This window comes from Stenotrophomonas sp. TEPEL, assembly GCF_004348785.1.
Classification (GTDB): Bacteria; Pseudomonadota; Gammaproteobacteria; order Xanthomonadales; family Xanthomonadaceae; genus Stenotrophomonas; species Stenotrophomonas indicatrix.
The window spans coordinates 1,441,660-1,497,912 of the sequence record NZ_QQXJ01000001.1; the positions used below are offsets into that span (position 1 = coordinate 1,441,660).

General features: G+C 66.6%; 53 protein-coding genes (1 of these 53 only partly in view). 28 read left to right on the forward strand and 25 right to left on the reverse strand.

The window, feature by feature from the left end; translation table 11 throughout:
- Positions 1-34: 34 nt before the first annotated feature.
- From TEP_RS06430 to ccmA, 6 genes are read right to left on the reverse strand one after another with little or no spacing between them, the layout of a single operon-like run.
- Entirely contained in the window at positions 35-1,954 is a 1,920-nt protein-coding gene (locus TEP_RS06430; protein WP_132824672.1) for a heme lyase CcmF/NrfE family subunit, read from the reverse strand.
- Entirely contained in the window at positions 1,955-2,416 is a 462-nt protein-coding gene (gene ccmE, locus TEP_RS06435) for a cytochrome c maturation protein CcmE (protein WP_025876474.1), read from the reverse strand.
- A complete protein-coding gene (gene ccmD / locus TEP_RS06440) occupies positions 2,413-2,598 on the reverse strand; it encodes a heme exporter protein CcmD (protein WP_132824673.1) in 186 nt (61 codons plus the stop codon). Before ccmD ends, ccmE begins: the two co-directional genes overlap by 4 nt.
- Entirely contained in the window at positions 2,595-3,359 is a 765-nt protein-coding gene (gene ccmC / locus TEP_RS06445; protein WP_132824674.1) for a heme ABC transporter permease CcmC, read from the reverse strand. The genes ccmD and ccmC overlap by 4 nt, the downstream gene beginning before the upstream one ends.
- Positions 3,360-3,402: 43 nt before the next feature.
- Positions 3,403-4,098: a heme exporter protein CcmB gene (ccmB, locus tag TEP_RS06450; RefSeq protein WP_132824675.1), complete on the reverse strand. Its 696-nt coding sequence runs from the start codon at positions 4,096-4,098 to the stop codon at positions 3,403-3,405.
- Positions 4,095-4,796 (reverse strand): heme ABC exporter ATP-binding protein CcmA, encoded by a 702-nt coding sequence (gene ccmA, locus TEP_RS06455; protein WP_132824676.1) that lies wholly within the window; start codon positions 4,794-4,796, stop codon positions 4,095-4,097. Before ccmA ends, ccmB begins: the two co-directional genes overlap by 4 nt.
- 142 nt (positions 4,797-4,938) lie before the next feature.
- On the opposite strand from ccmA, the gene TEP_RS06460 reads away from it, so the two are divergent.
- The 3 genes from TEP_RS06460 to TEP_RS06470 all read left to right on the forward strand — a co-directional run bounded on the left by TEP_RS06460 (position 4,939) and on the right by TEP_RS06470 (position 7,451).
- On the forward strand, positions 4,939-6,087 hold the full coding sequence (locus TEP_RS06460) for a pyridoxal phosphate-dependent aminotransferase (RefSeq protein WP_032978768.1): 1,149 nt from the start codon (positions 4,939-4,941) through the stop codon (positions 6,085-6,087).
- A gap of 14 nt (positions 6,088-6,101) precedes the next feature.
- A complete protein-coding gene (locus tag TEP_RS06465; protein WP_132824677.1) occupies positions 6,102-6,908 on the forward strand; it encodes an amidohydrolase in 807 nt (268 codons plus the stop codon).
- 105 nt (positions 6,909-7,013) lie between these two features.
- Complete coding sequence (locus TEP_RS06470) at positions 7,014-7,451, forward strand: hypothetical protein (RefSeq protein WP_132824678.1); 438 nt, start codon at positions 7,014-7,016, stop codon at positions 7,449-7,451.
- Here TEP_RS06470 and TEP_RS06475 read toward each other — a convergent pair.
- The gene (locus TEP_RS06475; protein WP_240790640.1) at positions 7,438-7,758 is read right to left on the reverse strand and encodes a hypothetical protein; all 321 of its coding nucleotides are present in this window, start codon (positions 7,756-7,758) and stop codon (positions 7,438-7,440) included. The genes TEP_RS06470 and TEP_RS06475 overlap by 14 nt on opposite strands.
- A gap of 68 nt (positions 7,759-7,826) precedes the next feature.
- Positions 7,827-8,954, reverse strand: a complete 1,128-nt coding sequence (locus tag TEP_RS06480) for an MFS transporter (RefSeq protein ID WP_132824679.1) — start codon at positions 8,952-8,954, stop codon at positions 7,827-7,829.
- 90 nt (positions 8,955-9,044) lie between these two features.
- On the opposite strand from TEP_RS06480, the gene TEP_RS06485 reads away from it, so the two are divergent.
- A complete protein-coding gene (locus TEP_RS06485) occupies positions 9,045-9,830 on the forward strand; it encodes a helix-turn-helix transcriptional regulator (protein WP_132824680.1) in 786 nt (261 codons plus the stop codon).
- 64 nt (positions 9,831-9,894) lie between these two features.
- Here TEP_RS06485 and TEP_RS06490 read toward each other — a convergent pair whose 3' ends face one another.
- From TEP_RS06490 to TEP_RS06505, 4 genes are read right to left on the reverse strand one after another with little or no spacing between them, the layout of a single operon-like run.
- Positions 9,895-10,620: a hypothetical protein gene (locus tag TEP_RS06490; RefSeq protein ID WP_132824681.1), complete on the reverse strand. Its 726-nt coding sequence runs from the start codon at positions 10,618-10,620 to the stop codon at positions 9,895-9,897.
- Between the two features lie 27 nt (positions 10,621-10,647).
- Positions 10,648-12,312: a pseudouridine synthase gene (locus TEP_RS06495; protein ID WP_132824682.1), complete on the reverse strand. Its 1,665-nt coding sequence runs from the start codon at positions 12,310-12,312 to the stop codon at positions 10,648-10,650.
- Entirely contained in the window at positions 12,305-13,180 is an 876-nt protein-coding gene (scpB, locus tag TEP_RS06500) for an SMC-Scp complex subunit ScpB (protein WP_132824683.1), read from the reverse strand. The genes TEP_RS06495 and scpB overlap by 8 nt, the downstream gene beginning before the upstream one ends.
- A 13-nt stretch (positions 13,181-13,193) precedes the next feature.
- A complete protein-coding gene (locus TEP_RS06505) occupies positions 13,194-14,099 on the reverse strand; it encodes a ScpA family protein (RefSeq protein WP_093821231.1) in 906 nt (301 codons plus the stop codon).
- A 372-nt stretch (positions 14,100-14,471) separates the two neighbouring features.
- Here TEP_RS06505 and TEP_RS06510 point away from each other — a divergent pair, with 372 nt between their 5' ends.
- From TEP_RS06510 to TEP_RS06555, 10 genes are all read left to right on the forward strand, one after another.
- Complete coding sequence (locus tag TEP_RS06510) at positions 14,472-14,771, forward strand: YciI family protein (RefSeq protein ID WP_132826463.1); 300 nt, start codon at positions 14,472-14,474, stop codon at positions 14,769-14,771.
- Positions 14,768-15,043 carry a BolA family protein gene (locus TEP_RS06515; RefSeq protein ID WP_132824684.1) on the forward strand — a complete coding sequence of 92 codons (276 nt, stop codon included), beginning with the start codon at positions 14,768-14,770 and terminating at the stop codon, positions 15,041-15,043. Before TEP_RS06510 ends, TEP_RS06515 begins: the two co-directional genes overlap by 4 nt.
- Positions 15,044-15,207: 164 nt before the next feature.
- Positions 15,208-16,230 (forward strand): LacI family DNA-binding transcriptional regulator, encoded by a 1,023-nt coding sequence (locus TEP_RS06520; protein ID WP_025876505.1) that lies wholly within the window; start codon positions 15,208-15,210, stop codon positions 16,228-16,230.
- A gap of 76 nt (positions 16,231-16,306) precedes the next feature.
- A complete protein-coding gene (locus TEP_RS06525; protein ID WP_132824685.1) occupies positions 16,307-19,363 on the forward strand; it encodes a TonB-dependent receptor in 3,057 nt (1,018 codons plus the stop codon).
- A gap of 244 nt (positions 19,364-19,607) precedes the next feature.
- Positions 19,608-21,212 (forward strand): glucoamylase family protein, encoded by a 1,605-nt coding sequence (locus tag TEP_RS06530; protein WP_132824686.1) that lies wholly within the window; start codon positions 19,608-19,610, stop codon positions 21,210-21,212.
- A gap of 4 nt (positions 21,213-21,216) precedes the next feature.
- Complete coding sequence (locus tag TEP_RS06535; RefSeq protein WP_132826464.1) at positions 21,217-22,557, forward strand: sugar ABC transporter substrate-binding protein; 1,341 nt, start codon at positions 21,217-21,219, stop codon at positions 22,555-22,557.
- A complete protein-coding gene (locus tag TEP_RS06540) occupies positions 22,554-23,435 on the forward strand; it encodes a sugar ABC transporter permease (RefSeq protein WP_117310827.1) in 882 nt (293 codons plus the stop codon). The genes TEP_RS06535 and TEP_RS06540 overlap by 4 nt, the downstream gene beginning before the upstream one ends.
- Entirely contained in the window at positions 23,432-24,268 is an 837-nt protein-coding gene (locus TEP_RS06545; RefSeq protein WP_025876515.1) for a carbohydrate ABC transporter permease, read from the forward strand. The genes TEP_RS06540 and TEP_RS06545 overlap by 4 nt, the downstream gene beginning before the upstream one ends.
- Complete coding sequence (locus TEP_RS06550; protein WP_132824687.1) at positions 24,265-27,432, forward strand: discoidin domain-containing protein; 3,168 nt, start codon at positions 24,265-24,267, stop codon at positions 27,430-27,432. The genes TEP_RS06545 and TEP_RS06550 overlap by 4 nt, the downstream gene beginning before the upstream one ends.
- A gap of 2 nt (positions 27,433-27,434) precedes the next feature.
- Positions 27,435-28,322: an endonuclease/exonuclease/phosphatase family protein gene (locus tag TEP_RS06555; protein WP_132824688.1), complete on the forward strand. Its 888-nt coding sequence runs from the start codon at positions 27,435-27,437 to the stop codon at positions 28,320-28,322.
- A 76-nt stretch (positions 28,323-28,398) separates the two neighbouring features.
- On the opposite strand, the gene TEP_RS06560 is transcribed toward TEP_RS06555, so the two are convergent.
- On the reverse strand, positions 28,399-31,689 hold the full coding sequence (locus tag TEP_RS06560; RefSeq protein WP_132824689.1) for an Rne/Rng family ribonuclease: 3,291 nt from the start codon (positions 31,687-31,689) through the stop codon (positions 28,399-28,401).
- A gap of 407 nt (positions 31,690-32,096) precedes the next feature.
- Here TEP_RS06560 and TEP_RS06565 point away from each other — a divergent pair, with 407 nt between their 5' ends.
- The gene (locus TEP_RS06565) at positions 32,097-33,071 is read left to right on the forward strand and encodes an RluA family pseudouridine synthase (protein ID WP_132824690.1); all 975 of its coding nucleotides are present in this window, start codon (positions 32,097-32,099) and stop codon (positions 33,069-33,071) included.
- Between the two features lie 698 nt (positions 33,072-33,769).
- Here TEP_RS06565 and zupT read toward each other — a convergent pair.
- The 3 genes from zupT to TEP_RS06580 form a co-directional block, all read right to left on the reverse strand.
- The gene (gene zupT / locus TEP_RS06570) at positions 33,770-34,579 is read right to left on the reverse strand and encodes a zinc transporter ZupT (protein WP_132824691.1); all 810 of its coding nucleotides are present in this window, start codon (positions 34,577-34,579) and stop codon (positions 33,770-33,772) included.
- 97 nt (positions 34,580-34,676) lie between these two features.
- Entirely contained in the window at positions 34,677-35,093 is a 417-nt protein-coding gene (locus TEP_RS06575) for an energy transducer TonB (protein ID WP_132824692.1), read from the reverse strand.
- Positions 35,090-35,440, reverse strand: coding sequence for a 4a-hydroxytetrahydrobiopterin dehydratase (locus TEP_RS06580; protein WP_132824693.1), 351 nt, complete (start codon positions 35,438-35,440; stop codon positions 35,090-35,092). The genes TEP_RS06575 and TEP_RS06580 overlap by 4 nt, the downstream gene beginning before the upstream one ends.
- Positions 35,441-35,530: 90 nt before the next feature.
- On the opposite strand from TEP_RS06580, the gene TEP_RS06585 reads away from it, so the two are divergent.
- Complete coding sequence (locus TEP_RS06585) at positions 35,531-36,130, forward strand: NfuA family Fe-S biogenesis protein (RefSeq protein WP_049466593.1); 600 nt, start codon at positions 35,531-35,533, stop codon at positions 36,128-36,130.
- 10 nt (positions 36,131-36,140) lie between these two features.
- Positions 36,141-37,895 (forward strand): hypothetical protein, encoded by a 1,755-nt coding sequence (locus TEP_RS06590; protein WP_132824694.1) that lies wholly within the window; start codon positions 36,141-36,143, stop codon positions 37,893-37,895.
- 122 nt (positions 37,896-38,017) lie between these two features.
- On the opposite strand, the gene TEP_RS06595 is transcribed toward TEP_RS06590, so the two are convergent.
- Entirely contained in the window at positions 38,018-38,431 is a 414-nt protein-coding gene (locus TEP_RS06595; protein ID WP_025876732.1) for a barstar family protein, read from the reverse strand.
- Positions 38,428-38,883 carry a ribonuclease domain-containing protein gene (locus TEP_RS06600; RefSeq protein WP_132824695.1) on the reverse strand — a complete coding sequence of 152 codons (456 nt, stop codon included), beginning with the start codon at positions 38,881-38,883 and terminating at the stop codon, positions 38,428-38,430. The genes TEP_RS06595 and TEP_RS06600 overlap by 4 nt, the downstream gene beginning before the upstream one ends.
- A 220-nt stretch (positions 38,884-39,103) precedes the next feature.
- Here TEP_RS06600 and TEP_RS06605 point away from each other — a divergent pair, with 220 nt between their 5' ends.
- Positions 39,104-39,715, forward strand: coding sequence for a superoxide dismutase (locus TEP_RS06605; protein WP_005410310.1), 612 nt, complete (start codon positions 39,104-39,106; stop codon positions 39,713-39,715).
- A gap of 113 nt (positions 39,716-39,828) precedes the next feature.
- Here the strand turns inward: TEP_RS06605 and TEP_RS06610 are convergent, their stop codons facing one another.
- Positions 39,829-40,665, reverse strand: a complete 837-nt coding sequence (locus TEP_RS06610; RefSeq protein ID WP_025876740.1) for an endonuclease/exonuclease/phosphatase family protein — start codon at positions 40,663-40,665, stop codon at positions 39,829-39,831.
- Positions 40,666-40,827: 162 nt separating this feature from the next.
- On the opposite strand from TEP_RS06610, the gene TEP_RS06615 reads away from it, so the two are divergent.
- Both TEP_RS06615 and TEP_RS06620 read left to right on the forward strand, forming a co-directional pair.
- Complete coding sequence (locus TEP_RS06615) at positions 40,828-42,393, forward strand: oligopeptide:H+ symporter (RefSeq protein WP_132824696.1); 1,566 nt, start codon at positions 40,828-40,830, stop codon at positions 42,391-42,393.
- A 7-nt stretch (positions 42,394-42,400) separates the two neighbouring features.
- Positions 42,401-43,027, forward strand: coding sequence for a rhomboid family intramembrane serine protease (locus TEP_RS06620; RefSeq protein WP_093819014.1), 627 nt, complete (start codon positions 42,401-42,403; stop codon positions 43,025-43,027).
- Positions 43,028-43,085: 58 nt separating this feature from the next.
- Here TEP_RS06620 and TEP_RS19735 read toward each other — a convergent pair whose 3' ends face one another.
- On the reverse strand, positions 43,086-43,247 hold the full coding sequence (locus tag TEP_RS19735; protein ID WP_165933897.1) for a hypothetical protein: 162 nt from the start codon (positions 43,245-43,247) through the stop codon (positions 43,086-43,088).
- A gap of 208 nt (positions 43,248-43,455) precedes the next feature.
- On the opposite strand from TEP_RS19735, the gene TEP_RS06625 reads away from it, so the two are divergent.
- Genes TEP_RS06625 through cfa form a run of 3 tightly spaced genes read left to right on the forward strand, consistent with a single transcriptional unit; the run spans position 43,456 to position 45,811 of the window.
- Complete coding sequence (locus TEP_RS06625; RefSeq protein ID WP_025876743.1) at positions 43,456-43,758, forward strand: GNAT family N-acetyltransferase; 303 nt, start codon at positions 43,456-43,458, stop codon at positions 43,756-43,758.
- A gap of 36 nt (positions 43,759-43,794) precedes the next feature.
- Positions 43,795-44,676 (forward strand): DUF3298 and DUF4163 domain-containing protein, encoded by an 882-nt coding sequence (locus TEP_RS06630; protein ID WP_132824697.1) that lies wholly within the window; start codon positions 43,795-43,797, stop codon positions 44,674-44,676.
- A gap of 19 nt (positions 44,677-44,695) precedes the next feature.
- On the forward strand, positions 44,696-45,811 hold the full coding sequence (cfa, locus tag TEP_RS06635) for a cyclopropane fatty acyl phospholipid synthase (RefSeq protein ID WP_132824698.1): 1,116 nt from the start codon (positions 44,696-44,698) through the stop codon (positions 45,809-45,811).
- Positions 45,812-45,952: 141 nt separating this feature from the next.
- On the opposite strand, the gene TEP_RS06640 is transcribed toward cfa, so the two are convergent.
- Positions 45,953-48,121 carry a M3 family metallopeptidase gene (locus tag TEP_RS06640; RefSeq protein WP_132824699.1) on the reverse strand — a complete coding sequence of 723 codons (2,169 nt, stop codon included), beginning with the start codon at positions 48,119-48,121 and terminating at the stop codon, positions 45,953-45,955.
- 130 nt (positions 48,122-48,251) lie between these two features.
- Between TEP_RS06640 and TEP_RS06645 the strand changes: the two genes are divergently transcribed.
- Positions 48,252-48,731 (forward strand): glutathione peroxidase, encoded by a 480-nt coding sequence (locus TEP_RS06645; RefSeq protein WP_132824700.1) that lies wholly within the window; start codon positions 48,252-48,254, stop codon positions 48,729-48,731.
- Between the two features lie 67 nt (positions 48,732-48,798).
- On the opposite strand, the gene TEP_RS06650 is transcribed toward TEP_RS06645, so the two are convergent.
- The 4 genes from TEP_RS06650 to TEP_RS06665 all read right to left on the reverse strand — a co-directional run bounded on the left by TEP_RS06650 (position 48,799) and on the right by TEP_RS06665 (position 53,101).
- The gene (locus TEP_RS06650; RefSeq protein ID WP_049466610.1) at positions 48,799-49,578 is read right to left on the reverse strand and encodes a ferredoxin--NADP reductase; all 780 of its coding nucleotides are present in this window, start codon (positions 49,576-49,578) and stop codon (positions 48,799-48,801) included.
- A 79-nt stretch (positions 49,579-49,657) separates the two neighbouring features.
- The gene (locus tag TEP_RS06655; RefSeq protein ID WP_132824701.1) at positions 49,658-51,529 is read right to left on the reverse strand and encodes an ABC transporter ATP-binding protein; all 1,872 of its coding nucleotides are present in this window, start codon (positions 51,527-51,529) and stop codon (positions 49,658-49,660) included.
- A 189-nt stretch (positions 51,530-51,718) separates the two neighbouring features.
- Positions 51,719-52,168, reverse strand: a complete 450-nt coding sequence (locus TEP_RS06660; protein ID WP_132824702.1) for a carboxymuconolactone decarboxylase family protein — start codon at positions 52,166-52,168, stop codon at positions 51,719-51,721.
- A gap of 36 nt (positions 52,169-52,204) precedes the next feature.
- Complete coding sequence (locus TEP_RS06665; RefSeq protein ID WP_132824703.1) at positions 52,205-53,101, reverse strand: RNA polymerase sigma-70 factor; 897 nt, start codon at positions 53,099-53,101, stop codon at positions 52,205-52,207.
- Positions 53,102-53,248: 147 nt separating this feature from the next.
- Here TEP_RS06665 and TEP_RS06670 point away from each other — a divergent pair, with 147 nt between their 5' ends.
- The 4 genes from TEP_RS06670 to TEP_RS06685 form a co-directional block, all read left to right on the forward strand.
- Positions 53,249-54,766, forward strand: coding sequence for a fumarate hydratase (locus TEP_RS06670; RefSeq protein WP_025876754.1), 1,518 nt, complete (start codon positions 53,249-53,251; stop codon positions 54,764-54,766).
- Between the two features lie 289 nt (positions 54,767-55,055).
- Entirely contained in the window at positions 55,056-55,292 is a 237-nt protein-coding gene (locus TEP_RS19825) for a hypothetical protein (protein WP_240790641.1), read from the forward strand.
- A 14-nt stretch (positions 55,293-55,306) separates the two neighbouring features.
- Complete coding sequence (locus TEP_RS06680; RefSeq protein WP_240790642.1) at positions 55,307-55,651, forward strand: hypothetical protein; 345 nt, start codon at positions 55,307-55,309, stop codon at positions 55,649-55,651.
- Between the two features lie 53 nt (positions 55,652-55,704).
- Positions 55,705-56,253 carry the 5' portion of a glutathione S-transferase family protein gene (locus tag TEP_RS06685; protein ID WP_132824704.1) on the forward strand. It continues 87 nt past the right edge of the window, so the window shows 549 of its 636 coding nt (coding positions 1-549); its start codon is at positions 55,705-55,707; the stop codon falls past the right edge of the window.

Sequence of the window (56,253 nt, forward strand, 5' to 3'; positions counted from 1 at the left end):
GGCGTGGGGCGGGTGNCTCGGACATGGGGAACTCCTACGGACGACGAAAGCGGCGATCGGCAGCGGTGATGAATCCGCCCAGGGCCATCAACAGCGCGCCCAGCCAGATCCAGCGCACGAAGGGCTTGATGTGCACCCGTACCGCCCATGCATTGTTGCCCAGCGGCTCGCCCAATGCCACGTAGACATCACCGCTGAGGCGTGCATCCATGCCAGCCTCGGTCATCACCTGGCCGCCGCTGGCGTACTGGCGCTTCTCGGGATGCAGCAGGGCCAGTTCGCGACCGTCGCGCAGCACCCGCAGATGGCCGCGATCAGCGATGAAATTGGGGCCTTCGCGGTGGTCCACGCCCTCGAAGCGCACTTCGTGGCCGGCGACCACCACCTGCTGGCCCGGCGACAGCGCCACTTCGCGCTGCACGTTCAATGCTTCCACCAGCAGCGCGCCGGCCAGGAACACCGCGACACCGGCATGGGCGACGATCATGCCAAGCATCTCGGCAGTGAAGCGGCCATTGCCACGCAGGCGCTGCCAGACGAACCGGGCGGTGCCCAGCCCAACCCAGGCCGCAGCCGCAACGCCGATGCCGGCCTTCCAGCCATTCTGCGGCGCCTGCCACCAGGCCCAGGCGCCAAGCAGCACAGCCAGGCCCGCCCATGGCAACAGCAATGCCAGTGCGCGCGAAGGTTGGTCGCGCTGCCACTTCACCAGCGGACCGAACGGCAGCAGCATCACCATCGGTGCCATCAGCAGCAGGAACAGGCTGCCGAAGTACGGAGGGCCCACCGAGATCTTGCCCAGCGACAGCGCATCGGCCAGCAGCGGGTAGAGGGTGCCCAGCAGGACCATCGCGCAGGCGCTGGCCAGCAGCAGGTTGTTGGCCAGCAGCAGGGTTTCGCGCGAGGTCGCGGTGAAGCCACGGCGCGGATCGCCGGCATCCACGGCCAGCCGTGGCGCACGCAGTGCATACAGCAGCAGGCTGCCCCCCACCAGCACCGACAGGAAGATCAGGATGAACAGCCCACGCGAGGGATCGGCCGCGAACGAATGCACGCTGGTCAGCACGCCGGAGCGCACCAGGAAGGTGCCCAGCAGCGACAGCGCGAACGCCGCGATGGCCAGCAGCAGCGTCCAGCTGCCGAAGGTGCCGCGCTTTTCGGTGACTGCCTGCGAATGGATCAGCGCCGCGCCGACCAGCCACGGCATGAAGCTGGCGTTCTCGACCGGGTCCCAGAACCACCATCCGCCCCAGCCCAGCTCGTAGTACGCCCACCAGCTGCCCAGTGCGATGCCCAGCGTGAGGAAGCCCCAGGCGACATTGGTCCAGGGCCGCGTCCAGCGTTGCCAGCGTGCATCGACGCGGCCTTCCAGCAGTGCCGCCACGGCGAAGGCGAACGGCACCGCGAAGCCGACGTAGCCCAGGTACAGCATGGGCGGATGGATGATCAGCCCCGGGTCCTGCAGCAACGGGTTGAGGTCACGGCCTTCCAGTGGCACCGGGTTCAAGCGCAGGAACGGATTGGAGGTGAAGATCAGGAAGGCGAGGAAGCCGACGCTGACCATGCCCATCACCGCCAGCACGCGCGCCTGTACCGGTGCCGGCAGGTGGCGCGAGAACAGCGCCACTGCACCGGTCCACAGCGCCAGCACCAGCGCCCACATCAGCAGCGAGCCTTCGTGAGCCCCCCACACCGCCGAATAGCGGTAGATCAACGGCAGCAGCGAATTGGAGTTCTCGGCGACGTAGCGCACCGAGAAATCCTGTTGCACGAAGGCCGCCGTCAGTACGGCGAAGGCGCCGGCCAGCAGCACCAGTTGGGCAAAGGCCGCCGGGCGGGCAACGGCCATCCATGCGTCATTGCCGCGCTGCGCGCCCACCAGCGGCAGCACCGCCTGCAGCAGCGAGGCCAGCAGCGCGCACAGCAGGAGGATCTGACCGAATTCGGGAAGCACTCAGCGCGCCTCGGGCGCCGTGACCGGCACATCGTGCTTGCGATGCGCATCGCCCATCTTGTCGGCCACTTCCTTGGGCACGTAGTTCTCATCGTGCTTGGCCAGCACCTCGTCAGCGACGAAGGTACCGTCCTGCAGGCGACCGCTGGCGACCACGGCGGTCCCCTCGCGGAACATGTCCGGCAGGATGCGGTCGGTACTGACCGGCAGCGTCGCATCGCCGTCGGTGACCACGAAGTGGGCCTGCAGCGAGCCGCTGGGTCGATCGAAGGACCCCTTCACCACCATGCCGCCCAAGCGGAAGCGGGACTGCGCATCCACGTCCCCGCGCAGCACTTCCGAAGGCGTGTACAGGTAGGCGATGTTGCGCTGCAGGGCGAAGGCCACCAGCGTGGTCGCCAGCCCGGAGGCCAGCAACAGCAGGAGCACCCAGATCATGCGGCGTCGCTGTACCGGCGTCATCGGCTGAGCTCGGTAGCCAGCGGCGCCGGTGCCGACGCGTTGCTACGCGCCTGCAGCCGCTGCTGGCGGCGTTGCGCCAGCTGTCGGGCGCTGCGCAGGCGCAGCCACGACCCCAGCGCATCGCAGGCCAGCACCAGCAGGAATACCGCGAACGCGGCGATGAGGTAGGGCAGGTGGGTCATCGCCGAGCCTCCCCATCCGCGGTGCCGAAGCGCTCGCCGACCCAGGCCTTGCCGGCCTCGCGCGCGATGTTGTCGGCACGCGCCTTGGCCAGCAGCGAGCCGACGAACCACAGCTTGGTGGCCACCACCATCCACCACAGCGGGGCGATCAGTTCCGGCCGCACGGCGTTCTCGCCGAACACGTTGATCGACTGGCGCTGGTGCAGCGCGCCCCACCAGTCCACCGAGTAACGGATGATCGGCAGCAGGCCCACGCCGACGATGGCCAGCAGGCCGGCCGCGCGTGCGGCACTGCGGCGGTCTTCGATGGCGTGGTACAGGCCGATCACGCCCAGGTACAGGAACAGCAGGATCAGCTCGCTGGTCATGCGCGGATCCCAGTCCCACCAGGTGCCCCAGGTGCCCTTGCCCCAGATGCTGCCGGTCAGCAGGGTGATCAGGGTGAAGCCGGCGCCCATCGGCGCACAGGCCATCGCCAGGATCTCGCAGATCTTGATGCGCCAGATCAGCGCCACGGCGGCGTAGGCGGCCATCAGCGCGAACACGAACAGGCTCATCCAGGCGCTGGGTACATGGATGTAGATGATGCGGAAGGCGTCGTGCTGGTTCTGTTCCGGCGGTGCCACGAACAGCCCCTGCCACAGGCCGATCAGCAGCACCGGAACCGCCGCGGCGTAGAACACGCGGGACCAGCGTGCGGCGAAACGATCGAAGGTCGGGGGCGAACCGAGTTGATGGAACCAGCGGACGATCGGATTCATGCGTGGCGGCTATCCAGCAGGGGTGGATTGGCTCTCAGCTCGGTCAACTCAGAGAAATACGGATCGCAGCAGCGGTGGCCAGCGGTGCCAGCACCAGGGCGATCACCAGTCCAGCGCCCAGCATCAGCAGCGCACCGACCGGATCCTGCCCGCGGCTGGCTGCCGCCAGGCTGCCGGCACCGAAGACAAGCACCGGTACGTACAACGGCAACGACAGCAACGCCACGAGAATACCAGAGCGCCTGATGCCGACGGTCAGTGCAGCAACCACGCCACCGATCAGGCTCAACAACGGTGTTCCCAGCAGCAACGATGCCAGCAACATCGGCAGCTGGTCATGCGGCAGATGCAGCATTTCCGCCAGCAACGGGCTCAGCAGGATCAGTGGCAGGGCGGTGGTCGCCCAATGCAGCAGCACCCGCACCAGCACCAGCCACGCCAGTGGCACCGGCGCCAGCAGCCATTGTTCAAGCGAACCGTCTTCGGCGTCGGAGCGGAACAGCGAATCCAGCGCCAGCTGCCCGGCCAGCAGTACCGCCAACCACAGTACCGCACCGGCGGTGGCGGCCAGCGGCTGCGGGTCCCGGCCCTGGGCCAGGGCGAACAGCACCACCACCAGCAGGGCAAACAGCACCGGCTGCAGGGCATCGCCGCGACGCCGCCAGAGCAGGCGCAGGTCGCGCGCAATCAGCGCGCTGGCGGTCTGCCACAGGCCTGGTTCGGTGCCTGGCGCGATCATGCTACACCCCCCAGATCGAGCTGGCGGGTGCGTACCGGCGGGGCGGCATAGGCGCCATGCGTGGTGACCAGGGCGGCGCCGCCACTGCGCAGGTGTGCGGAAATCATCCGGTTGACCAGGTTGATGCCTTCCAGGTCGAGGTTGGCATAGGGTTCGTCGAGCAGCCACAGCGGTGCCGGCGACAGCCAGATGCGGGCCAGGGCCAGCCGCCGCTTCTGTCCGGCCGACAGGTGCCGCACAAGGGTGTCCTCGTAGCCGGCCAGGCCGACGATGGCCAGCGCATTGCCCGGCATCTGCCGTGCGCGGCGGCCGTGCAGGCCGCAGAGGAAATGCAGGTTCTCCAGCGTGTCCAGGTCCGGCTTCAGCGCCGGCAGGTGGCTGAGGTAGGCGACATAGCGCGCACGCTCGGCGTTGCTGGCCGGCCTGCCATCGATCAGCACCTGGCCCGCGCCCGGGCGCGCCAGGCCCGACAGCACGCGCAGCAGGGTGGTCTTGCCGGCACCGTTGCCGCCCTGCACCAACAGGGCCTCGCCGGCATCCACGTGGAAGTCCAGCGGGCCGAACACCGGCTCGTCATTGCGGGAGAAGCTCAGGCCGCTGGCGGCCAGCAATGCAGGGGTGTTCAAGGCGCAGGGGTCTTCATGCGGGAGTGCGGCAGCAATTGTAGCGGTGAATGTGACCCGGTAGCGCCGGGCCATGCCCGGGAGCACGCAGCGCGGCTTGCCATCGGTGCGGCATGTGCAAAGAGCCGCCGGGTATGACCCGGCGCTACCGTCGGCGCCGCAGGCCGGGTCGGGATTTCGTACACTTCCAGCCCTTGTTTCCCCACAGCCCAGGCCGATGCAACCGAACACCAAGCTGCCCAAGGTCGGTACCACGATCTTCACCGTGATGTCCCAGCTCGCCGCCGAACACGGCGCGGTCAACCTCGGCCAGGGGTTCCCGGATTTCTCCGCGCCGCAGCGCCTGATCGACGAGACCAGCAAGGCGATGGCCGCCGGCCTGAACCAGTACCCGCCGATGACCGGCGTGGCACCGCTGCGCCAGGCCATCGCGCAGAAGTCGCTGGACCTGTACGGCGCGACGATCGATCCGGACACCGAGATCACCGTCACCAGCGGCGCCACCGAGGCGATCTTCAACGCCATCCACGCCGTGGTGCGTGCCGGCGAGGAAGTGATCGTGCTCGACCCGGCCTACGACTGCTATGAACCGGCGATCGAACTGGCCGGCGCCACCGCCGTGCACGTACCGCTGGACCCGCAGACCTTCGCGGTGGACTGGGACCGCGTGCGCGCGGCGATCACCCCGCGCACCCGCCTGCTGATGGTCAACACCCCGCACAACCCGTCCGGCGCGATGCTGGACGAGGCCGACATGCAGGCGCTGGCCGATGTGCTGCGCGGCACGCAGATCTACCTGATATCCGATGAAGTGTACGAGCACATCATCTACGACGGCCGTCGCCACGAATCGGCGCTGCGCTACCCGGAACTGCGCGAGCGCACCTTCGTCATCTCCAGCTTCGGCAAGACCTATCACTGCACCGGCTGGAAGATCGGTTATGCGGTGGCGCCAGCGGCAATGACCGCCGAGTTCCGCAAGGTGCACCAGTACAACACCTTCACCAGCTTCGGCCCGGCGCAGTACGGTTTCGCCGCGATGATCCGCGACGAGCCGCAGCATCATCTGCAACTGGGCGCGTTCTATGAAGCCAAGCGCGACCGTTTCCGCGAGCAGCTGGCCGGCACCCGCCTGAAGGCGCTGCCGGTGCCGGGCGGCTACTTCCAGCTGGTCGATTATTCGGCCATCAGTGACCTGCCGGACCACGAGTTCGTGAAGTGGCTGACCATCGAGAAGGGCGTCACCGCCATTCCGCTGTCGCCGTTCTACGAAACCGCGCCGGTCGGCCAGCGCCTGGTGCGCCTGTGCTTCGCCAAGAACGAGGCCACCCTGGACGCGGCGATCGAACGCCTGCGCCTGCTGTGAGCGGAGGAGACAGCATGCAGGACCTGCGCATTTCCCTCGTCCAGGGCGATACCCGCTGGCACGACCCGGCCGGCAACCGTGCCTATTACGGTGCGTTGCTGGCGCCGCTGGCCGGCACCACCGACCTGGTGATCCTGCCGGAAACCTTCACCAGCGGCTTCTCCAACGAAGCCATCGCACAGGCCGAAGGCATGGACGGCCCGACCGTGGCGTGGGTGCGCGCGCAGGCCAAAGCCTTGAATGCGGCAGTGATCGGCAGCGTGCAGCTGCGCGATGGCGAGGGCGTCTACAACCGCCTGCTGTTCGCCACCCCCGATGGTGGCCTGCAGTACTACGACAAGCGTCACCTGTTCCGTTACGGCGGCGAGCACGAGCGCTACGCCGCCGGCCGCGACCGGTTGTGCGTGGAATGGAAGGGCTGGCGGATCAATCCGCAGGTCTGCTACGACCTGCGTTTCCCGGTGTTCTGCCGCAACCGCTACAACGTCGAGCGTGTTGAACAGCTGGACTTCGACCTGCAGATCTTCGTCGCCAACTGGCCTTCCGCGCGCGCCTATGCGTGGAAGACCCTGCTGCGTGCGCGCGCGATCGAGAACCTGTGCTTCGTCGCTGCGGTCAACCGCGTGGGCGTGGACGGCAACCAGCTGCATTACGCCGGCGACAGCGCGGTCATCGACTTCCTCGGCCAGCCGCAGGTGGAGATCCGCGAGCGCGAGCAGGTGGTGACCACCACCATCTCCGCCGAAGCACTGGCCTCGCATCGTGCACGCTTCCCGGCCATGCTCGATGCCGATGCCTTCCATCTGGATGTGCAGGCCTGATACGGCGGCTGAACGCTTCCCGCCCCACCGCGCGCGCCTGCATCCAACGTGCACGCGCGCGCTGCTAGATTCGCCCACATTCCGACCGATGTGGATGTTATGCCGATGAATACCAAGCCGTTTGCCCTGCTGCTGGCGCTCGCCGCAGCGTCCTTGGCCCCGACCGCGCAGGCCGGTGGCAACCTTGACTGCCAGCTGCGCTACAACCTGTCCGGCTGGTCACTGATCTACAAGACCGCCTCGGGCAACGGCACCATCCACTGCACCAACGGTTCCAGCATGCCGGTGCGGATCCAGCTGAAGGGCGGCGGCCTGACCGTCGGCAAGTCGAAGATCACCGATGGCCGTGGCAGCTTCACCGGCGCCGGCAGCGTCGGCGAGCTGCTGGGCACCTACGCCTCGGTCGGCGCGCATGCCGGTGCGGTGAAGTCCAGCAACGCGCAGGTGATGACCAAGGGCGATATCTCGCTGGCCCTGTCCGGTACCGGCAAGGGCTGGGACCTGGGTGTGGACGGCGCGGCGTTCACCATCAGCCGGCGTTGAGGCGGGAGGGTTCGCCGGCTTCCCAGCTGATGCGGATGTAGTGCTGCTCGGCGTCGCTGGGCAGCCGTTCGACGCTGAAGCGGTTCTTGAGCAGTTGCTCGACGACACCGTCGATGAGGCGCTCGCTGGCCAGCGCCTTGTTGAAGCCGAACACGATGTAACGGCGGCCGTTTTCCGAGCCGACCTGGATCGATTTGTCCAGATCCCTGTAGTACTGCTCGATCGGTCGAGTGGCGGCGTCAGCGTTTGCACGGGCCTGCTCTGCTGTGATGGTGATCATCGGCATCTGCGTGGTTGCGGAGAACATGCACCATAGCCAGCGCTACCGCGCGGTTTCCGGCAGTGGCGCACAGTGCAGGGCCTTTGCAGCAATTCCTAGGCCAGCGCGCTCCGCGGACGCAGCAACCACAGCGCCAGCAGTGCACAGGCGATGATGGATGGCGCCAGCATCTGCAGTGCGCCGACAACGGCCATCGCCGCGCCGATCAGCAGGTAGTAGAGCAGGCCGAACAGGGCGCCGGCACTGCCCAGGCAGTGTGCATAGCCTCGTAGTGCCTGCCCGAGCACATTGGGGATGGCCAGGCCGAATCCCGCCACGACCGGCAACATCGCCATCACCATGACCGGTTGCCCGCGCAGCAGCGCGGCCAGGACGCCACCGGCCAGTACCAGCGATGCCGCGATGCGGATGCGCGTCAACGCAGGGGCGCCGGCACGCAACAGGCGGCCATTGGCCCAGGCGCCCAACGCCGAACCCAGCGCCAGCACCGCACCGCTGGCGCCGAACCAGCTGGCGGGCCAGTGCAGGCGTGCGAACACGAACGGCCCCAGCGCGTACCAGCTGTACATGGCCACGTTGAAGGCCATGACCAGCAGCGCGTTCGACCAGATCCAACGGTCGCCCAGCAGTTGCCGCAGCAGGGGCCGCAGCGCTACGGGCGCGATCTGCGCGGGCCGGCTTTCACGCAGCCCGGTCACGCAGCCGAGCATCAGCAATGCAGCGATCAGCAGCAGGCCGGCCTGTACGCCGGCATAGCCATCGGCAGCGACCAGCAGCGAGCCCAGTGCCAGCCCAATCGCCGGGCTCAGCGCCAGCGCCATGCCAATCCAGGAGAACGCCTGCGCCAGCGCGGGCCCTTGAAGGTGGTCGCGCAGCACGGTCTGGGTCACCACCGAGGCGGCGGCGGCGCCCAGGGCGGCCAGCATCTGCGCAGCCAGCACCTGGCCGAACGTGCCGGCCGCCAATCCGCCCAGTGCCGCCAGCACGAAAACGCACAGGCCACCCAGCAGGGCGGTGCGACGGCCAATGCGGTCGGCCAGCCTTCCCCACAGCAGGACGCCCAGCGCGAACCCCAGCAGGTACAGGCTCATCGCCTGGCTGGCAGCGCTGGCCGGCAGGGTGAAGCGTTGCGCCAGATCGGCCAGCGCCGGGCTGTACAGGGTCTGCGCCAGCTGCGGAAACATCAGCAGCGCAATGGTGAGGGACAGCAGGCGAGGCGACATCGGCGCGCTCCGGAAACAGGGGCGCGCATTGTCGTGGCCGTGCTGATGGCGCACTCTATTGATTACGACAGTAGATGGATGAAATCGGACATGGCGTGGCTGCAGCCCGACGCTCGCTTCGATGCCGATGCCTGCAGCGCCCCGGTGATCGGTATCGCTGCCACGCTGGCCGAGCATGACTCCGGCTGGCACCAGCACGCACGTTCGCAACTGCTGTACACGCGCGCCGGTTGCACGCGGCTGACGTTCGGCGATCGCATCAGCCTGTTGCCGCCTTCGCGCGCGGCGTGGATTCCGGGTGGTCTGCTGCACCGCGCGCAGATGCGACAGGCGGTGGACTATCGGTCGCTGTACTTCGATGCCACGCTGTCGGCGTACTTGCCGCAGCAGCCAGCAATCATTGGTGTCGGTCCCCTGCTGCAGGCGCTGCTGGAGCCGATTGCGCAGGCGCCGTTCGCACATGACTGGCAAGCGCCGCGAGCGGGGCATCAACTGGCGCTGTGCGTGCTTGAGATTGCCGCTGCGCCGGTGGAGCCAATGGAGCTGCCATTGCCGCGCGACCCGCGCATCGCCCGCTGCATGCCGGTGGCCGAGCAGCTGCCGCCCGAACTGGGCGAGCTGGCCCGGCGCAGCGGACTGAGCGTGCGTACGATCGGGCGCCTGATGCAACGCGATACCGGCATGGGCTACCAGGCGTGGCGCCAGCAATGGCGGTTGATGCGGGCCATGGAACTGCTGCTTGGCCATCGTGTCGCGCACGTGGCGCTGGAACTTGGATTCTCGGCAGAGAGTCCGTTCATCGCCTTCTTCCGCAGCATGGTCGCGACCACGCCTGCGGCGTTCCAGCGCGCCGAAAGCGCTCGAGCGGCAGGGTGAGAGTGGAGCGGTCGCGGCCGAACGCGGGGAAGCGGGCGCGTGGGCCCGGCTTCCGTCGCCGTGTCTACTGCTGGGCCATCAGCCAGGCCAATGTGCCGCGATGTGGTTCGGGCACGGTGCTGGACGCGGCATCAAGCAGCATCAGCGATGCCCAGCAGACGTCGGCAGCCGGTGCGGTGTCCATCCGCGGCAGTACCGCCATGGCACGCTCGCGCGTGGTTTCGTCAGCCATCGAGGCGAGCAGGGCCTCGGTCGCCTCGGCAATCTGCTGTTCAGTGGCAGGGGTTGCGGGTCGCTGTTCGAGCTCGGCGAGGCTGGCCTGGTAGCTCATCTCGAACCAGAAATCGATGTCCTGCGGCGGACGCTTCTCCAGTTCGTTGAACAAGGTCCTGCCTACCTGCGCAATGTCCGAGGCCGTGGTGGCGCGGGCGATCAGTGCGCATTTCTCTACCGGCATTCCGCGCAGCATTGCGGCCAGCAGCTGCGCACGCCGCTCCAGCATGGGGCGGGGCAGGCGGCCGATGCCATCCAGTGCAAGCTGTGCACCGGCCACGGCAGCCTTGTCCTTGCTGCCGGCCTGCTTGATGCGGGTGAGATAGCGCTCATCGACGATCAGCCGACGCAGCATGCGGTCGGCCGGATCGTGCAGGGCCGAAGATTTCAGCCAGGGATTCTGCGTGGCGGCGATTTCCTGCTTGAGCCGGTCGGCAGCGCGTTCGCAGCCGCCGACCAGCAACAGCGCCACCAGCACGGCGCCGATGCGGGCGCCGAGGGACAACATCCGTGTCATCGCTGTGTCCTTCATTGAAGGTGGAGATCAGCCGCCGCGCGGGCCGCTGCGACGCGGGCCACCCGGGCCACGGTTGCCGCCGGGGCCACCTGGGCCGCGGTTGCCACCCGGGCCGCCGGGACCACGGTTGCCGCCCGGACCACCCGGACCACGGTTGCCGCCCGGACGTGCATTGGCATTGCCGCCCGGACGACCGTTGCCGGCCGGACGCGAGCTGCCGTACGGGCTGAAGCCGGGGTTGGCGTGGTCGGACGGGAAGCTGGGAGCATTGCCCGGATGGCCGTACGGGTGCTTGTTGCCCTGGCCCTGCGAGCGGTTGCCCGCGCCGGCCGGACGACCCTGGCCGCCCGCGCCACCGCGTCCTTCACCCCCAAACCCGCCGCGACCCTGGCCGCCACCGGCGCCTGCGCCCGGACCCTTCGGCTTGCCGTACGGACGGCCCTGGCCGCCTGCGCCCGGACCACGGGCACCCGGGCCACGAGCGCCCGGACCGGCATTGCGGTGGCCGCTCGGGCCGGTGCTCACGCCATCGGGCACGTACCAGGTACGGAATGCGGCCGGGTTGCCTTCCGGCAGCGAGCGGTCGTTCTTCGGCGCGCGCTGCTTGAACGGGCGCTGCGACTGCTTGGCAGCAGCTTCACCACTGACGGTCAGGCCGCCCTTGAAACCGCCACCGCCCTTGCCGCCGCGACCGCGGCCGCGGTCTTCGCGCACGTTGTCGAAGCGACGCAGTTCGCGGCCTTCATCGGCGGTGTTGTGACCATTGACGTAAGCGTTGCCGCGGCCACCTTCGCGCACGCGCACGGTGGTCTTGGCGGCGCGACGCTGGCCGATCACCGGCTGCAGGGTCAGGGCCGACGGCGCGCCTTCTTCCAGCTTCAGTTCGGCGCGCAGCGCTTCGACCTGGCTGCCCGGCAGTTCGACGGACTGGCCGCGGGCCAGTTCGCGCGGCAGGCTGACCTTGCCGTAGCGGGTGCGCTTGAGGCGGCTGACTTGGCAGCCCTGCGATTCCCACAGGCGGCGCACTTCGCGGTTGCGGCCTTCCTTCACCACGACGCGGAACCAGTCGTGCGAATCGGTGCCGCCGATGCGTTCGATCTCATCAAACTTGGCCGGGCCATCTTCCAGCGCGACACCACGGGTGAGGCGGTCGACGACGGCATCGGGCACCTTGTCCTCGCCTTCCGGGGCGCGCACGCGCACCACGTACTCGCGCTCGACCTCGAAGGAGGGGTGCATCATGGCATTGGCCAGCTCACCATCGGTGGTCGCCAGCAGCAGGCCGGTGGTGTTGATGTCCAGGCGGCCGACGGCGATCCAGCGGGCGCCCTTCAGCGGCGGCAGGGATTCGAACACGGTCGGGCGACCTTCGGGGTCTTCGCGCGTGGTCACTTCGCCTTCCGGCTTGTTGTAGACCAGCACGCGCGACGGCTCGGCCAGCGCGGTGGCGACGAAGCCGCGGCCGTCGAGCTCGATCCTGTCGCCGCTCTTGACCGACATGCCGGTCTGCGCGACTTCACCGTTGACCTTGACCAGGCCTTCGGCAATGCGCTGTTCCAGCGCACGGCGCGAACCCAGGCCGGCCTGGGCCAGGACCTTGTGCAGGCGTTCTTCCAGCTTGAACTGTTCGGACGTGGCTTCGCGCTTGAGCGAAAGCTTGTTCAACGAGGGCTTGCGGGGGGTGTCACTCATCAGTTTTGCTCCGGCCGACGGTTTCGAGGTCGGCCTCTGGTTCGGAATCGGCTTGGTCAACAGCCACGGTCGTCTTCGCGACGGCGTTGTCTTCGCGTTCGTTCACTGTCACCGCGCGCTCGCCCGGCGCGGAATCGGGGTGCCCATCATCGGAGGGCGAAGGTGCTTGCTCATCGTCGGCCGGCGCAGGAGATGCGTCGGCAGAATCAGGGGTGTCGCCGGCGGTGGTGCCGGTGTCGTCATTTGCAGCGGCTGCCGCGGCTTCGGCGCTCACGTCCGGGCCATCGGCGCTGGCGACCGGTGCTGCGTCGCGATCCAGCGCCAGCTGCGGTTCCAGGTCGCCCAGGTCCTTCAGCTCGGACAGCGGCGGCAGTTCGTCCAGGCGCTTCAGCCCGAAGTAGTCCAGGAAGCCCTTGGTGGTGCCGAACAGGGCGGGCTTGCCAGGCACGTCGCGGTGGCCGACCACGCGGATCCACTCGCGCTCTTCCAGTGCCTGGATGATGTTGCTGCTGACCGCCACGCCGCGCACCTGCTCGATCTCGCCACGGGTGATCGGCTGCCGGTAGGCGATCAGGGCCAGCGTTTCCAGGGTGGCGCGGGTATAGCGGGTCTTGCGTTCGGTCCACAGCCGGCTGATCCAGCCATGTACTTCGGCGGTCACCTGGTAGCGGAAGCCCGAAGCCACCTCCACCAGTTCCACGCCACGGTCCTGGCAGCCCTCGCGCAGCCGTTCCAGCGCACGTTCGATGCTGCCCGGTGGTGCCGGCTCGTCTTCCGGGAACAGGTCCTTCAGCTGGGCCAGGGTGAGCGGCTGGCTGGAGGCCAGCAGCGCACCTTCGACAATGCGGTTGATCAGCGTTTGATCCATCGGCAGTCAGCGCTCACTCGTTTTCATTGGCGGCGTCGTTGTCGTCGAACTCGCTGCTGAACTGCAGCGGGGCATTGGTATTGCCGGCGGCCAGGGACTTCACGTAGATCGGCGCCAGCGGTTCTTCCTGCACCAGGTCCAGCAGCTGCTCCTTGGCCAGTTCCAGCACGGCCAGGAACGTGACCAGCACGCCCAGCTTGCCTTCTTCGGCGGTGAACAGGTTTTCAAAACGATAGAACCTGCCGTCTTCAAGCCGCCCCAGCACTTCACCCATGCGCTGCCGGACACTCAGTGCTTCGCGCTTGATCGCGTGGCCGCTGAACAGCTCGGCGCGCTTGAGCACGTCGTGCAGCGCCATCAGCATTTCCTTCAGGTCCACCGGCGGCGGCAGCTTCACTGCGGCGCGCTCGGGCATGAAGGCATGGGCCACGGTGGTGTCACGGTCCTGCCGGGGCAGGGCGTCGATATCCTCGGCGGCCTGCTTGAAACGTTCGTACTCCTGCAGCCGTCGCACCAGCTCCGCACGCGGATCGGCTTCCTCGCCCTCCACGCTGGGGGGGCGGGGCAGCAGCATGCGCGACTTCACTTCCGCCAGGATCGCCGCCATCACCAGGTACTCGGCGGCAAGCTCGAAGCGCAGCTCGCGCATCACGGTGATGTATTCCACGTACTGCCGGGTGATCTCGGCCACGGGAATGTCCAGCACGTCCAGGTTCTGCCGGCGGATCAGGTACAGCAGCAGGTCCAGCGGCCCTTCAAAGGCGTCAAGGATGACTTCCAGCGCATCCGGCGGGATGTACAGGTCCTGCGGAATCTGCAGGACAGGTTGCCCATGCACCACGGCCAGCGGCATTTCCTGCTGCTGGGGGGCGGGCGGCCGGGTTGGCGTGTTCGCGTCGAGCGCGAGTTCGGAAGTCATCTAATGGAGATCAGGATTGCAACGGACCAGTCGCGGTAGCTGACACACCGGGCAACTGCCACGGACCGCCAGGACACCAGGCGCGCCTGTCTCGGCGCGGTTCCACACATCAACAACAGGGCGCTCCGCAGGACACGGCAGCGACAGGACTACGGGGAGGTCGTCTACGTGGCCCGGTCGGGTGGACCGGTTCGAAGCAGCGGGTCGGTCGTCGGGGGCTGCGTTGGCCGCAAAAACCGACGGGCTGCTGCATCCAGCCACGTGCAATGGTCCCTAGGGTAAGCCTTTGCCGCGCCAGTGTCCAGCCGAGGCCGGGCAGGCGGCGGGATTGGCTAGAATCTGCGCACCAGCAACGCGAGCGAGGACATGCCGGTGTGGTACGTGATTGAAGGATTTGACGGCCAGGATGTGCTGGCCCAGCGGCTGCAGGCGCGGGCCGAGCACCTGGCGCGGCTGACCGCGCTGCGCGATGAAGGCCGCCTGCTTCTGGCCGGGCCGTGTCCGGCGATCGACAGCGAAGACCCGGGCCCGGCAGGGTTCAGCGGCTCGGTGGTGATTGCCGGCTTCGACTCGTTGCAGCAGGCCCAGGCCTGGGCCGATGCCGATCCCTATGTGGCCGCAGGCGTCTATGTGCGGGTACAGGTGCGACCGTTCCGCAAGGTGCTGCCGTGAACGCGGAACGGATCGAGCAGATTCGTGACGCGCTGCAGCAGGCGCTGGCTCCCAGCGTGCTTGAGATCGAAGACGACAGCCATCGCCATGCAGGCCATGCCGGAGCGCGCGATGGTCGCGGCCATTTCAACGTGCATGTGGTCAGCGAGTGCTTCGCGGGAATGGCCCCGCTGGCGCGTCATCGCGCGGTCTACGCCGCCTTGGGCACGTTGATGGAAACCGACATCCACGCCTTGTCCATCCGCGCGCATACCCCGTCAGAGCAGGGCTGAGGCCTTGTCCCGCGTTGTCCTGGCAGGTCCGCTGATGGGCCTGCCAGGGACAGGTTTCCGTGTCCGTTTGCGGACATTCGTCTAACGGACTGTTTACAAGCGCAGATGGAAACGCTTACATTCCGCGCCAATGCTGGTAGGTCCAAGCCGTGGAGGGCGGCTTCGTGAACAAGGCAGCCATAACAATCAAAGACGTCGCCCGTGAAGCCAAGGTCTCTGTGGCCACCGTTTCGCGCGCGCTCAACGGGCATGAAAATGTCGCCGAACCGGTCCGCCAGCTTGTGCTGGAGGTGGCCGCACGGCTGCGTTACACCCCGCACGCCGCCGCCCGCAGCCTGAGCAGCCGCCGCACCAATACGGTGGGTGTGGTGCTTCCGGACCTGTACGGCGAATTCTTCTCCGAGTTGATGCGTGGCATCGACAACGTCGCCCGCAGCCGGCGCCAGCACCTGCTGGTGTCGAGCTATCACGGCGACCAGGAGCAGCAGGGTGCAGCCCTGCGTGCCATGCGCGGCCGGGTCGACGGTCTGCTGGTGCTCTCGCCCTATGCCGAGAGCCCCGGGTTCCTGACCGACAACCTGCCGCAGGCATTGCCGACGGTACTCATCAACACCTACCTGCCTGGGCAGGACCATCCGGTGTTGAGCATTGATGACCATGCAGGGGCGATGGCAATGACCCGCCACCTGCTCGATGCTGGCCATCGGCGCATTGCATTCATTTCTGGCCCGGACCTCAACTTCGACGCGCGCGAGCGCCTGCGCGGCTTCCGTGACGCGTTGGCGGCGTTCGGCAGCGGCGCCGAAGGCATCGAGCTGCCCGGTGATTTCGACGAAGCTTCCGGCCACCGCGCCGGTCAGGAGTTGCTGGCAGCCGGCACGCTGCCCGATGCCGTATTCGCCGCCAACGACATGATGGCCCTGGGTTGCCTGTATGCCTTCGCGCAGGCAGGTGTCCATGTCCCCACCGATGTCGCCCTGGCCGGCTTCGATGACATTCCGCTTGCGCGTTTCGTTCACCCGTCGCTGACCACCATGCAGGTCAGCATTGCCGAACTGGGCGATCGGGCGATGTCGCGTTTGTTGCAGTTGATGGACGGCACCTCCACGGAAGGGGCAGGGGACAAGCAGACCCTGGTCCCGCGCTTGATTGTTCGCGATTCCACCACTCCGCCATCCGGCCATTGAAGCCAGAGGCGTTCCTTCTTTCTTGATTGATCGCAGGTGCCGCGCAAGCGGTCACCGCCACCCGGAGATTGAGTTGATGATGCATTCCACTATCCGTACGCCGGCGCGCCGGCTGCTGAGCACCGCACTGGTCAGCTGCCTGATGCTGGCCGCCGCCCCGAACGTCATGGCGCAGTCGGCCAACGCCAGCCTGCGCGGCCAGGTGTCCGGCGCCCAGGCCGGTGCCGAAGTCACCGCCACCAACGTCGCCACCGGTACCGTCCGTCGCGGCACCGTGCGCGCCGACGGCAGCTACTCGCTGATGGGCCTGGACCCGGGCACCTACAACGTGGTCGCCAACGGCCAGACCCAGAAGGTCACCGTCACCGTCGCCTCGACCGCGACGCTGAACTTCAGCGAGGCGGCTGCCGGTGGTACCGGCTCGACCGCCGCCACCAACCTGGACACCGTCAACGTCGTCGCGCCGACCCTGCTGCAGGAAGTGCGTACCTCCGAAGTCGGCAAGACCGTCAGCCTGCAGCAGATCCAGACCACCCCGCAGGTGTCGCGCAACTTCCTGGAGTTCGCCGACGCGGTGCCGGGCCTGATCTTCACCCGTGATGCCAAGGGCAACACCTCGCTGCGTGGCGGTGCCACCAATTCCGACGGTACCAACGTCTACATCGACGGCGTGGGCCAGAAGAGCTACGTCAAGGGCGGCGGCGTGGCCGGCCAGTCCGGCAGCGCCGGCAACCCGTTCCCGCAGCTGGCCATCGGCGAATACAAGGTCATCAGCGGCAACTACAAGGCCGAGTACGGCCAGGTGTCGAGCGCGGCAGTGACCGCTGCCACCAAGTCCGGTACCAATGAATTCAAGGGTGAGGCGTTCTACCGCTACACCGATGAGGACATGCGCGCCAAGACCCCGGCCGAGCGCCAGGGCGGCAAGGACAAGATGGTCTCGGCCGAGAAGGAATACGGCTTCGCCCTGGGCGGCCCGATCATCCAGGACAAGGCGCACTTCTTCGTGACCTACGAAGCCAAGCGCTTCGACCTGCCGGTCACCATCGCGCCGGACGGCGCGGTCACCGGTGCTGCCGGCCTGCTGCCGGCCGCAGGCGCCGCTGGCCTGGGCCCGGCCAGCCAGCCGTTCCAGCAGGACCTGATCTTCGGCAAGATCGACTTCGAGCCCACCGACAACGATCGCATCGAGCTGACCTTCCAGGACCGCGACGAAACCCAGTCGCAGTTCAGTGGCCAGACCTCGCCGGAAGCCGGTCGTGAAGTGGTCAACACCGACCGTCGTTACGCCCTGCGCTGGAACCACAGCGGCGAGCGTTACTACAACGAATTGATGGTCACCCATGAAGATTCGTTCAACAACCCGACCCCGCTGACCCTGGCCAACGGCATCACCTACACCGCCCCGGACGGCACCGAAGACCGCACCGTGGTGAAGATCGGTGGCGCATCGGCACTGGATTCGCAGGTGAAGGGCCAGAAGGGCTGGTCGATCGAAGACAACCTGACCCTGGATGGCATCCAGTGGGCCGGCGACCACACCATCAAGATGGGCGTGAAGTACAAGGCGATCGACCTGTACGCCTCCGATGCGGCGCAGATCAACCCGACCTTCACCTACAGCCTGGGCGATCCGGACTTCCCCGATTCCATTCCGTACAAGGCGCAGTTCGTCAAGCCGGTGACCGGCGTGGACGGCGTGTCCGGTGAAGTGCGTTCGAAGTCCAAGCAGTACGGCGTGTTCATCCAGGACGACTGGCAGGTCAACGACCACCTGCAGATCAACCTCGGCCTGCGCTGGGACTACGAAAAGACCCCGTCCTACCTGGATTTCGTGACCCCGCAGGCCGTGGTCGACGCGATCTATTCGCAGGATCCGCGTGCTGCCGCCGGCCAGACCTACGCCGATTCGCTGGCGCTGGGCGGCCTGGACATCAGCGACTACATCAGCAACGGCCACAACCGCAAGGCATTCAAGGATGCCTGGCAGCCGCGCCTGGGCTTCTCGTATGACATCAACGCCGACGAGCAGCACGTGATCCACGGTGGTGCCGGCCGTTCGTACGACCGCGACCTGTTCGACAACCTGCAGCTGGAAACCACCAAGCTGGCCCTGCCGCAGCCGACCATCTACTTCCGCAACCCGGCCACCGGTACCTGCATCAACGGCCAGGCCGCCTGCTATGACTGGAACCCGAACCTGCTCAACGGCATCGGCAACCTGCAGAGCCTGGTCGGTGCGACCAGCAATGCCGGCCTGGAAGTGGATCTGCTTAACAACAAGCTGAAGGCGCCGTATTCGGATCAGTTCAGCCTGGGCATGAGCAACCAGATCGGTGACTGGCTGACCGACGCCACCATCGCCCGTACCCTGAGCTACGACGGCTTCGCCTTCACCCTGGGCAACCGTTACCCGACCGGCCAGTTCTTCGATGACCCGCGCCTGTGCGGTGGCACCGAGCCGGGGCTGAGCCAGGCATGGAGCTGCAACGTGCCGGGCTTCGGCAGCCTGATCATCGGCCAGCAGGGCATCAAGACCCGTGCGACCCAGGTCCTGCTGTCGGCGCAGAAGCCGTTCACCCAGGAAAGCGGCTGGGGCACCTCGATCGCCTACACCTGGACGACCGCGCGCCACAACCGCGACATCAACGAGAAGTACGCCTTCGACCGCGGCCTGATCGAGGATTACCCGACCATCCGTTCCAACGGCGCGCCGCGCCACCGCCTGGTGGTGACCGGTTCCTACGCGGGCTTCTGGGGCATCACCTTCGGTGGCAAGATCACCTTGGCCACCCCGACCGCCGTCAATGACTGGTACCCGGTGCCGCAGGCCAGTGGCTACAACCTGCCGACCCCGCAGGCGGCTGTGCCCAACGCCAATGGCAAGTTCCTGGTCGGCGGCAAGATCTTCGGCTACCGTTCGGTCGATCTGCAGGCGACGAAGACGTTCAAGCTGGCGGGCGATACCGAGCTGTACGCTCGTCTGGACATCATCAACGTGTTCAACTTCGACAACTTCTCCACCTACAACTACGTCAAGAGCAACGGCAAGCTGCAGGCCAGCTACAACGAGACCGGCGACATCATCGGTACTCCGCGTCAGGTCAAGGCCGAAGTGGGCTTCCGCTTCTGATCGCGGGAAGTTGATGCAGTACGCAGCCATCGGTTTGCCGATGGCTCCGGTTTCAACGGCAATGGCCGGCCTCCGGGCCGGTCCATTGCCCACGCCATTGCCGGGCAGGGGGCAATGGCGTGGGCAATGACCGCGGTGTCATCAACCACGTTTTCGTGGTTTTTTAAGGCCGCACTTTGTAAACGATTTCAGGTCATTGGACGTTATGCTCTTTCATCGATCAGCCCACCGGAGGAACCGCGCCATGCAGGCACGCCACCTGATGACCGCCGCTGCGATGACCCTGGCCATCGCCGCCTGCAAACCGGCCCAGCAGGAGCCTGCCAAACCGCGCCCGCCGGTGATCCTGATCGAGGCCGACGCACCGCCGCGGCCGATGAAGCCGGAGCTGCCGCCGCTGTTTGATGACATCGAGCGCCGCACCTTCCAGTTCTTCTGGGATACCACCAACGAGATCAACGGCCTGACCCCGGATCGCTATCCGTCGCGGCCGTTTGCCAGCATCGCCTCGGTCGGCTTTGCGCTGACCGCCTACCCGATCGGCATCGAGAACGGCTGGATCAGCCGCAACCAGGCCATCGACCGCACCCTGACCACCCTGAAGTTCTTCCGCGATGTGCCGATGGGCCCGCAGCGCACCGGCAAGGCCGGCTACAAGGGCTTCTATTACCACTTCCTGGACATGCAGGAAGGGCGCCGCTACGACAGCTGGGTGGAACTGTCCTCGGTGGATACCGCGCTGCTGATGATGGGCGTGCTGTTCGCGCAGTCGTACTACGACGGCGACGATCCGCGCGAGAAGGAAATCCGGCAGATCGCCGACACCCTGTACAAGCAGGTCGACTGGCCGTGGCTGCAGCAGCGTGCGCCGCTGATCTCGATGGGCTGGTTCCCCGAGAACGGCTTCATCGACCATGACTGGATGGGCTACAACGAGGCGATGATGGTCTACATCCTCGCCCTGGGCTCGCCCAGCCACCCGGTCAGCCCGGATGCGTGGACGGTGTGGACGCGCACCTACGACAACGACTGGGGCGTCTACCAGGGCCAGGAATACCTGTCCTTCGGTCCGCTGTTCGGCCACCAGTACAGCCATGTCTGGATCGACTTCCGCGATATCCAGGATGCGTACATGCGCGAGCGTGGCAGCACCTACTTCCTCAACAGCCGTTCGGCGGCGCTGGCCCAGCGAGAGTACGCCATCGCCAATCCGATGAACTGGAAGGAGTACGGCGAGAACGTGTGGGGCCTGACCGCCAGTGATGGTCCGCAGAACACCAGCCAGGACTACCGGGGCGAGCAGCGCCAGTTCCGCCATTACTCTTCGCGTGGTGCGGGCCTGCGCGAGAATTTCGATGACGGCACGATCGCGCCGACCGCGGCGATCTCCTCGGTCGTGTTCGCGCCCGAGGAAGTGATCCCGGCCACGCTGGAGATGCACAAGCGCTACGGCGACTACATCTACTCCAGCTATGGCTTCCTGGATTCGTTCAACCCCAGCTTCAACTACGACATCCCGATCAAGACCGGGCGGGTGGTGCCCGATCGCGGCTGGGTCGCCAGCGATTACATCGCCATCGACCAGGGCCCGATCCTGACCATGATCGCCAACTACCGCAACGACTTCGTCTGGGATGTGATGAAGAAGAACCCGTACATCCGCAAGGGCCTGGAACGGGCCGGCTTCAGTGGAGGCTGGCTGGCGCCGGAAGGCTCCTTCCAGCCGCTGGAGCTGCAGAAGGATGAGAAGGCCGCCGCAGCGCGTGCGGTCGGTATCGCCGAATCACGTGCGGCCGCCGCGCAGGAACAGAAAAACAATGCCAACCGCAACACCGGCCAGGGGAAGTAACAAGGTGCACGACTGGAAACACCGCCTGCGACGCTGGGCATTGCCTGCATTGGCCGCGCTGGTCATGGCCGGCTGCGCCCGCCAGGAGCAGGGCACCACTACCGTGCGCTTCTGGGCGATGGGACGCGAGGCCGAAGTGGTCAGCGAGCTGATCCACGAATTCGAAGCGGAAAACCCCGGCATCAAGGTCGATGTGCAGAACATCCCGTGGACCGCCGCGCACGAAAAGCTGCTGACCGCCTTTGCCGCTGATGGCCTGCCCGACGTGTGCCAGCTCGGCAACACCTGGGTGCCCGAGTTCGCCGAGCTCAACGCGCTGACCCCGCTGCAGCCGTTCGTGCAGCACTCCACCGTGGTCGATCCGAAGGACTACTTCCAGGGCATCTGGGATACCAACGTGATCCACAACGAGCTGGTCGGGGTGCCGTGGTACGTCGATACCCGCCTGATCTATTACCGCAAGGACCTGCTGGCCAAGGCCGGCTTCGACCATCCGCCGCGCACCTGGGCCGAATGGAACGAGCAGATGGCTGCGATCAAGCGCATGCAGGGCCCGAACCGCTATGCGGTGCTGATACCGATCAACGAGTTCGAGCAGCAGCTGTCGCTGGCCCTGCAGCAGCCCGATCCGCTGCTGCGCGACGACGACACCCGTGGCAATTTCTCCAGCCCCGGCTTCCGCCGCACGCTGGGGTTCTACGCCAACATGTTCGAGCAGGGCTGGGCACCGAAGATGTCCGAGACGCAGATCTCCAACGTCTGGGATGAATTCTTCCGCGGCTTCAACGTGTTCTACATTTCCGGCCCCTGGAACATCCGCGAGTTCAAGAAGCTGCAGCCGAAGGAACTGGAAGGGCAGTGGGGTACGGCCGCGCTGCCGGGTCCGGACGGTCCGGGCGCGGGCATCGCCGGTGGTACCAGCCTGGTGATCTTCCGCAAGTCGCAGCAGAAGGAAGCCTCCTGGAAGCTGATCGAGTTCCTGTCGCGGCCGGCAATCCAGGCGCGCTTCCACGCGATCATCGGTGACCTGCCGCCGCGTCGCAGCACCTGGAACGCGCCGTCGCTGGCCAACGATCCGCTTGCCGCCGCTTTCCGTGACCAGCTGGAGCGGGTCAGGCCGACCCCGAAGGTGCTCGAATGGGAGCGCATCGTGCAGGAAATGCGCATCGTCACCGAACAGGTGGTGCGCGGTGGCCTGCCGCAGGACAAGGCCGTGGCCGAACTGGACCAGCGCGTGGACAAGGTGCTGGCCAAGCGTCGCTGGATGCATGAACAACAACGCCTGCAGCGCAGCGCACCCCCCTCGGGTTCGACCAGTGCAGTCGCGGCCGGGAGCCCGCAATGAAACGTACTTCGCTTGCCGGCTGGATCTTCGCCGGCCCCTCGCTGATCGTGCTCGGCGTGTTCTTCGGCCTGCCGGTGGCTTCGGCGCTGGCCCTGAGCGTGACCGACTTCGACCTGTATGCGCTGGCCGACAGCAGCAACCTGCGATTCGTGGGTCTTGGCAACTACATCGACCTGCTGCAGACCCCGATGTTCTGGAAATCGCTGTGGAACACCACCTATTTCGTGGTGATCGGCGTGCCGTTGTCGATTGGCGTATCGCTGGGCGCGGCCATACTGCTCAACGCCCCGGCCGCGCGCTTCAAGGCGCTGTTCCGCACCGCGCTGTTCGCCCCGGTGGTGACCACGCTGGTGGCGGTGGCGGTGATCTGGCGTTACCTGTTCCATACCAGCTATGGCCTGGTGAACTACGGCCTGGGCCATCTGGGCATCAGCCCGATCGACTGGCTGGGAGATCCCAACTGGGCGATGCCGACCATCATGCTGTTCGCGGTGTGGAAGAACTTCGGCTACAACATGGTGATCTTCCTGGCCGGCCTGCAGGCGATCCCGCATGACCTGTACGAGGCCGCGCGCATCGACGGCGCCTCGCGCTGGAAGCAGTTCCTGCACATCACCCTGCCGATGCTCGGCCCGGTGCTGCTGGTGGTCGGTGTGATCACCGTATCCGGTTACTTCCAGCTGTTCGCCGAACCCTATGTGATGACCCGCGGCGACCCACTGCAGAGCACCGTCAGCGTGCTGTATTTCATGTTCGAGGAAGGCTTCAAGTGGTGGAACCTGGGACGCGCCTCGGCTGTGGCGTTCCTGCTGTTCCTGATCATCCTGGCGGTGACCACCGTGATGCTGCGCTTTGGCCGCAAGAGGCAGTTGGTATGAGTCGTGAAATCGGCCAGTCGCGCTGGCACCCGTGGATGATCAATGGCGCGTTGCTGGTGCTGGCCCTGGTCAGCCTGGCACCGTTGCTGTGGATGCTCTCGGTGTCGTTCATGCCGCAGGGCGAGGCCACCCATTTCCCGCCGCCGCTGCTGCCGTCCAGCATCACCACGCACAATTACACCGAGTTGTTCGCACGCACCGGCATGGGCGGCAACTTCGCCAACAGCCTGCTGGTGTCGCTGGCGATCACCCTCGGTTCGCTGCTGCTCAACACGATGGCCGGCTACGCCTTCGCCAAGCTGCAGTTCGCCGGCCGTGAGCGACTGTTCCAGGTGCTGATGGCGGCGCTGGTGATCCCGGCACAGGTGGCGATGCTGCCGCTGTTCCTGTTGATGAAGCAGCTGGGCCTGGTCAACAGTTTCGGCGGCGTGATCGTGCCGGCGCTGGCCAGCGTGTTCGGCATCTTCCTGGTGCGCCAGTACGCCCGCTCCATTCCCGATGAGCTGCTGGAAGCGGCACGCATCGACGGGGCAGGGGAGCTGCGGATCTTCTTCCAGATCGTGCTGCCGATGCTGAAGCCGGTGCTGGTGACGCTGGCGATCTTCACCTTCATGGGCGCCTGGAACGATTTCATGTGGCCCTTGATCGTGTTGACCGACCAGGAGCACTACACTTTGCCGGTGGCCCTGGCCACCCTCTCGCGCGAACACATCATGGACGTGGAAATGATGATGGCCGGCGCAGTGGTCACCGTGGTTCCGGTGCTGGCGCTGTTCCTGGTGCTGCAGCGGTACTACATCCAAGGATTGTTGCTGGGGAGTGTGAAGGGATGATGCGTGCGATCGCCGTTGGACTGGGCCTGTTGTGGTCTTCCCTGGCGATCGCCGCACCACCGGCGCTGCCCGCGCCGAAGGTGCTGGATGATTTCGACGACATCAGCGCCTGGAAGCTGGTGTTGTCCGACCAGGTCAGCGGCTCGCTGCGGCCGGTCAGTGGCGCTGGCGGTGGCCGCGCGCTGTGCCTGGATTACGACTTCCATGAGGTCTCCGGTTACGTCGGCATCCGTCGTCCACTGAACATCGAGTACCCGGCCAACTATCGTTTCGGCTTCCAGCTGCGCGGTGATTCGCCGTCAAATGACCTGCAGTTCAAGCTGATCGACGCCAGCGGCGACAACGTGTGGTGGGTCAACCGTCCCGGCTACGCCTTCCCCAAGGCGTGGACGCCGGTGGAGTACCGCCGCCGGCAGATCGACAAGGCCTGGGGGCCATCGCCAGAGAAGGACATGGCGCGCAGTGCGGCGATGGAATTCACGATCTACAGCAAGGTCGGCGGCCGCGGTACCGTGTGCTTCGACAAGCTGACCCTGCAGGGCCTGCCCGCGCAGGATGATTCGGCGCTGCGGCCCTCGGTGATCGCCGATACCGCCACCGCGTTGCAGGACCGGATGATCGACGGCAAGTCCGATACCTTCTGGATCAGCGGTGGGGTCAAGCAGCAGACCATCAGCCTGGACCTGCACAAGAACCGGGAGATCGGTGGTGCGGTAATCGACTGGCTGCCCGACCTGGAGGCGAATCGCTACACCGTGCGGACCTCCGAGGATGGCCGTGACTGGCGTACCGTGCGCGAAGTGACCGCAGGTGCCGGAGGCCGCGACTGGCTGGCACTGCCCGACACCGATGCGCGCTACGTGCGTTTCGACCTGCAGGGCGGGCCGAACTGGCGCTACGGCATCCGTGACATCACCCTGAAGCCGCTGGCGTTCGCCGCGACGCCCAATGCCTTCCTGTCCTCGGTGGCGGCCGACCTGCCGCGTGGCGCGTTGCCGCGCGCCTACGTTGGCGAGCAGCCGTACTGGACGCTGCTTGGCCTGGACGGTGGCCAGGAACAGGCGTTGATCAGCGAGGACGGCGCACTGGAGCCGGCCAAGGGCAGCTTCAGCATCGAGCCGTTCATCCGCCTCGACGGCAAGCTGCTTGACTGGTCGAACGTTGCCATCAGCCAGTCACTGCAGGACCGCTACCTGCCGATCGCCACGGTCGACTGGGTGCACGAGAAGGCCGGCCTGTCGGTGACCAGCTTCGTGCAGGGCACGCCCGAACGCGCTCAGCTGATCGGGCGCTACCGCTTGAGCAATCCGGACAAGGTCGCGCACGAATACACCCTGGCCCTGGCGATCCGCCCCTGGCAGGTCAATCCACCCACCCAGTTCCTCAACACCGTGGGCGGCTTCAGCCGCATCGACAGCCTGGACGTGGGCGAGCAGCTGGTGCGCATCAATGGCGAACCGCGGCTGTACCCCCTGCAGGTACCGGATGCGCGCTTTGCCAGCAGCTTCGACGGCAAGCTGGATGCGATGCACCTGGCCAGCGGCGAGCTGCCCGGCACCACTGCGGTGAAGGACCCGACCGGCATGGCCTCCGGCGCACTGCTGTACACGATCAAGCTCGAACCCGGGCAGAGCCGCGAGGTGGCGATCGTGCTGCCGCAGACCGGCAGCTGGGCGCCGCAGGCGCTGGACGTGGCCAAGGCACAGCAGCAGGTCGCGACGATGTGGCGCGACAAGCTGGGCGTGGTGACCCTGCAGGTGCCCGCTGCCGGGCAACCGCTGGTGGAAACCCTGCGCACCGCGGTGGCGCACATGCTGATTTCGCGGGTCGGCCCGCGCCTGCAGCCGGGTACGCGCTCCTATGCACGCAGCTGGATCCGCGATGGCGCGATGATCTCCGAAGGCCTGCTGCGGATGGGTCGCAGCGATGCCGTGCGTGACTACGTGACCTGGTATGCGCCCTATCAGTTTGAAAACGGCAAGGTGCCGTGCTGCGTCGATGCGCGTGGCAGCGACCCGGTGCCGGAGAACGACAGCCACGGCGAACTGATCTACAACATCGCCGAGTACGGCCGCTATACCGGCGACACGGCCTTCCTCGAGCAGATGTGGCCGCATGTGCTGGGCGCCTACCGCTACATGGAACAGCTGCGCGGCAGCGAGCGCACCGAGGAGAACCGCGCTCGCAATCCTGCCTTCTACGGGATGATGCCGGCCTCGATCAGCCACGAGGGCTATTCGGCCAAGCCGATGCATTCGTACTGGGACAACTTCTGGGCGCTGCGTGGCTACAAGGACGCCGCGCAACTGGCGGCGCAGCTGGGCAAGGTCGAGGCGATGCAGATCAGCGAGTCGCGCGATCAGTTCCGTGATGACCTGCAGGCCTCGCTGCTGGCGGCCATGCAGCAGCACCGCATTGATTACCTGCCGGGCTCGGCCGAGCTGGGTGACTTCGACGCCACCTCCACCACGATCGCGTTGGCGCCGGGCGGTGAGCAGGGGCGGTTGCCGCAGCAGGCGCTGGATGCGACCTTCCAGCGTTACTGGAACGAATTCGTCGCGCGCCGCGATGGCAAGCGCGAATGGAAGGACTACACGCCGTACGAATGGCGCAACGTCGCCGCGTTCGTGCGCCTGGGATGGCGTGATCGCGCCTGGCAGGCCACCGAGTTCTTCTTCAAGGATCGTGCGCCGCAGGCCTGGAACCAGTGGGCCGAGGTCGTCTCGCGCACGCCGCGCAAGCCGTTCTTCGTGGGTGACCTGCCGCATGCCTGGGTGGCCTCGGACTTCGTCCGCTCGGCGCTGGACATGTTCGGCTACAACCGCGATGCGGATGAGGCGCTGGTGCTGGCCGCCGGTATCCCGGTGGCGTGGCTGCAGGGCGAGGGCATTGCCGTGCAGGGCCTGCGCACGCCGCAGGGGCAGCTCAACTATCGCCTGCAGCGCAGCGACAAGCAGCTGGTGCTGGAAGTGCAGCCCGGGCTGGTGCCGCCGGCCGGTGGCGTGGTGCTGCCATGGCCGTACGCAGGCGAGCCGGGCCAGGCCACGGTCAACGGCCAGGCGGCGGAATGGGTCAACAACGAGCTGCATGTGCACCAGTTGCCGGCACGCGTCGAGATCGATGTGCCCAGCGCGGTGCGCCGCGCCGAACGCAAGGAAAAGTAAGCATGCGAGGTCCGCTCGGAATCGGTCGCGGTTTCTGCGCGCTGGGGCTGGCGATCGCGCTGGCCCTGCCGGGATTGGCGGCAGCCGCCTTGCCGGTCAGCGCCGCCGATGCGGCCACAGCGGTCGGCGAGCCCGGCATGAGCATGGTCACGTTCAACCTGCACCACGACCGCGAGGACTGGCCCAGCCGTCGTCGCACGATCGTGGCCGAGCTCAAGCGCCTGCAGCCCGATGCCATCGCGCTGCAGGAGGTGATCCAGAAGCGCAACGTCCGCAACCAGGCGCAGTGGCTGGCCAGCCAGCTCGGCTACCGGTACGTGTTCGTGTCCACCGATCCGGTGGGCGCGCCCAAGCGCTATGGCAATGCGCTGCTGACCCGGCGCCCGATCCTGGCGCATGGCGAGCACCTGCTGCTGCCGCTGGATGACTACCGCACCGTGGCCCATCTGCGCATCGACGTGGAGGGCAGGTCGGTCAATGTCTATGCCACCCATCTCAACGAGCGCAGTGACGACGCCGGCCAGCGCATCCGCCGCAGCCAGGTCGAAGACCTGCTGCGTTTCATCGCCGGCAGTTCTGCGGAGGCACCGGTGGTGATTGCCGGCGACTTCAACGCCCTGGTCGATGCCGGCGATCTGAGCGAACTGCGCAGCCACTACGGCGACAGCTACGGCAGCGTGCACGTCAACACCGACCTGGCGGGTGTGAGCACGCTCAACCGCCATTACTACCAGGCGCCGTCGCGGATCGACCACATCTTCTTCCAGCAGGACGAGATGGTCGCGCGCGAAGCGAAGATCCTGTTCGACCAGCCTGATGACGGCGGCCGCTGGGCCTCCGATCACTACGGGGTGTGGACCCGGCTGCAGTTCGCGCCGAAACCCCGGTAGCGGCATCGCGCGGCGACGCGGCAGGCGTTCGCTACGGCAACTGATACGTCATAAACAGAAGCGGCGGGGATCTCGATCAGGCGGCAGGCGGCGTGCGCTTGCCGGCGTCTTCGTCTTCTTCCGAGGCCTGCGCGTCGGCGGCCTGGGCGGCAGCGTCGGCATGGCCATCGGCGATCGGGTCGACCGTCGCCGGCACCACCGCATCGGCGAGCGGCGCAGCGGATTCCACCGGTGCGGCTTCGACAGCCACCGGGGCGGCCCGCTGCTCGACGACCGGGGCGACTTCAACCTCGGCCTTCGGTTCGACTGCCGGAGCAGCTTCAACCACCGGCGCAACGTCGGCCACTACCGGCTTCGGCTCGGCCACCGGTGCGGCTTCGACCACCGCGGTCGGTTCAGAGACCGGAGCGGCTGCGACCACTGCGGTCGGTTCAGCGACCGGAGCTGCTTCGATTGCCGCAGCGGTCTCGACCACCGGCGGCTTCGCCTCGATCACCGGAGCCGCTTCAGGCGCCGGCTGCACCGGCGTCGCTGCATCGATGGCATCCAGCATGCTGGTCTGCACCGGCGACGGGGCCGGTTCGACCTTGGCGACTGCTTCCACCGGAGCCGGAGCCTGCACTGCGGCGGCCACCGGAGCGGCCGCTTCGACCACGGGGCTGCTCACGGCAGCAACCGGGGTAACCGCGGCAGCCACTGCAACCGGTGCACGTGCCGGCTTACCGGCATCAGCGGCGGCCGGCTCGACTTCGTCATCGAAATCGAATTCCGGCTGCGAACGCGACGGCTGCACGGCAGCTGCCGGTGCGCCGACCGGAGCCGGGGCGGTCGGCTCGACGGAATCGCCGTCGTTGTCCTCGCCCTCGGCATCATCGCCGTCGTCCAGGTCATCGCCCAGCACGTCGCCGCCAGCGGCGTTCTCGGCGCCACCGCGACGACGACGACGACCGCCACGACGGCCACGGCGGCGGCGGGTTGCGCCTTCACCGGTCTGGTCGCCTGCGGTATCGGTCGCAGCATCTTCGGCAGCCCCGGTCGCAACCACGACCTCGGCATCGGTCTTCGCGGCGGTGTCCACGGTGTCCACGGCGGCGACAGTGTCGGCCACGTTTTCAGTGGCAACGGCCGGTGCCTGTGCCTTTTCTTCCTGCACCGCGACGGTGGCGGCAACTGCGGTCGTGGTGGCCACGGCTGCTGCTGTGGTCGCGACATCGGCCGGTGCTTCGGCAGCGGCGCGCTGCGGCTTCTCGGCCGGCTTGTCACCGTCCTGCGGGCGCGGCTGCCTCGGCTGCTTCAGCTTCGGCTGCTGCTGGCCCTGGCCCTGGCCCTGTTCGTTGCGCGGCTTGTTCTGCTGCTGCGGCTGCTGGCCATCCTTCGGCTTGCCCTGCTGCTGCGGTTGCTGCTGGCCATTGCCATTGGCCTGGTTGCCGCCGTTGCGGCCATCCTTGCGCTGCTCACCACGGTCCTTGCGGTTGCCGCCGTCCTTCTGCTGCTGAGCATTGCCATTGCCATTGCCGCCGTTGCCACGGCTGTCTTCGCGACGGTCCTTGCGGTCCTTGTTGCGATCCTTGTTGCGGTCACGGCGGCCGCCATCCTGCTGCGGCTGGCGTGCGGCCGGTGCCGGTGCGGGGGCCGGTGCCGGCTCGCCGCCAAAGATGCGCTTGAGCCAGCCGACGACGCCACCACTGGCGGCGGCTGCCGGGGCCGCTGCGGCCACCGGTGCCGGGGCCGGGGCGGCGACCGGTTCCACTTCCTCGCGCACCGGGGCGGGCGAGTTGTGCTTGACCTGGGTCACCATCGGCGGCGGGATGTTCAGCTGGCCCTTGGTCAGCGCGTGCACCGGCAGCTTGCGCGGGGTACCGCGCTGGTAGCTCGGCTTGCCGCTTTCCTCGCCCAGCTCGTTGTCGCGCAGGCGGGTGACGGTGTAATGCGGGGTGTGCAGCTGCTCGTCGGCAACGATCACGATCGGCGCCTCGTGGCGCTTTTCGATTTCGCCCAGCGCGCCGCGCTTTTCATTCAGCAGGTAATTGGCGATCTCCACCGGCGCCTGTACCAGCACCTGCCCGGTGTTCTCCTTCATCGCATGCTCTTCGGCGACGCGGATGATCGACAGCGACAGCGACTCGACGCTGCGCATGCGGCCATGGCCGTCGCAACGCGGGCAGACGATCTGGCTGGATTCGCCCAGGCTCGGGCGCAGGCGCTGGCGGCTCATTTCCAGCAGGCCGAAGCGCGAGATGCGGCCGACCTGCACGCGTGCACGGTCGTACTTCAGCGCGTTGGCCAGGCGGTTCTCGACCTCGCGCTGGTGCTTGTTGGAGGCCATGTCGATGAAGTCGATCACCACCAGGCCACCGAGGTCACGCAGGCGCAGCTGGCGGGCCACTTCCTCGGCCGCTTCCAGGTTGGTCTGGAAGGCGGTGTCCTCGATGTCGCTGCCCTTGGTGGCGCGCGAGGAGTTGACGTCGACCGCGGTCAGCGCTTCGGTCTGGTCGACCACGATCGAGCCGCCCGACGGCAGGCGCACGTTGCGCTCGTAGGCGCCTTCGATTTGTGATTCGATCTGGAAGCGGTTGAACAGCGGGATGTCGTCCTTGTAATGCTTGAGCTTGCGCAGGGTCTGCGGCATCACCTGCTGCATGAACTCCTTGGCGTGCTCGTACATCTCCTCGGTGTCCACCAGGATCTCGCCGATGTCGGCGCGCAGGTAGTCACGCAGGGCGCGCACGATCAGGCGCGATTCCTGGTAGATCAGGAACGGGGCCGGCTTGCTCAGCGCCGCTTCGGCGATGGCGCGCCAGACGTTCAGCAGGTAATCCAGATCCCACTGCAGCTCTTCCGCATCGCGGCCGACGCCGGCGGTACGGATGATGACGCCCATTTCGTCGGGGATGTTCAGCTTGTCCAGGGCGTCCTTCAGGGCGGCCCGGTCTTCACCCTCGATGCGACGGGAGACACCCCCGGCGCTGGGCGAGTTCGGCATCAGCACCATGTAGCGGCCGGCCAGGGAGATGAACGTGGTCAGGGCGGCGCCCTTGTTGCCACGCTCTTCCTTGTCGACCTGGACGACCACTTCCTGGCCTTCCTTCAGCAGTTCGCGGATACCGGCCTTGTTGTGGTCGACACCGGCCTGGAAGTAGTCGCGGGAGATTTCCTTCAGCGGCAGGAAGCCATGGCGGCCACCCCCGTATTCGACGAAGGCCGCTTCCAGCGAGGGCTCGATGCGGAAGATCCGGCCCTTGTAGATGTTGGACTTCTTCTGTTCCTTGGACGGCTGCTCGATGTCGATGTCATACAACGACTGGCCATCCACGATGGCAACGCGCAGCTCTTCAGCCTGCGTGGCGTTGATCAGCATTCGCTTCATTGTTGCGTTCCTCGCAAGCGGCTACCGCGCGGAACGCCATGGGGTTTCGCCTCTGGACACGGCTCGCCGCCCATTCGCGCAAGCGCGGGGAGGGCGGCTTGGGTTTCCAGCGCTACGACACCACGGCAGGCCGCGGGAGCGCTTCAATTTTCTGGTTTTGGGGTGTTGCAGGGCCGGAGGCAGCTGTCAGCCAGGCTGGAGCGCCGCACGGGACATGTTCAGCGCGATTGCGTGTCAGGCAATCGGCGATGGCCGGGAACGCCGGTGAGCCGCTAACATGGCCGCCCCGCGGGCGGTGGTCGCGCACTGTGCCGGATTCGTCGGAAGCTGGGCTTCTGGCCCTGAGTAACTTCCAACGAAATCAATCCCTTATCTCGCCCCCCGAGTGTAACAGAATAAACAGGCTGATGACTGCACAAGACCCCACCAAGCCGGCCGGCGACAAGCCTTCCGTGCGCATGATCACCGTTCCGGCCGACCGCGCCGGCCAGCGCCTGGACAATTTCCTGCTCGGCCAGCTCAAGGGTGCCCCGCGCAGCCTGGTCTACAAACTGGTCCGCAGCGGCCAGGTGCGCATCAATGGCGGGCGCGCCAAGGCCGAGCGCAAGCTGGAGGCCGGCGACGAAGTGCGGATTCCGCCGGTTCGTCTCAGCGAAGAAGGAGACAAGGCGGGTCCGCCCGAGGCGTTCATGCGCCGGCTGGAACAGGCCATCGTCTTCGAAGATGCCCGGCTGCTGGCGCTGAACAAGCCGACCGGTGTCGCCAGCCACGGTGGCAGTGGCATCAGCTTCGGCGCGATCGAGACCCTGCGTGCGCTGCGCCCCGGGCAGACCCTGGAGCTGGTCCACCGGCTGGACCGTGACACCTCGGGCCTGCTGATCGTGGCCAAGAAGCGTTCGGCGCTGAGCGAGCTGCAGGCGCTGCTGCGTGAAGACCACGGCGCGGGCATCCGCAAGCGCTACCTGACCCTGTTGGCCGGGCGCATGCCGGACGGGGTGATGACGGTCGACGCGCCGCTGCACGTGGGCCTGCGCCAGGGCGGCGAGCGTCATGTGCAGGTCAACGCGATCGGCAAGGAATCCATCAGCCATTTCCGGGTGCTGGAGCGCAAGGGCGGCCATTCCTATTGCGAGGTGCGCATCGAAACCGGCCGCACCCACCAGATCCGCGTGCACGCCCAGCACCTGGGGCATCCGGTGGCCGGTGACGACAAGTACGGCGATCCTGCGGTCAACAAGCGGCTTCGTGAGCAGATCGGGCTGAAGCGCCTGTTCCTGCATGCGGCGTCGCTGGAGTTCGCGCTGGATGACGGCAAGAGTCCGTATGTGCTGAACGCGCCGCTGGCCGATGAGCTGGTCGAGGCGCTGGATCGACTTCGCTAAGGGCGGTTCGGCGGCGCCCGGCGTTTGGCTGGAGCCGTCGTTTCCCTGCGATAAGTGGGCTTGTCACTTTCTTTGCTCGTGCAAAGAAAGTAACCAAAGAAACACGCCGCCATCCGCGAGCCAGCGCTGCGCGCCGGTGCCCTGTGCTCCTCGGTCCGCCGAGGGGCGGCGCGGAACTCGCTGCGCTCAAACACCCGCGCCTCTTCGTCCTCGCCGGACCTGCGGTGCTCGGCTCGCTACAAGGCGGACCCGACAGCCGCAGCGTAGACCCCAGGCTGTACGCAGCCTTTGCAGAGTCGAGCAACGCTCGACTCACGCGCGCAGCGCGGGCTTCGCTTTTAGTTCTTTCATCGCGCGGCTGGCACGCACGGAAAAATAAGGGGCACGGGCGGGGTCAGTTCGCGGGGGTGTCCGCGGCATGGGCCCGAGGCATGCCTCGGGCGGGTTGGGCAGGACGCCCAACCCGGCCTTGCCGTGTGCGCAGGACAGCGGACACGAGCAAGCCGCGGCCAAGCCCCCAGGGGTGAGGGTGCTTTGATTGCGAAGCACTGCTTCGCAAGCGCCCGAACGCACAGCCGCCAGCGGCTGGGCCGGTCTGGGGATTAACGGCGTCCCCCGCGAACTGACCCCGCCCGGGACCATTCAGAAAGGTTCGGGTGCCAGCCGCGAGGGGGCTCAGCCCGTTGGCCGCAAATCCCTCACCACTTGAACAGCACCAGGCTGATCGCCAGCGTACCCATGCCGGCCACCAGGCCATACACGGTTTCGTGGCCCTTGGCGTATCGCTTGGCCGCCGGCAGCAGCTCGTCCAGCGCCAGGAACACCATCACACCGGCAATCAGGCCGAACACCCAGCCAAACGTGGCGTGGGACAGCGAGCCGGAAAGCAGTACATAGCCAATCGCCGCGCCCACCGGCTCGGCCAGGCCTGACAGGAGGCTGGCGGCGAACGCGTAGAACTTGTTCTGCGTGGCGAAGTACACCGGCACCGCAATGGCGATGCCCTCGGGAATGTTGTGGATGGCGATGGCGAAAGCCAGCGGCATGCCCACCGACGGGCTCTCCAGCGTCGCGAAGAACGTCGCCAGCCCCTCCGGGAAGTTGTGCGCGGTGATCGCCACCGACGTCAGCAGGGCGACCCGCTTCAGGTACTCGCGGCTGTTCTCGCGGAAGGCCGGGTCCTGCTTGTCCAGGCTGTCATGCGGGTTGGGAATGAAGTGGTCGATCAGCACGATCACCACCACACCCAGCAGGAAGGCGAGGGTGCCGTAGGTGAAGCCGGTGCGCTCACCATAGGCCAGCGCGAACGAGGCGATGGATTTGTTGAGGATCTCCGACAGCGAGACGTACACCATCGCGCCGCCGGCAAAGGCCAGGCCGAAGGCCAGCAGGCGCGGACTGGGGCGACGCGAGAACAGCACCAGCAGGCTGCCGATGGCGGTGGCAAGGCCCGCAGCGAGAGTGACCGCCAGGGCGATCCAGATGTTTTCGGGGGGAATCTGCAGCATGTACCGACGCGTTCCTTGTCATCGAGCAATCGCCCCGGCACGGGCCGGGGCGGCAAAGGCGAGGCGGGCGTCGGCTGGCCTCGTCACCGGCAGGCGATCAGCCGCCGCGGCGCAGGCTCTCTTCGATGGCGAAGCACTGGTCCGGCTTGGGCTGCGGCGGGTTGAAGCTCACTGGCACCTGGATCGTGGCCGGCACGGCCTGGCCGTTGCGGGTAGCGGCCTTGAACTCCCAGCCCTGCACGGCGGTCTTGGCCAGCTCGTCCAGCTGCGCATTGCCCGCGCCGGTCAGCAGGGTGACCTCGCTGGGCTTGCCGTCGGTGCCGATCACCACCTTGAAGGTGCTGGTGCCGCCCACGCCGGTGCAGGCGAGCTCGAGCGGGTACTGCGGCGGCGGGGTCTTCACTGCGGCCACCTCGGTGGGCGGGGCGGCCGGCGGTGCCGGTTGCTCGGAGGAGCCGCAGCCGGCCAGGCTGGTCACGGCAAGCAGGGACAGGCTCAGCAATCGCACGTTCATTTCGGTTGCTCCGTAAGGGCTGAAGTCTTCGCTGCGCAGATGAAGTCGTTCTCGCTCAGGCCGCCCACGTCGTGGGTGGAGTAGCGGACGACGGCACGGTCGTAATGGACGCCGAGGTCCGGGTGATGGTCCTCGCCGTGGGCGACCCAGGCCAGCGCGTTCACGAAGGCCATGGTGGCGTAGTAATCCTTGAAGCGGAACGTGCGCACCAGCGCCTGGCCGGCCTCGGCCAGTTCCCAACCGGGAACCTGCGGCAGCAGTTCAGCCAGCCGGGCCTCGCCCAGCTTGTGGTCGCTGCCCTTGCGCGGCACGCAACGGGCCTGTGCCAGCGGAATCAGGTCGGCCATGGGTTCCTCCACCTCGTGTTGACTGAACAATGCGCCGGCCGGTGTATAAAACGAATGAGCGGCTGACGCTTACTTGGCTAGAATAGCCTGATGATCCAGATCTCCGACACTGCCCAGACCCATTTCCGCAAGCTGATCGAACGCGAGGGCGTGCCCGGCATGGGCGTGCGTTTGAGTGCGGTCGATCCTGGCACCCCGCGTGCCGATGCCCGGCTGGAGTTCGCCGAGCCGACCGATCTGCTCGGCGACGAGTGGGCGGTGGACTGTGATGGCTTCACCCTGTATGTCGACGCCACCAGCGTGGGCTGGCTCGATGGCGCGGAGATCGACATCGTGCCCGGTACCGCTGGTACCCAGCAGCTGACGATCAAGGCACCGCGGATCAAGGGCGAAGCGCCCGGCGATGCCGCCTCGCTGGTCGAGCGCGTGCATTGGGTGGTGGAAAACGAAGTCAATCCGCAGCTCGCTTCGCACGGTGGCAAGGTCGCCGTGCAGGAAGTCTCGGCCGACGGCGTGGTGCTGCTGCGCTTCGGTGGTGGCTGCCAGGGCTGCGGCATGGCCGACGTCACCCTCAAGCAGGGCATCGAGAAGACTTTGATGGGCCGTGTGCCCGGAGTGACCGCCGTGCGTGACGCTACCGATCACGACAGCGGCCACGCTCCGTATATTCCGCGCGGCAACGCCGCCTGATCGCCAACGCGTGCCTCTGCCCAGAGCCGAGCAACTCATCGACCTGCTGCTGGCGCGCCAGCAGCGACCGCCCATCCTCGAGAAGAGCACCGGCCTGCCGTACGGCTGGGCGATCTGGCTGCGGACGCTGACGCCGCTGCCGCGTCCGTTCCACGCGCGCGAGGTGATTGCAGTGCTGCTGCCGCGGCCGCTGCCCGGGCCTCCGGGGCGCTTGCCGGGGCTGGGGCCCTGGGCGTCCCTGCGCCGCCTGTTCTGGCAGGACTGGGACCCGGCGCCGCGTGACCAGCGCTGGATGCGCTGGACCTCGGCGCTGCTCAGCGCGTTGCTGCATCTGGTGTTCTTCCTGCTGCTGCTTTGGGTGGCGGTGATCCGCACGTCTTCGCCGGACGAGCAGGGCAGCGAGGGTGAGCGCGTGCAGATTGAATTCGTCGGACGTGCTGCACAGGAAGGCGGCGGCGACCAACCCGGTACCGAGGCGGTTGCCGCCGCAGAGGCCGGTGCCGTAGCCGCAGGCCAGGATGCTGGAGCGGCGACAGCGCCCCGGCCGCAACCGTCTGCACCTGCGCCGTCTTCCACTGCCGCTGCCACGGCACCGACCGCCAGCATGCCGCCGCCGCCCGAGGCGGAGCCGGCGCCGGTGGCCGCACCGCCGCCCTCGCCGGTACAGGCCACCGAAGTTGCAGAGGCGACCGCCGAATTCGTGGTGCCGCCGGTCGCACTGCCGCGCACCGAGATCAGCATCGTGCCTCGCGACACCATTCCGACCGTGCGCGAGCGCAGCGTGCAGCCGGTACAGGCTGCACCGATAGCAACGCCGGTACGCACGCCCGAGGTGGCAGTGCAGGCGCCGCGCGTGCGCGATGTACAGGTGCAGGAGCGCGAAATCAGCACGGTTGAAGCGCCGGTGGCGCCGCAGCCGATGCGCACCACCGACATCCAGGTACGCGTGCCGCAGCGCGACGTGCAGGTGCGCGAGCGCGAAGTGCAGGCGATGACCAATCCGCAGGTGCGCATGGCCACCGTCGCAGGGCGCGAGCCCACGGTGCGTGCGCCTGCCGGGCGCGAAGTGCAGGTGCGCGAACGGGAGGTTGCTGCCGCGCCGCAACCTGCCGCGTCGACTGCGGCAGGCAGCGCGACCACGCCGACGCCGGCACCCGCCGGCAGTTCGGCCCAGAACAGCGCCAGCGTGGCGCGCCCTGCGACGACCAGCACCGCCGCCGCACAGGCGGGCGCCCGTCCGGCACCAACCCCGGGCAACTGGGCAACGCCCGCCCGCGGTGACGACTGGGGCGCCTCCAGCCGCAATCGCGACGGTGCCAACCAGGGCGCCGCGCAAACCAGTGCGGGCAAGGGCGATGGTCTGTTCAACGCTGACGGCAGCGTACGCATGGCCGGCCAGGACGGGGCCGGCAAGGCCGAGCGCGGCGCACCCGGTGGGGCCAACGACGGCTGGAGCAAGGAGCGCATCGCCGCGTCCGGCAAATGGCTGAAGCGGCCGCCGTACGACTACACGCCTACCTCGTTCGACAAGTACTGGGTGCCGCAGGAATCGCTGCTTGCCGAATGGGTGCGCAAGGGTGTCAAGGCAATGGAGATTCCGTTGCCGGGTACCAGCACGAAGATTTCCTGCGTGATCTCGATCCTGCAGGCCGGCGGCGGCTGTGGCCTCACCGATCCGAACATGCAGGACCAGCCCGCAGTGGCGCGTCCGCCGCCGGATATCCCGTTCAAGAAAGAGCTGCAGGAAGATAACGGCAGCCGATAGGGTGCCGCATCCACGCATGGCGTGGATCTACTGTGCATCCAGCTGCGCCGGGTAGATCCACGCCATGCGTGGATGATCCATGGGCTTCACGTGGATGCCGACCAGGGTCGGCCTCTACCTGGTCATTCGCTCTGTGACAGGAACACCCAGAACGGGACGTCGCGGCCTACCCAGTCACGGCTGGCTTCATCGAGGATGTCCAGCAGCGTGTCGAACTCCTTGCCTGCACCAGCGCGCAGGGCATCGACGTCGGCCAGGAACAGCGCATAGCCATGGGCCGGCAGCCATTGCAGGTCGCGCAGGTTGTCAGACAGGGCGTCCCAGTTGCCGCCGAAGCCGGCAGGGAAATCAAGCTGGGCCGCCAGCCGCGCCAGCAGGGTGCGCTTGTCGCCCACGCCATCCAGGTCGATCCGGATCACCTTCAGGTCGGCATCGCGCATCGCTGCCGACAGCGCGCTGATATCGGAGCTGTCGATCGCGTAGACGCCGGCGTTGTTGATGTCATGCAGGCCGAGGCCGAAATCATCGTGGCTCATGGACGTTCTCCGGAGGCCGGTACGGTGAAGCTGCGGAACGATTCGTAGTGATCATCGGTGTAGTACCAGGCATCGGGCGGGTTGCCACCGGTGACGATGCGCCGCGCGCCGCGGTTGCCTGCACCGGGCGTGTCGACGGTGTACTCGCGGTAGTAGCCACGCGGGCGCTGTGGCAGCTGTTGTTCGCGGTTGCCGAAGGTGCTGCCATCCTGCCGATGAGGGAACGGGCCGCCGCGCTGGATCAGCGCGATGGTCTGGCGGGCCTCGGCCGGAAGGAAGGCGGGCAGACCGCTGTCGCTGCTGCTGTTGCGCAGCGCCGGTGCGTTGGCCGCCGGAGTGCCCTGCAGGTCGGGGGCGAACTGCGGCGGCGGCGGCCGCTGCAGGAAATGATTGACGACCAGGCCGAGCAGCAGCAGGACGATGGCAGCGATCAACAGCCGGGGGTTGCGCATGGGCAGGAGCAGGCGAGGGTGGTGCGCCCACTGTAGCGCCTGCGCGCTGCACCCTGCATGAGGGCGCGCGCCGCGTCACCGCTGCGTAACAATTGCCGGCATGCTCACCTGCAGGACGCAATTTCCTTTACATCCCCCTTGGTAATCTGGCGGTCTGTCCCCATCATTCACCGCGCAACGCCCGACACCGTCGGGTGCCCTCGCAATCAGGAGATGCATCATGGCCTACACCCTGCCCAAGCTGTCCTACGCCTACGACGCGCTGGAACCGCATATCGATGCGGCGACTATGGAAATCCATCACACCAAGCATCACCAGACCTACATCAACAACGTCAACGCGGCGCTGGAAGGCACCGAGTACGCTGACCTGCCGGTCGAAGAGCTGGTGAAGAAGCTGAAGTCGCTGCCGGAGAACCTGCAGGGTCCGGTGCGCAACAACGGTGGCGGCCATGCCAACCACTCGCTGTTCTGGACCGTGATGGCTCCGAATGCTGGCGGCAACCCGGTGGGCGACGTGGCCAAGGCCATCGACAAGGACCTGGGCGGCTTCGACAAGTTCAAGGACGCCTTCACCAAGGCCGCGCTGACCCGTTTCGGCAGTGGCTGGGCGTGGCTGAGCGTGACCCCGGACAAGAAGGTCGTGGTCGAGAGCACCGGCAACCAGGACAGCCCGCTGATGGAAGGCAACACCCCCATCCTCGGCCTGGACGTGTGGGAACACGCGTACTACCTGAAGTACCAGAACCGTCGTCCGGAATACATCGGCGCGTTCTTCAACGTCATCGACTGGAATGAAGTCGAGCGTCGTTACCAGGAAGCGATCGCCTGAGAACGGTAGCGCCGGGCCATGCCCGGCGGCTTCAACAGAAGGCCGGGGGAGACCCCGGCCCTTTTTGTTTGCGCATCGGTAGTGCCGGCCGCTGGCCGGCAACCTCATGGTTCTCATTCGGTGGTGGCAGCCACGTCCTGCAGCCGCAGCGTCGCCATCACGCCCAGGCGCAGGCCGGGCAGGTCGCCATCGGCGGGCAGCATGATCGCCTGCTGGCGGATGCCGCCGAAATGCTTGACCTGGAACAGCACGTCCAGCCCATGGCCACTGGCGCCGCCGCCGCTGGCCGCCGGTGCGCCGGGATTGCGCCGGGCCGGCTGGAAGCCGGGCGTGCTGCGCACCAGCTCGACGGTGCTTGCGGAAAAATCCCCGGCGATCAGGCTCGGCATGCCCTCGGCCGTGGCGCCGATCCAGGTCATCAGGTCGCTGGTCTGATGTTGCCGGGCCGTGGCCTCATCCGGCTCCGGCCGCAGGCGCGCGACGTAGACGTTGACGTCATTGTCGCCCAGCCGCAGGCGCATCATGCCGGCGGCACTGAAGGTGCCCGGCGGATGCAGCAGGGTGACGCCGTCCTCGCTGACCGGCAGCCGGCTGAGCATCGCGTTGCCATGCCGGACCGGCTGGCTCGGCGGGTCTGCGGTGACGAAATCGCAGCTGTAGCGCAGCCGGCTGGCCAACCAGCAGGCCGGGTTGCGCCCTTGCTGCTGCAGGACCTGCTGCACCGAGATCACATCCGGCTGCAGATCGGTCAGCAGCTGCAGTACCTGTTCGCGGCGCTGCTTCCATTGCCCTTCATCACGGCTGGGCAGTTCCAGCGCGGCGACGGTCAATTGCCGCACCTCCGTGGCAAGGCCGGCCGCCGGGGGCGCCTGCGGTCGTGCCAATGCAGGCACGGCCAGCATGAGGGCAAGGCAGCTGGACAGGATGCGGGCAAAGGGGAGGGGGCGCATAACGATAAGTTTACGCTTTTGCCGTGCAGGTTCCGTGACTTCCGGCAGAGCCGCACATGCCTGCCATGCTTTGGCGCGCCTGTCATGCAGCCCTGCAGCGTGCTTCGCACGCATGGGTTCCGGTACTCTTGCGCCTTTCGTTTTGCAGGAATGCCTTACAGGATGAGCCACGACGCAGTCGCCCCCATCGCCGGCCAGGGAAAGATGCCGCGCCAGATCCCGTACATCATCGGCAATGAGGCCTGCGAGCGGTTCAGTTTCTACGGGATGCGCAACATCCTGGTGCAGTTCCTGATCACCTCCCTGCTGCTGCAGGAAATCACGGCCGAAGGCCGTGCCGGTGAAGCCAAGGACATCATGCACAGCTTCATGATCGGCGTGTATTTCTTCCCGCTGCTCGGTGGCTGGCTGGCCGACAGGTTCTTTGGCAAGTACCACACCATCCTGTGGTTCAGCCTGGTCTACTGCATGGGCCATCTGTGCCTTGCGCTGTTCGAGGGCAGCCGTGGCGGCTTCTTCCTCGGCCTGGGCCTGATCGCGCTGGGCGCCGGTGGCATCAAGCCGCTGGTGGCCTCGTTCATGGGCGACCAGTTCGACCAGAGCAACAAGCACCTGGCCAAGATCGTCTTCGATGCCTTCTACTGGATCATCAATTTCGGCTCGTTGTTCGCCTCGCTGCTGATCCCGCTGGTGCTGAAGAACTGGGGCCCGCAGTGGGCGTTCGGTATTCCGGGCATCCTGATGTTCATCGCCACCTTCGTGTTCTGGCTGGGCCGCAAGCGCTACGTGCTGGTGCCGCTGCCGCCGAAGGACCCGCATTCGTTCGCCAATGTGGTGCGCACCGCGCTGACCACGCGGGTGGCCGGCCAGGGCCGTCCGGGCCTGGTGATCGCCGTGCTCGGCCTGGTGCTGGCGGTGGCCTCGTTCGGCCTGGTCGGCTCGCTCGGCATCGTGATCTGCCTGTGCCTGGCGCTGGTCTCGATCCTGGCGGGCATCGGTGGTGGCACCTGGCTGCAGCTGGACCGCGCGCGTGGCCAGCATCCGGCCGAAGCCGTGGAAGGCGTGCGCTCGGTGCTGCGCGTGCTGGTGATCTTCGCCCTGACCACGCCGTTCTTCTCGCTGTTCGACCAGAAGGCCTCGACCTGGGTGCTGCAGGGCCAGCAGATGCAGATGCCGAGTTGGTTCACCGCCTCGCAGATGCAGGCGCTCAACCCGCTGCTGGTGATGATCCTGATTCCGTTCAACAACCTGGTGCTGTACCCGGCCCTGCGCCGCTTCGGCTTCGAGCCCACCGCGCTGCGCCGGATGACCGCCGGCATCGCTTTCAGCGGCCTGGCCTGGATCGTGGTGGGTGGCATCCAGGTGGTGATGGATGGCGGCAATGCGATGTCGATCTTCTGGCAGATGCTGCCCTACGCGCTGCTGACCTTCGGTGAGGTGCTGGTCTCGGCCACCGGCCTGGAGTTCGCCTACAGCCAGGCCCCGCAGGCGATGAAGGGCGTGGTGATGAGCTTCTGGAACCTGACCACCACCATCGGCAACCTGTGGGTGCTGCTGTCCAACGCGGCGGTACGCAACGACACGGTCACCCACAAGATCGCCAGTACCGGCTTGAGCGAGGCGGCATTCCTGATGTTCTTCTTCGCCGGTTTCGCCTTCGTCGCGGCGTTGGCCTTCGGTTGGTATGCGAAACGCTATCGTATGGTCGACAACTACCGCACCGCCTGAGCCTGACATGACCCCCGTCAATCTGCTGTTGATCGCCATCACCGCCATCCTGTCGTGGATGGCGTTCAACAACCGCAAGCTGGCCGATCGCCTGATCCTGTGGCCGCCGGCGGTGGATCGCCACCGCCAGTACGACCGCCTGATCACCTACGGCTTCATCCATGCCGACTGGTCGCACCTGATCTTCAACATGATCACCCTGTTCTTCTTCGGGGGGTTCATCGAGAGCGTGATGGTGCAGCTGACCGGCAGCTACCTGGTCTACCCGGCGTTCTACATCGGTGCGCTGCTGGTCTCGATCCTGCCCAGCTACCTGAAGAACCAGAAGAACCCGAACTACCTCAGCCTCGGAGCGTCCGGGGCGGTGTCGGCGGTGCTGTTCGCCTTCATCCTGATCAAGCCGTGGTCGATCATCCTGGTGTTCTTCATCCCGGCGCCGGCGATCGTCTATGCCGCGTTCTACGTCGGCTACAGCATCTGGATGGACAAGCGCGGTGGCGATCGCATCAACCACAGCGCGCACCTGGCCGGTGCGGCGTTCGGCGTGATCTTCATGCTGGCCATGCAGCCGAGCATCTTCAGTCACTTCCTGCGCGAACTGTCCAACCCGACCTTCCGCCTCGGCGGCGGCTGAGGGTGGCCGGGGTCGGATCCACTGGATCCGACCCCCGCGGCCGCGGCCTCGCTCCGGGTCAGACCCGGGTCTGCTGACCGTAGGTATCGAGCAGGCGGGAGAAGACTTCCTCGCCGATGCTCTGGAACGCCTGGTCTTCGGTCTGTCCCTCCACGGCCAGTTGCAGCAGGCCCTCCAGCAGGGCGTGATCGGTATCGGATTGGGAATCGCTGGGGTGCATCACGGGCCTCCACGGCAGATCGCTTGGTCAACTGTCGCAAGGGGCATGCCAGGCTGGCGCACCCCTGCAGAGGGGTTAGCGGCCGGCTGGCCTGAAGCTTGAGGGCAACAACTGACGCAACGGGCGCAGACTTGTCCCTGTTCAGACTTCACGCGATCATGGCGCCCGCGTGCGCACCATCCACGCAGTCGCCGCAGGAGACAGTCCCATGGCTTCGGTCACGCCCCCCGGTCTGGCTTACGAGGTCGAACACGATCAGGTCAACCACCGTTTCACCGCCCGTGTGCGTGGGCAGGTGGCACTGTTGGAGTACCAGATCAAGCGCAGGCGGATGGTCATCACCCATACCGAAGTGCCCGAGCCGATCGCCGGCCGCGGCATTGCCGGTGAGCTGACCCGGGTCGCACTGCGTTTCGCCCGTGAGCAGAAGTACAAGGTGGTGCCGGCATGTGCCTATGCCGAGGCCTTCCTGCAGCGGCACGAGGAGTACCACGATCTGCTTGTGGGCTGAATCCAGCGGGCCACCCTTCAGCCAGGGCAGGCGATGATGCATGAACATGAACAGGGGATCCCGATGAAGATTGGAAACAACCGGCCACTGCACGCCAGCGTGCTGGCCGGCGCTATGGGCGTGCTGTTGCTGGCCGGTTGCCAGCGCGAGAACGAGGCGGCGCCGGCCACCGATGCCGCACCTGCGGCCGAAGCCACCGGCACCGCCGAAGCACCCGCAGCGGAAGCGCCGTTGGATCTGCGCGATGTGATCGAGAACAACGAACGTGAAGTGGTCGGCATCAGCTACCCGGCGGGCATCGATCGTTATCCGGGCCTGGCACGCGCGCTGCAGGCCTATGCCACCTCCGCCCGCAGCGATCTGCAGCAGGCGCTGGACGGGCTGGGCAACGACAAGCCGACCATGCCCTATGAGCTGTCGCTGAGCTTCGAGAAGCTGCTGGAGACGCCGCAGCTGGTGGTGGTCAGTGCCGACGGCAGCCGCTACACCGGCGGCGCCCATGGCGAACCGCTGGTAGCTCGTTTCGTGTGGCTGCCGGCGCAGCAGCAGATGCTCAGCGCCGACAAGCTGGTGACCGATGCCAAGGGCTGGAAAGCGATCAGCGATTTCGTCGCCGACCAGCTGCGCGAGCGTGTGGCCACCCGCCTCAGCGGCGAGGACATGGACCCGTCGCAGTTGCAGGAATCGCTGCGCAATGCCTCGCGGATGATCGCCGACGGCACCGGTCCGCAGGCCGACAACTTCAGCCAGTTCCAGCCGCTGACCGACGACAAGGGACAGATCACCGCGCTGCGCTTCGTGTTCCCGCCCTACCAGGTGGGTCCATACTCGGACGGCACCCAGACCGCCGATGTGCCGGCTTCGGTGTTGTTGCCACACGTGGCCAAGGAGTATGTGGAGCTGTTCGCACGCGGGTAACCGTAGACGAGGAGGTGACGTGGATACAGGGTTGCAGGAGCGGGTTGCCGGCCTGCTCCACGAGGCCGGGGTCCAGATCGATGGAACCCGGCCGCAGGATATCCAGGTGCATGACCCGCGCTTCTTCGCGCGGGTCATCGCGCACGGCTCACTCGGCCTGGGCGAAAGCTACATGGACGGCTGGTGGGATGCCAACGTCCTCGATGAATTCCTGGTCCACCTGATGCAGGCGCACCTGGACGAACGGGTGCACGGCTGGCGCGAGGTGGCCGACGCCTTGAAGGCGCGCCTGTTCAACCTGCAGTCCGGGGCGGGCAGCTACGAAGTCGGCCGCCGCCACTATGACCTTGGCAATGACCTGTACCAGGCGATGCTCGGCCAGCGCCTGGTCTACAGCTGTGGTTACTGGCGCAATGCCGACGATCTGGATGGCGCGCAGGAAGCCAAGCTGGATCTGGTGTGCCGCAAGCTGGGGCTGCGTCCCGGGCAGCGCGTGCTCGACATCGGCTGCGGTTGGGGCGAGGCGCTGAAGTTCGCCGCCGAACGATACGGTGTCAGTGGCGTGGGCATCACCATCTCGCAGGAGCAGGCCGACTTCGCCCGCACGCTGTGCGCTGGCCTGCCGATCGAGATCCGGTTGCAGGACTATCGCGAACTTGATGAACCTTTCGATGCGATCTTCTCGATCGGCATGTTCGAACACGTGGGCGACAAGAACTACCGCAGCTTTTTCGACGTGGCCCGGCGCTGCCTCTCGCCGCGGGGACTGCTGCTGTTGCATACCATCGGCAGCAACATTTCGCGTCACCGCACCGATCCGTGGATCGCCCGCTACATCTTTCCCAATTCGATGCTGCCGTCGGCGGTGCAGATCAGCCGGGCGTTCGAAGGGCGCTTCGTGCTGGAGGACTGGCACAACTTCGGTACCGACTACGACCTGACGCTGCAGGCCTGGCGGCGCAACGTGGAAGCGGCGTGGCCACGGCTGGACGCACGTTATGACGAGCATTTCCGGCGCATGTGGCGCTTCTATCTGGCCGGATCGATGGCCAGCTTCCGCTGCCGGCATGCGCAGCTGTGGCAGCTGGTGCTGTCGCCGGAGGGCGTGCCCGGGGGATATGTAGCGCCGCGGTGATCTGGAAAAGCATCCACGCATGGCGTGGATCTACTGGGATCACGCAACCCTGCGGTAGATCCACGCCATGCGTGGATGGCGTACAAAAAAACCGCCCGGTCTCCCGGGCGGTTTTCGTTTCACGCTATGCGGTGCCGGCGATCAGTTGCCGGTGCCGGTCAGGCCACGCTTTTCCAGCAGCGGTTCGATCTGCGGCTCGTGGCCGGCAAAATCGCGGAACAGCTGCATCGCATCCACGCTGCCACCCTTGGACAGCAGGGTCGCGCGGAAGTGGTCGCCGTTCTTGCGGCTCAGGCCGCCGTTGTCGCGGAACCACTTCTGGGTGTTGGCGTCGAGCACTTCCGACCAGATGTAGGCGTAGTAGCCGGCCGAGTAGCCGCCCATGATGTGGCTGAAATACGGGGTCCTGTAGCGCGGCGGAACCGGCGCATAGTAGATGCCGTCCTTCTCCAGCGCGGCGCGCTCGAAGGCCATCACGTCCTTGGCGGCCGGGACCTGGTCCGGGCCGATCTGGTGCCAGCGCTGGTCGAGCATGGCCGCACCCAGGTACTCGGTGGTGGCAAAGCCCTGGTTGAACTTGGCTGCAGCCAGCACCTTGTCCAGCAGTGCCTGCGGCATCGCCGAGCCGTTCTGGTAGTGCTTGGCGTAGTTCTTCAGGATGGCCGGGTTGTCGGCCCACATCTCGTTGACCTGCGAGGGGAACTCGACGAAGTCGCGCGGCACCGCGGTGCCCGAGAAGTACGGATACTTCACATTCGAGAACATGCCGTGCAGGGCATGGCCGAACTCGTGGAAGGTGGTGCTCACTTCATCCCAGGTCAGCAGGGTCGGCTGGCCGGCCGGCGGCTTGGGAATGTTCAGGTGGTTGGCCACCACCGGCTTGAAACCGGTCAGCTTGGACTGCGAGACGTACGAGTTCATCCACGCACCGCCGCGCTTGGAGGCGCGTGCGTACGGGTCGAAGATGAAGATCGCCAGCTGGCTGCCATCGGCATCGAACACGTCATAGACGGTGACGTCATCGTGGTAGACCGGCAGGTCGGTGCGCTGCTTGAAGGTCAGGCCGAATTCCTGGTTGGCGGCGAAGAACACGCCGTTCTCCAGCACGTTCTTCATCTCGAAGTATGGCTTCAGCTGCGATTCGTCGAAGTTGTACTTGGCCTGGCGCACTTTCTCGCTGTAGAAGGCCCAGTCCCACGGCTCCAGCTTGAAGGTCGGCTTGCCGGCGGCCTTCTGTTCCTGGTCGATCATTGCCTGCAGGTCGGCGGCTTCGCGCTTGGCGTTGGCCACCGCTGCCGGGGCCAGCTTGCCGAGCATCGCATTGACCGCTTCAGGGGTCTTGGCGGTCTGGTTGGTCAGGTTGTAGGCGGCAAAGTTGGCAAAGCCCATCAGCTTGGCCTTGTCGGCGCGCAGCTGCATGATGCGCGCGACCAGCGCGGTGTTGTCGAACTCACCGCCGCGGCTGCCGCGGGTGGTGGACGCTTCGTAGATCTTCTGGCGCAGGGCACGGTTGGCCAGGTTGGTCAGCGGCGGCTGGCCGGTGGTGTTGAGCAGGGTGATCACGTACTTGCCGTCCAGGCCACGGGCCTTGGCGGCTTCGGCGGCAGCGGCGATCTGCTCCTTGGACAGGCCGTCCAGTTCCTTGACGTCGTTGACGGTGATCGCCGAAGCGTTCACTTCCGACTGCACGTTCTGGCTGAACCTGGTGCCGAGGTTGGCCAGCTCGGCGTTCATTTCCTTCAGCTTGGTCTTGTCGGCCTCGGACAGCTTGGCGCCGGCGCGCACGTAGTTGTCGTAGTACTTCTCGACCAGGCGCACGCCTTCAGCGTCCAGGCCCAGGGTGGTGCGGCTGTCATACAGTGCCTGGATGCGTGCGAACAGCTTGCCGTTCAGCGCGATCGCATCGCTGTGCGCGGCGAACTTCGCCGAATAGTCGGCCTGCAGCTTCTTGCGGGTGTCGTTGGTGTCGGCGCCGACCAGGCTGAAGAACACGGTGGTCGCGCGGTCCAGGGTGTCACCGCTCTTTTCCAGGGCGATGATGGTGTTGTCGAAGGTCGGCTTGGCCTTGTTGCTGGCGATCGCCTCCACTTCCTTCAGCTGCTGCGCCATGCCGGCGTCGAAGGCCGGGGCGAAGTCGCTGTCCTTGATCTTGTCGAACTGCGGGAAATGCAGCGGCAGCGGGCTGTCGGCGAAGAACGGGTTGGCCTGCTGGGCATTGGCAGCGGCGGCCGGGGCGGCGGCGCTGGCCGAATAGGCGGGCAGGGCAAGGCCGAGGGTCATGGCCACGGCAAGGGCAAGGCGGGTGGTCAAGGTCGATACTCCGGTAAGGCAAACAAGGGCCTGAGGGTAACCCGGCCCGGCGCGCCCGCACTTGTGTCAAAAGGCATGTTGCCGGGGCCGGGCGCGGGTACCATGCAATCACCGCACACGGCCCACCGCCATGACCACTGCCTACGATTTCAGCTTCCGTGACCTTGAAGGCCAGCCGCAGGCGTTGGCGCAGTACCAGGGCCGTCCGCTGCTGCTGGTGAATGTGGCCAGCCGCTGTGGCTTCACCCCGCAGTACACCGGGTTGGAACAGCTGTGGCAGGACTATCGTGATCGCGGCCTGGTGGTGATCGGCTTTCCCTGCAACCAGTTCGGTGCGCAGGAGCCGGGCGATGCCGCGCAGATCCGCCAGTTCTGTTCGATCGATTACCCGGTCAGCTTCCCGCTGTCACAGAAGATCGAGGTCAATGGCGAGGGTGCCGACCCGCTGTGGGCGTGGCTGTCGCAGCAGAAGCGCGGGCTGCTGGGTATCGCCCGCATCAAGTGGAACTTCAGCAAGTTCCTGGTCGATCGCCAGGGCCAGGTGGTGGATCGCTATGCGCCGACCACCAGGCCGGAGCAGCTGCGCGGCGGCATCGAGGCGCTGCTTTGACCGGTAGCGCCAGGCCATGCCCGGCGACCGATATCCGCCGGGCATGGCCCGGCGCTACCGAGGCGGCTTATTTCTCGACGAACGCGCGCTCGAACACGTAGTGCCCGGGCGTACCGATGCGCGGCGAAGTCTGGAAGCCACGGCTGTCCAGCACGGTGCGCAGGTCGGCCAGCATCTGCGGGCTGCCGCAGATCATCGCGCGGTCGTTTTCCGGGCTCAGTTCCGGCAGGCCGAGCGTGCGCTGCATCTCGCCGCTTTCCATCAGCGAGGTCAGGCGGCCCTGGTTGGGGAACGGCTCGCGGGTCACCGCCGGGTAGTACAGCAGCTTGTCGCCGACCATTTCGCCCAGGAACTCATGCTCGCGCAGTTCCTTCTCGAAATAATCGCGGTAGGCCAGGTCCTTTTCGTAGCGCACACCGTGGCACAGGATCACCTTGTCGAAGCGCTCGTAGGTCTCCGGGTCCTTGATCACCGACAGCCACGGCGCCAGGCCTGTGCCGGTGCCCAGCAGGTACAGGTGCTTGCCCGGGTGCAGGTCGCTGATCAGCAGGGTGCCGGTGGGCTTCTTGCCGACCAGTACCTTGTCGCCTGGCTTGATGTGCTGCAGGCGCGAGGTCAACGGACCGTCCTGCACCTTGATGCTGAAGAATTCCAGCTGTTCTTCCCAGTTGGCGCTGGCGATGGAGTACGCGCGCAGCAGGGGCCGCGCATCGGTCTCCAGGCCGATCATCACGAACTGGCCGTTCTCGAAGCGGAAACCGCTGTCACGGGTGAGGGTGAAGCTGAAGTAGGCGTCGGTCCAGTGGCGGACCTCAAGCACCGTTTCGGCGCCGAAAGCGGAGGACATGAGCGTATCTATCGGAAGTCGTCGGGACAATTCTATCTCAAATGAGACAGGTTCTCATTAGGCGGAACGAGAGGCGTTCTCAGCGATAACCGGCCGCCTGCAGTTCGAACAGTTCGGCATAGCGGCCGCCCTGTGCCATCAGCTGCTCGTGCGTGCCGCTGGCTTCGATCCGGCCATCGGCCAGCACCAGGATGCGGTCGGCCATGCGTACTGACGAGAAGCGGTGGGAAATCAGCACTGCCGTACGATTATCCGCCAATTCCCTGAACCGCTGGAACACCTCGAACTCGGCACGGGCGTCCAGTGCCGCGGTGGGCTCGTCCAGAATCATCACCTGTGCATCGCGCATCCACGCACGGGCAATGGCGATCTTCTGCCACTGCCCACCGGACAGGTCCACGCCCTGCTGGAAGCGGCGGCCGATCTGCTGGTCATAGCCGCCGGGCAGGGCAGCGATCACTTCCTCGGCCATGCCGCGGCGGGCGGCATCTGAGATCCGCGCGCGGTCGTCCATCGCTTCGACCTGGCCGACTCCGATGTTCTCGCCGGCACTGAGGTTGTAGTGCACGAAATCCTGGAAGATCACGCCCAGATTGGCGCGCAGGTCGTCCAGGTCGTAGTCGCGCAGGTCGCGCCCATCCAGCAGGATGCGGCCTTCGTCCGGTTCGTACAGGCGTGCCAGCAGCTTGACCAGGGTGGTCTTGCCCGCGCCGTTCTCGCCGACCAGCGCCAGTACTTCGCCCGCGTGCAGGTGGAAATCCAGGTGGCGCACGGCCCATTGCTCAGCATCGGGGTAGCGGAAGCCCACGTCCTCGAACACGAAGCCCTCGCGGATCGGCTGCGGCACGCGCACCGCGTCCTTGCGCGAATGGATTTCCGGTTCGATCTGGAAGAACGAATACAGGTCGTCCAGGTACAGCGCCTGGCTGGCCACCTGCGAGAACCCGATCAGCAGGCCTTCCAGCAACTGGCGCAGGCGCAGGAAGCTGCCGGCGAGGAAGGTCAGATCGCCGATCGAGAAATCGCCACGCACCGTGCGCCAGGCGATGTACGCATACGCGGTGTAGTAGCCCAGCGTGCCCAGCGCGGCCAGCAACGTGCCCCAGAACGCCCGCCGCCGGGCAAGCGCGCGGTTGGCCAGGAACAGTGCCGCCGACAGGCTGCGGTAGCGGTCGACCAGGAACCGGTGCAGGTTGAAGATCTTTACTTCCTTGGCCGTCTCGACGCTGGCACCGAGCTGGCGCAGGTAGTCCAGCTGGCGGCGCTCCGGCGTCCACAGGAAGTTGAGGCTGTAGCCGGCCGCATTGAAGTGCGACTCGCCGATGAACGCCGGCACCAGCGCCAGCGCCAGCAGCAGGATCAGCCACGGCGCATAGACCAGCAGGCCGACGGCCAGGCTGGCCACGGTGATCGCATCCTGCACCTGGCCGAACAGCTGGCTCATCAGGTTCATCCGGCCCATGGTCTGGCGCCGTGCGCGGTCCAGCTTGTCCTGCAGGTCCGGGTCCTCGAAATCCTCCAGGTCCAGGGTCGCCGCATGTTCCATCAGGCGCACGCTGGTGGCGTTGGCGAACAGCTCCGACAACAGCGCATCGGCGTAGCTGACCAGCCGGCCGAGCAGGTCCGAGGCGATGGCCAGGCCGAATTCCAGCGCCAGCAGGCCCAGCAGTGGATTGAGCAGTCCGCTGGACAGCGCCTCGCCCATCGGCGGAAAACCGGCTCCGTGCTGGCTCAGGTGCAGGGCGGTATCGATGATCAGCTTGCCGACGTACAACATCGCCACCGGCAGCAGCGCACGGATCAGGCGCAGGCCGAGGCTGGCCAGGGTCAGTGCGCGGCTGGTCTGCCAGACCTGGCGCAGGAACGGTGGCAGGTTGCGCATCGCCCTGAAGCGTTGGCGCAGGCTGGGTTTCTTGGCGCCGGCAGCGCCGGCAATGGGAGAGGCGGGCATGCCGCCATTGTGCGCGCCTGATACGTGCAGGTGGGGTCAGGGCAGCCGTGTGGGCACCGGGGTCGGATCCGTTCGCGTTGCGAAGGATCCGACCCAACCACATCCATGCATGGCGTGGATCTACCGTGTCGACCAAGGTCGACACCTATCAACAGCTGCGGGCACCCGTCCCACCGGGCTGGCCCCCTTTTACGGCAGCGGCGGCAGCAGCCCAGCCCCCAGCCGGTTCCAGGCATTGATCACTGCAATGCCCATGCTCAGGTCGCTGATGCCTTTCTCATCAAAGTGCGGTGCCAGCGCGTCGAACGCCGCCTGCGACGGTGCGCCATCGGTCAACCGGGTCAGCGCCTCGGCCCAGCCCAGCGCCGCGCGCTCGCGGCCGTCGAAGAAGCGGCTTTCGTGCCAGGCGGGCAGCGTATCCAGCTTGCGCGGTTCGATGCCGCCCTTGCGCAGCGCGGTGCCGTGCATGTCCATGCAGTAGCCGCAGCCGTTGAGCTGCGACACGCGCAGGAACACCAGTTCCATCAACGTTGGATCTATCGAACTGTCATGCACCGCCTTGCTGGTGGCGAGCAGGCCCTTGAAGGCATCGGCGGCCAGGCGGGTGTAGGGAACGCGGGGAGAGGCAGGGTTGGACATCTTCAGCTCCACGGCGGCCACCATGGCCGCCTTTCACTACAAGGACGCCGGAGTATCGCGGCGCGTGACAACCGCAGGCAGTTTTTCTGGATTCAGCACGCTGTAGAGATTGGCGATGCGGCCATCGACTACCTCGATGGTGGTGATCGAGTGCAGGTGGTCGCCTTCGAAACGCAGGATCGCCGGTTCGCCATTGACATAGCCGAGCTGTGCCGGATGCGCCGCGCCGCGACGGGCGATGGCCCAGAACAGGCGGCCGATGCGTTCGGCACCCAGCAGAGGACGCACCGCCGCGGTGACCACGCCGCCGCCATCGGAAACCAGCAGCGCGTTGGCATGCAGCAGCGCCTGGATGGCCTCGCTGTCGCCCCGCTGGGAGGCGTCCATGAAACGCGCCAGCAGCTGCCGGTGCTGGTTGGCATCGGCATTGAAGCGCGGCCGCCCAGACTGCAGGCGCTGCCGGGCCCGGTGCACCAGCTGGCGGCAATTGGCCTCGCTGTGGCCGATCAGCTCGGCAATCTCGCGGTAGTCGTGGTCGAAGGCTTCCTTCAGCAGGAAGGCGGCGCGCTCCTCCGGTCCGAGCTGTTCGAGCAGAGTCAGGAAGGCCACGGAGACGTCGTCGGCCAGTGCGTGCAGCTGCGCAGGGCCGGGCGCCGGGTCGGGTTCGAGGGTGACCGCCAGCGGCTCGGCCAGCCACGGGCCGATGTAGTGCACGCGCTCGCGCTTGGCCGCGCGCAGCCGGTCCAGGCCGAGCCGGGTGGTGGTGGTGACCAGCCAGGCTTCGGGGTCGCGGACGGCCGCCGGGTCGGCGCCGGACCAGCGCAGCCAGGCATCCTGGACCACGTCTTCGGCGTCGGCACGGCTGCCAAGCAGTCGGTAGGCCAGCGCCATCAGGCGCGGGCGGTGGGTCTGGAAGGCGGCTTCGGCGTTCATGTGGGCAAGGACGCGCCAGCGGAGTGCGGCGTGACAGAGGGCAGGGTCGGATCTTGCCGGCCAGCGGCCGGCACTACCACCCCGCGGTCGAGGGAGGGGGTAAAATGGGCGGATTACCCCCGCCAGCCTTCAGCAAGCGAGCAATCCGTGACATCGATCAAGCAGGAAGACCTCATCCAGTCCGTCGCCGACGCGCTGCAGTACATCTCGTACTACCACCCGGTCGATTACATCAAGAACCTCGCCGCCGCTTACGAGCGCGAGGAGTCGCCGGCAGCGAAGGAGGCGATCGCGCAGATCCTGATCAACTCGCGGATGTGCGCCGAAGGCCATCGGCCGATCTGCCAGGACACCGGCATCGTCACCGTGTTCCTGGAAATCGGCATGGATGTGCGCTGGGATGACGCCACCATGGGCGTGGAGGACATGGCCAACGAAGGCATCCGCCGCGCCTACCTGTACCCGGACAACAAGCTGCGCGCTTCGGTGCTGGCCGATCCGGCCGGCAAGCGCATCAATACCAAGGACAACACCCCGGGCGTGGTCAACGTCAAGGTGGTGCCGGGCAACACCGTGGAGGTGATCGTTGCCGCCAAGGGCGGTGGCTCGGAAGCCAAGACCAAGTTCGCCATGCTCAACCCGTCCGACTCGATCGTCGACTGGGTGCTGAAGACCGTGCCGACCATGGGCGCCGGCTGGTGCCCGCCGGGCATGCTCGGCATCGGCATCGGCGGCACCGCCGAGAAGGCGATGCTGCTGGCCAAGGAAGCGCTGATGGAGCCGATCGACATCACCGAGCTGCAGGCCCGTGGGGCGTCCAACCGCATCGAGGAGCTGCGTCTGGAGCTGTACGAGAAGGTCAACGCGCTTGGCATTGGTGCCCAGGGCCTGGGTGGCCTGACCACCGTGCTCGACATCAAGATCAACGACTACCCGACCCACGCGGCCAACCTGCCGGTGGCGATGATCCCGAACTGCGCCGCCACCCGCCATGCGCACTTCACCCTGGATGGCAGCGGCCCGGTGATGCTGGACCCGCCGTCGCTGGAAGACTGGCCGAAGCTGACCTATGACGCGTCCAAGGGCACCCGCGTGGACCTGGACACGATCACCCCGGAAGACGTGGCCAGCTGGAAGCCGGGCCAGACCCTGCTGCTCAACGGCAAGCTGCTGACCGGCCGCGATGCCGCGCACAAGCGCATGGTCGACATGCTCAACAAGGGCGAGGAACTGCCGGTCGATCTGAAGGGGCGCTTCATCTACTACGTCGGCCCGGTCGATCCGGTGCGCGACGAAGTGGTGGGCCCGGCCGGTCCGACCACCGCCACCCGCATGGACAAGTTCACCGAGCAGGTGCTGGCACAGACCGGCCTGCTGGGCATGGTCGGCAAGGCCGAGCGTGGTCCGGCCGCGATCGAGGCCATCAAGAAGCACAAGTCGGCCTACCTGATGGCCGTCGGTGGTTCGGCCTATCTGGTGTCCAAGGCGATCAAGGCGGCCAAGGTGGTCGGCTTTGCGGACCTGGGCATGGAAGCGATCTACGAGTTCACCGTGGAAGACATGCCGGTGACCGTGGCCGTCGATTCCACCGGCGAGTCGGTGCACAAGACCGGCCCGCGCGAGTGGCAGGCCCGCATCGGCAAGATTCCTGTCGTGGTGGAGTGATCGGCGCGGCGTCGACCACGCCCGTCCGATTGCAGAACGGCGCCCGGGTGGCGCCGTTCTTCGTTTAACGACTGCAACCGTGCGGCTTTGCTAGGGTGTGCGCGTTGCCAGGCAAGGGAAGCTGTTTGTGCGTCAAGGAATACGCAATGCTTTCGCCGCAGTCGCCCTTGCCTTGATGGTGGGCTGCGCGCCGCAGTATTACGTCGAGCAACCCACCAGCGAGGCCGGCCGTGTGTGTGCGGCAGGATGTGCGCAGCGGCACATGCAGTGCGCGGATCAGGCGCGTTCAATGGCCGAGATGGCGCAGCAGAGCTGTCAGTCGGAAAAGGAACGCATCATCGACAGATGCAGCGACATCGCTGACCAGAAGATGCGGCATCGTTGCGAGGGTGCACGTGGCGCCGGCGCGTACTGCGCCACCGCAGCCAACACGAGCGCCTGCGATGCGACGCGGGGGCAGTGTGTACTTGACTGCGGCGGAGCGGTGAGCGAAACCCGTTCTTCCGGCAGTCTTCCGGTCTATTGAACAAGGAGCGTCCTGTGAACCTGTTGCGTAGCCTTTCCCTTGTCACCCTGCTGGTCATGGCCGGCTGCAGTACGTCATCTTCGTCGTATGGCGGTGGCGGCGGCTTCAGCGCCGGTGCCCAGTGCCAGATGCAGTGCCAGGCCAGCTATCGCAGCTGCATGGCCGAAGGCCAGGGGATCGGCAGCCGCCAGTCCAGCTGCGAGCAGCACGTGGCACCGGCGCCGGACCAGCGCTGCAAGGACATCGAGCATCCGGAACTGCGCCGTTCCTGCGAGTTGAAGGCGCACGACTGCACGCTGCGCGCACCGATGATGGGCTGCGGCGAGCGTCGGGATACCTGCATGAGCACCTGCGGCTGACCGCGCCGGGGACAGCGCGCATAATCAGCCGTTCCCCGCCCAGGACAGGTCCTATGCGCACCACCTTGTATGGTTCCACCAGCACCGCCTCGCTGGTGGTGCATTGGCTGCTGATCGAGCTCGGTATCGAGCACGAACTGGTGCTGCTCGATTTCGAAACGCGCGAGCACAAAGCAGCTGGCTACCTGGCGCTCAATCCGGCGGGCAGGGTGCCGACCCTGTTGATCGACGGCCAGGTACTGACCGAGGCGGCCGCGATCGCGCTGTATCTGGCAGACCGTCATCCGCAGGCAGGGTTGTTGCCTGCCGTCGGCACGCCGGAACGCGGCGAGGCCTATCGCTGGATGTTCTGGTGCGCCAACACCGTGCAGCCGGCATACCGCGCCTGGTTCTATCCGCATGAAGCAGCGGGTGGCGAGTGCATCGACGCAGTGCGTGCGATGGCCCGGCAGCAGCTGGAGGCGGCGTGGCAGCACGTTGCCACGCACCTGCAGGACGGCGGTCCCTACCTGCTCGGCGATGCGCCGGGCGTGGTCGATTTCATGCTGGTGATGTTGATGCGCTGGTCACGCAACATGCCCACGCCCAGCGACCACTGGCCG

Excerpts from the sequence above, each read along its gene's own strand:
- ccmE (WP_025876474.1), bottom strand. The coding sequence starts at position 2,416 with ATGACGCCGGTACAGCGACGCCGCATGATCTGGGTGCTCCTGCTGTTG.
- ccmD (WP_132824673.1), bottom strand. The coding sequence starts at position 2,598 with ATGACCCACCTGCCCTACCTCATCGCCGCGTTCGCGGTATTCCTGCTG.
- ccmC (WP_132824674.1), bottom strand. The coding sequence starts at position 3,359 with ATGAATCCGATCGTCCGCTGGTTCCATCAACTCGGTTCGCCCCCGACC.
- ccmB (WP_132824675.1), bottom strand. The coding sequence starts at position 4,098 with ATGATCGCGCCAGGCACCGAACCAGGCCTGTGGCAGACCGCCAGCGCG.
- ccmA (WP_132824676.1), bottom strand. The coding sequence starts at position 4,796 with ATGGCCCGGCGCTACCGGGTCACATTCACCGCTACAATTGCTGCCGCA.
- TEP_RS06460 (WP_032978768.1), top strand. The coding sequence starts at position 4,939 with ATGCAACCGAACACCAAGCTGCCCAAGGTCGGTACCACGATCTTCACC.
- TEP_RS06465 (WP_132824677.1), top strand. The coding sequence starts at position 6,102 with ATGCAGGACCTGCGCATTTCCCTCGTCCAGGGCGATACCCGCTGGCAC.
- TEP_RS06470 (WP_132824678.1), top strand. The coding sequence starts at position 7,014 with ATGAATACCAAGCCGTTTGCCCTGCTGCTGGCGCTCGCCGCAGCGTCC.
- TEP_RS06475 (WP_240790640.1), bottom strand. The coding sequence starts at position 7,758 with ATGTTCTCCGCAACCACGCAGATGCCGATGATCACCATCACAGCAGAG.
- TEP_RS06480 (WP_132824679.1), bottom strand. The coding sequence starts at position 8,954 with ATGTCGCCTCGCCTGCTGTCCCTCACCATTGCGCTGCTGATGTTTCCG.
- TEP_RS06485 (WP_132824680.1), top strand. The coding sequence starts at position 9,045 with ATGGCGTGGCTGCAGCCCGACGCTCGCTTCGATGCCGATGCCTGCAGC.
- TEP_RS06490 (WP_132824681.1), bottom strand. The coding sequence starts at position 10,620 with ATGACACGGATGTTGTCCCTCGGCGCCCGCATCGGCGCCGTGCTGGTG.
- TEP_RS06495 (WP_132824682.1), bottom strand. The coding sequence starts at position 12,312 with ATGAGTGACACCCCCCGCAAGCCCTCGTTGAACAAGCTTTCGCTCAAG.
- scpB (WP_132824683.1), bottom strand. The coding sequence starts at position 13,180 with ATGGATCAAACGCTGATCAACCGCATTGTCGAAGGTGCGCTGCTGGCC.
- TEP_RS06505 (WP_093821231.1), bottom strand. The coding sequence starts at position 14,099 with ATGACTTCCGAACTCGCGCTCGACGCGAACACGCCAACCCGGCCGCCC.
- TEP_RS06525 (WP_132824685.1), top strand. The coding sequence starts at position 16,307 with ATGATGCATTCCACTATCCGTACGCCGGCGCGCCGGCTGCTGAGCACC.
- TEP_RS06530 (WP_132824686.1), top strand. The coding sequence starts at position 19,608 with ATGCAGGCACGCCACCTGATGACCGCCGCTGCGATGACCCTGGCCATC.
- TEP_RS06540 (WP_117310827.1), top strand. The coding sequence starts at position 22,554 with ATGAAACGTACTTCGCTTGCCGGCTGGATCTTCGCCGGCCCCTCGCTG.
- TEP_RS06545 (WP_025876515.1), top strand. The coding sequence starts at position 23,432 with ATGAGTCGTGAAATCGGCCAGTCGCGCTGGCACCCGTGGATGATCAAT.
- TEP_RS06550 (WP_132824687.1), top strand. The coding sequence starts at position 24,265 with ATGATGCGTGCGATCGCCGTTGGACTGGGCCTGTTGTGGTCTTCCCTG.
- TEP_RS06555 (WP_132824688.1), top strand. The coding sequence starts at position 27,435 with ATGCGAGGTCCGCTCGGAATCGGTCGCGGTTTCTGCGCGCTGGGGCTG.
- TEP_RS06560 (WP_132824689.1), bottom strand. The coding sequence starts at position 31,689 with ATGAAGCGAATGCTGATCAACGCCACGCAGGCTGAAGAGCTGCGCGTT.
- TEP_RS06565 (WP_132824690.1), top strand. The coding sequence starts at position 32,097 with ATGACTGCACAAGACCCCACCAAGCCGGCCGGCGACAAGCCTTCCGTG.
- zupT (WP_132824691.1), bottom strand. The coding sequence starts at position 34,579 with ATGCTGCAGATTCCCCCCGAAAACATCTGGATCGCCCTGGCGGTCACT.
- TEP_RS06575 (WP_132824692.1), bottom strand. The coding sequence starts at position 35,093 with ATGAACGTGCGATTGCTGAGCCTGTCCCTGCTTGCCGTGACCAGCCTG.
- TEP_RS06580 (WP_132824693.1), bottom strand. The coding sequence starts at position 35,440 with ATGGCCGACCTGATTCCGCTGGCACAGGCCCGTTGCGTGCCGCGCAAG.
- TEP_RS06585 (WP_049466593.1), top strand. The coding sequence starts at position 35,531 with ATGATCCAGATCTCCGACACTGCCCAGACCCATTTCCGCAAGCTGATC.
- TEP_RS06595 (WP_025876732.1), bottom strand. The coding sequence starts at position 38,431 with ATGAGCCACGATGATTTCGGCCTCGGCCTGCATGACATCAACAACGCC.
- TEP_RS06600 (WP_132824695.1), bottom strand. The coding sequence starts at position 38,883 with ATGCGCAACCCCCGGCTGTTGATCGCTGCCATCGTCCTGCTGCTGCTC.
- TEP_RS06605 (WP_005410310.1), top strand. The coding sequence starts at position 39,104 with ATGGCCTACACCCTGCCCAAGCTGTCCTACGCCTACGACGCGCTGGAA.
- TEP_RS06610 (WP_025876740.1), bottom strand. The coding sequence starts at position 40,665 with ATGCGCCCCCTCCCCTTTGCCCGCATCCTGTCCAGCTGCCTTGCCCTC.
- TEP_RS06615 (WP_132824696.1), top strand. The coding sequence starts at position 40,828 with ATGAGCCACGACGCAGTCGCCCCCATCGCCGGCCAGGGAAAGATGCCG.
- TEP_RS06620 (WP_093819014.1), top strand. The coding sequence starts at position 42,401 with ATGACCCCCGTCAATCTGCTGTTGATCGCCATCACCGCCATCCTGTCG.
- TEP_RS19735 (WP_165933897.1), bottom strand. The coding sequence starts at position 43,247 with ATGCACCCCAGCGATTCCCAATCCGATACCGATCACGCCCTGCTGGAG.
- TEP_RS06625 (WP_025876743.1), top strand. The coding sequence starts at position 43,456 with ATGGCTTCGGTCACGCCCCCCGGTCTGGCTTACGAGGTCGAACACGAT.
- TEP_RS06630 (WP_132824697.1), top strand. The coding sequence starts at position 43,795 with ATGCATGAACATGAACAGGGGATCCCGATGAAGATTGGAAACAACCGG.
- TEP_RS06645 (WP_132824700.1), top strand. The coding sequence starts at position 48,252 with ATGACCACTGCCTACGATTTCAGCTTCCGTGACCTTGAAGGCCAGCCG.
- TEP_RS06650 (WP_049466610.1), bottom strand. The coding sequence starts at position 49,578 with ATGTCCTCCGCTTTCGGCGCCGAAACGGTGCTTGAGGTCCGCCACTGG.
- TEP_RS06655 (WP_132824701.1), bottom strand. The coding sequence starts at position 51,529 with ATGCCCGCCTCTCCCATTGCCGGCGCTGCCGGCGCCAAGAAACCCAGC.
- TEP_RS06660 (WP_132824702.1), bottom strand. The coding sequence starts at position 52,168 with ATGTCCAACCCTGCCTCTCCCCGCGTTCCCTACACCCGCCTGGCCGCC.
- TEP_RS06665 (WP_132824703.1), bottom strand. The coding sequence starts at position 53,101 with ATGAACGCCGAAGCCGCCTTCCAGACCCACCGCCCGCGCCTGATGGCG.
- TEP_RS19825 (WP_240790641.1), top strand. The coding sequence starts at position 55,056 with ATGGCCGAGATGGCGCAGCAGAGCTGTCAGTCGGAAAAGGAACGCATC.